Below are 57,671 nucleotides of genomic sequence, written 5' to 3'. Positions count from 1 at the left end.
GGACGTAAGTTTCTAAGTTTTGGACGATCGCAAATAATAGCAATACCCATAAAAGTACCCAACCACCTTTAGCTAATGCTACGATTAATGCTGGCACTGCTCCCAATACCGGGCCGATGAAGGGAATTAGGTTGGTCACGCCTGCGATCGCACCTAAGCCTAGAGAAAATTCCGGCATTCCCAAAAGGCTCAAACCCGTGGTAATGAATAGGCCTAAAATCCCGGAAACTAAAAATCGCCCGCGAATGTAACTTCCCATTCTTTGACCAATCGGTGTAGCTTGGGCTGCTAATCTTTCATCCCAAGGTTTGGGGAAAAACTGCACTAAACTGTTAATTAAGGTTTCGCTATCTGCTACCATGTAACCTGAGATAAACAAAGCTAAAACTAAACTGAAAAAACCGCCGAGAATGCCTCTGGTTAAACTATAGGATCGCAACACCAATTGTTGACTGGATCGAATCAGCCAATTAGTCAAGGATTGAGTATCCAAAAATTGTCCCACCAAGCTTGGTGCATCGTCAGTCAAGCGACTTGCTAAGCTGGTGGCTGCGGTTTCTAGACTTTCGGCATAAACTGGTAACTGTCGCAGCAGTAATTCTATTTGTTCGATGACTGTGGGGCCAATTAATACTACAGTGCCACTAAATCCGCCGATGAGAGCTAAATAAACCATAATCACTGCCAGCCAGCGGGGAACCCGCCTGGTTTCGGCCCAATTGACTATGGGTACGATGGAAGCGGCGAGCACGACTGATATCATGATAATTACTAACAGGCTCCGCAATTGCCACAGCAGCACTAACAGCAAAGAAGATGCTATGATGAGCAGCAAGTTCGGTAAAGAAATAGTTATCCGCTGTTCTGACATAATTAAATCATAAATGTAGTCTAAGAGGGCTGGTTTATCTATCTCTTCCTTTACCCCAAATAGTTAGGGTGAACCCCGCCCCTACTTATATTATAATACAAAGTAACTTTTGCACAAAAAAATAATATGCAACCGCAATCTTCAACTCAAGATGTGTCAGCCATTCTGTCGATTAAATCACCAACGCTGTTTTATGAGTGGCAAAATTATCGCTGTGCTTATGAAGTTTACCGCCCAACTACTGCAACTGAAGATAGCATTCCTTTGTTATTAATTCATCCTATAGGAGTTGGTTTGTCAAGGGTCTTTTGGCAGAGATTTTGCGAAAGCTGGAACCAAGCAGGCCACAGCAATCCAATTTACAATCCCGATCTTTTGGGTTGTGGGGAATGCGAAATGCCTGCTGTAGCTTGCTATCCTGACGATTGGGCTGCACAGTTGCAGTATTTCTTGGAGACTGTAGTCAAAAAACCTGCGATCGTCCTGGTGCAAGGTGCTTTATTATCAGTAGCTTTAGCTTTAGTCAAAAATCAGCAGGAAAGCGGCTTGAATTTAATCGAGGGGCTAGTGCTGGCCGGGCCTCCCGCTTGGGGAGTAATGAACAAACATTCTACCGCACAGCAGCAAAGAATTGTGTGGAATTTGTTAGATTCTCCCTTGGGAAATGCGTTTTATCGCTACGCCAGACGCGCTGATTTTCTGCGTTCTTTTTCTATTAAACAACTGTTTGGGGATGCGGCAAAAGTTGACAGCGAATGGCTGGATGCTTTGCAGGCTGGGGCGGCTAATCCTGACAGCCGTCATGCGGTTTTTTCGTTTTTAGCGGGTTTTTGGCGGCAGGATTATAGTAGCACTATCCAAAAGTGCGATCGCCCCACACTCGTTATCATGGGAGAACAAGCTTCAAGCATCAGTCAAGCTGGTAAGGAAGAAAAACCGGAGGAAAGATTAGCACAATATTTAGCTAATTTTCCCAAGGCGGAAGGTTTATTAATGCCGGGGCGCAATGTTTTGCCTTATGAGTCTACCGCAGAATTTGTTGCTGCTGTGGCGAAGTTTGTGAATAAGTTAAATAATCTAGGCTAAACTTAAATAAAAGTGTACTCAACTCGGTTTTGTTATGAGTTATCGGAACATCATTACGATTGAACCAGGTAAACGCGGTGGAAAGCCTTGCATCAGGCGAATGCGAATTACGGTATATGATGTGTTGGGTTGGCTGGCTGCGGGAATGTCTCATGGAGAGATTATCGACGACTTTCCAGAGTTGATGGAGCTCTACATTCGAGCGTGTTTAGAATTTGCTGCTGACAGAGAACGTTGTCTGATTGCTGTGGTAGGTGGCGTCTGAAACTGCTGTTTATGAAACTTCTATTTGACCAAAACTTAAGCCGGAAACTCGTAATATCAATTCCGGTTGTACCGTCAGGTGATTTAACCACGAAGGCGCGTTCCCCGCAGGGGTTCCCGTAGGGTAGGACGCGAAGGAAGAGAAGAGAGAGTTTAATAATTCCGATGAAGAGAGGATTTGGTATAACTCTACTTGCTGATATTTTCCCTGAATCTAGTCATGTTCAGTAAGAAACTGGTGGCTTTAAGTTTGTACAATCAGTTAAGAATTCGGCGGTTAAAACCGCTTATAGAAGAAGAAAGTCTGCCTCCGCAGACTAAGATTGAGTTTCAACCTCGATGCCAGATTGTTGTACCATCCTTTTGATCGATTAAAGTAATTCCTCGATCCTTAAGTTCATCACGAATGCGATCGCCCTCAGCAAAATTCTTCGCTTTCCGGGCATCTTTCCGCTGCTGAATCATGGCCTCAATCTCTGCATCCGTCAAACCACCAACCGAGATTTTAGTCTCAGCTTCCGGCGAAAATTCCAAACCCAAAACACCCGCCAAATTCACCAAAGTTAGCCATTTTGGCTGCAACAATTCCGCAGGTGTTTCGGTTTTCCCTTGATGTACCAAAACATTACCTTCCTTACCCAATTCCTTAGCCAATTCAAACAGCACAGTCAAGGCAGCGGGCGTATTAAAATCATCATCCATAGCTGCTTGAAATTGCTGCACAAATGTGCTATCTTGTGCCGTCAAATCATAATTTTTCTCAGCATCCCAACCCAGTGTAGAACCGTGTTGAGTACCAAAAAGTAAGCCTTCCTTCAGAGTTTTCCAGCCATTTTTTGCAGAGGCGATCGCCTCTTCGGTAAAATCAATCTGACTGCGGTACTGCGCCATCAACACAAACAACCTCACCGCCATCGGTTCAACGGGCTTTCCCTGACTGTTACTCCCCCCCTTACCAAGGGGGGGCTGGGGGGGGTGAGATTCATTCTGACTCCCCCCCTTTGTAGGGGCGGTGCCCCCGTGCCCGCCCTCTGAGGGGGAATCCGACTCCAAATCACCAGACCAATTCCCCTCCAACAAATCGCGAATTGTAATAAAATTGTGCAAAGATTTTGACATCTTTTTGCCATTGACAGTCACAAAAGCATTGTGCATCCAATAATTAGCAAGCAACTTCCCCGTCGCCGCTTCAGATTGAGCAATTTCGTTCTCATGGTGCGGAAAAATTAAATCGGAACCGCCGCAGTGAATGTCAATAGTTTCGCCCAAGCAATCGCGCACCATGGCCGAACATTCAATGTGCCATCCGGGGCGGCCTTTTCCCCAAGATGAATCCCATGCAGGTTCCCCTGGTTTAGCACTTTTCCACAGGGCAAAATCAGATGAATCTCGCTTTTTCTGAGCTTCTATTTCTGCGGTTTCCAATCTACCACTAGCCCCAGCCTGCATTTCTTCCAACTTGCGGCCGGAAAGTTTTCCGTAATCGGCAAACTGCCTCACATTGTAGTAAACATCGCCGCCAGAAGCGTAGGCATAACCTTTATTTTCTAATTCGTGAATCAGCCGTTTTATGCCATCCATCGAGTGAGTGGCGCGGGGATATTCATCGGCCCTGAGAATATTCAGTTGGTCCATGTCTGCGAAGTATTCATCGATGAAGCGTTGGGCTACGGCTTCCATTGTGGAATTTGTTTCGCGGGCGCGGTTGAGAATTTTGTCGTCAATATCGGTAAAATTTTGGACGTAGCGAACTTCGTAGCCGCGCCACATCAAGTATCGACGCACCATGTCCCACACAATGTAAGCGCGGGCGTGGCCAACGTGGCAGTAATCGTACACCGTAACGCCGCAGCAGTACATCCGCACCTTTTTTGGTTCGATGGGTTCAAAAGGTGATTCGCGACGAGTCAAGCTGTTGTAAAGCGTTAGGGCCATGGGATTTGATATTTGAGATTGATGTACTGCTGTAATTTATTATATTGCGGTTGTTGAATCTTTTTACAACTGTATCGATCGGCTACCAAACATTTGTTAAATCTAAGACAAATCCCGGTAATACATCTTCCCCGGATAAAGTGGTGGGATTATCTAATATTTCCACATCCCGATTTTGTCTGTATATCTCGACTTTCTGGTTTTTGCGATCGATTAACCACCCCAAATGCGCTCCATTTGTGATGTATTCTCGCATTTTTTCTCGCAATGGTTCCATGTTGTCAGATTTAGAGCGCAATTCTACAACAAAGTCTGGACAGAGAGGAGCGAAGCCTTCTCGTTCTTTGGGTGTGAGAGTTTGCCACCGTTCTAATTTAACCCAGGAAGCATCTGGGGAGCGATCGGCACCATTGGGCAGTTTAAAACCGCTAGAAGAGTCAAATACTACTCCTAGCTTGGTTTGGCGATTCCACAGCCAGAGTTGTCCTGACATATCTTGGTTTCGATTGCCTGTCTCACTTCCAGTGGGTGCCATAATGATTAATTCTCCTGTAGCAGTTCTCTCTAGCCTTAAGTCACGGTTGACGGCAGCAATTTGCTGGAACTGTTCGTCAGTTACTTTGAAGGTTTGGGGAATGGTAATGGTGGTTTGGAGCATACTGGGCGGCCTCGCGATCGGCTATTACCTATTCTATTGTGTCACAAAAGCTTGCCAGGTTATATCTGTTTTTTAAAGTAACCTTGTACTATTTGCGAATCACGTCCAAAAAATAATTGTGCATCATCTCAGACCAAAGAAACCGGGTTTTTATTATTTTTTGGGTGCTGTGACGAAGTTTTTTCAAAAAAACCCGGTTTCTGGCCACCCGTTCGTAATTCCCAAGTGGAGCGGTTACGCTGGAACGATCGCCTTTTGAAGATGAATAATATTTCCCTCGGAATTTAAAATATAAAACCATTCCCTCGGAATGATGGTTTGATTCAGTATCCTGAGATGATGGCTCAACTGTTCAATAGAGAATGTTTCTACATAAGTGACAGTTTTTGTATCGCAGGGTTTGAGGCGATCGTTTTCTCCAATGTAGCGGTCCTCACCAACATAGCCTAAACTTGACAAAAGTTCTTCTACTTCGAGTTCATAGTATAACTACGCAAACAAACAATTCAATAATCTGCCAACGCTGACAAAACTAAATAATAGCTACTAAAGAAACCGGGTTTTTCACCGAATCTGTGGGCTGTAACGAAATGTTTTGGGAAAAAACCCGGTTTCCGGCCACCCATCAGTAATACCCCGATCGCCCCCAACCACAAAAATGTCATCAAATCATAATATTTTTCTCAAGACCGATCCCCACAACTAAAAAATGTTAAGATTTCATGACATATCGATCCCCAAAATCACGAAAATGCGTATAAGTACCCATGATTGAGGCGAAAAACCCCTTGACCAGACCGTAAATTGTCTGCATGATTAAACCATGACAAAGCGATCCCAAAGAAATGCTGTGAATAAGCATTTCTGCGAGTCAAGGAGCGTGCGAGCTGCGATCAAGAGCATTGGTAGTAGCATCGATCGCACTCACTCTCATCGATTTTGTCGAGTAAAAATCGAGGGAAAACCTTTAGCTAGACCGGATGTAGCGCGCGGAAGCCAACAAGTTATAGCCTCCATATGGGCGACCTAACTAAGTGAAAACAAGCAAGGCTTCAAAGGTTGGAGAGATTTGGAAGCTCAAGCATATTTGCAGTTATCAAGAGTTTCTAGCTCAAAAAGTCAACATATTTATTGTATGTTGCCGGAAAACCTAACCCGCCATCCAAAATTAGTGGAGAAAAAATTTATGGCAAAAGAACGCCCACCATTAGAAGAGATGACTTTGCGGCAACTACGCAAAGTAGCTAGCGAATGTGGAGTCTCCCGCTACAGCCGGATGCGGAAATCGCAACTTCTGGCATCAATTCAAGAAATTCAGCGTACCAAATTTTCATACAGTCCATCTCGTAAATTAGAGGCGCAAGAAACAGTGGAAGCAGCAAAATTTGAACTAGGTCAAGAAGATCGGACAGGTGGTTCTCTTTCCTCTGTCGATGAAGGTTTAGCAGATTTACCCAACGGCTATGGCGAAAGTCGGGTTGTGTTGATGCCACGAGACCCCGAATGGGCTTATACCTACTGGGATATTTCAAACGATCGCAAACAAGAAATGCGCCGTCTGGGCGGACAGCAACTGGCCCTGCGGATCTACGACGTTACAGATGTTAACCTCGATACTCAAAGCCCGCACAGCATCCAAGAATATCCTTGCGACGAACTAGCCCGCGAATGGTACGTCCCAATCCCTGTAAGCGATCGCGATTATGCGATCGACATCGGCTACCGCTGCGCTGACGGTCGTTGGTTGGTATTAGCGCGATCGACCCAAGTCCGCGTCCCGCCAGTCTATCCGAGTGACTGGATCGAAGACCATTTCATCACCCTGGACTGGGAAGAAGACTTGCGCGGCAAAACCTTCGCCGAACTGGTTCCTCCGGCGAAGAAAATGGCAGCAGCAACAGCCACCGCTTACAGCAACGGTAACGGCATTTACCAGGAAATCTTTGGTATGGCAGAATCGGCAGAATCCTTGCGCGTCGCAGGTTCTGTCTTCGGATCGATGCAGCACGTCGCAGGTTCGGTTCAGCAAGTGGGCATCCACGAACAAGCTTTAAGTTCCTACGTTTTCCCCTCCGGTGTGGGTATGTGGGCAGCCCCTGCCATGTCCGCTCTCACCATGTCCGGCGTAGGTATGTCCGCTCTCACCATGTCCGGCGCAGGTATGTCCGCTCTCACCATGTCCGGCGCAGGTATGTCTGGCCTCACCATGTCCGGTGTGGGTATGTCTGGCCTCACCATGTCCGGTGCTGGTATGTCTGGAGTTGGCTTCGCCGCACCGATGCGCCCCCGCCAGTTCTGGTTGGTTGCTGATGCGGAACTGATCGTCTATGGTGCTACGGAACCTGACGCGACTGTATACATTGGCGGACAACAGATCAAACTGAATGCTGATGGCACTTTCCGCTTCCAGATGTCTTTCCAAGATGGCTCGATCGACTATCCGATTTTTGCCGTAGCCGCCGATGGCGAACAAAACCGCGCCGTCCACATGAAATTTGAGCGCGAAACCCCTCAACGGAACACCAATACCAAGGAAGATGCTGTGGTTGAGTGGTTGGGTCAATAACCACGATCGATGGGGCGATCGCCAAGCTCTGTGCCAATTTCTGAACCATCACAAGGCCTTGCCAGAGCACAAAACTGATTTGTTAGGGTTAATCCCAGACAACAACCCATAACACCCCCTATGCACCGTTCTCCTATTTCAAGGAGCGGTGTTTTTTGTATTTAGAAATAAGTAGAAGCAACAAGGAAGAAGTTACCCGTCATATAAATTCCGGTTGTATCGGAATGATTTAACCGCGAAGGCGCGAACGGCTTCGCCGTTCCCGTAGGGTAGGACGCGAAGGCAGATAAGAGAGAGTTTAATACAGGACGATGAAAAGAGGATTATATATCAGCCCCCTTTGATACTATGCACTCCCGCATGATTAAGTAAGCTTAAGTTAACTTAAAGTTTTATTGCACAAACGGGCTAAATCCCGTGAAACAACACAAAGCGAGTTATGAGAGAAATAGCGATCGCACAATTCTCTTTCTGACAACATCATGCACAAAATCAACTCCCCACCTTCATGGGGGTGGCAAAAGCCACCCACTTTCTTAGCCCTATTCACCCTCACCCTAGTCGCCGTCTTGTTCCTATTCATCCTCCCAGCCCTCACCCAGCAGCCAGTAGTGCTGACAATGTTAATGCAGGGCCAGGACATTGTGAACTGGAAACCCTTCATCCAAGAATTTGAACAAAAAAACCCCGACATTCGCATCAACCTCATCGAAGGGCCATTTGATAGCAACCTCGTAGAAAATCTTTACACATCTGCCTTTTTATTAGGCGATTCACCCTACGACATCATCAACATGGATATTGTCTGGGTTCCCAAATTTGCCGCCGCCGGATGGGTGCTCGATTTAACAAACAAAATTTCCCCCCAACAACTTTCAAAATTTATCAAAGGTAACGTCGAAGGCGGGCGGTATCGAGGCAAACTTTACCGAATTCCCCACGCTTCCGATGCCGGAATGTTCTATTACCGCAAAGACATTTTAGAACAAGCTGGAATTAAACCACCCCAAACTTTTGAAGAGATGTTTAGGATCTCTCAAAAATTGCAAAAACAGGGAAAAACCACCTGGGGTTATCTGTGGCAAGGCAAACAATATGAGGGAGTATCTGCGATGTTTGTCGAGGTACTAGCTGGCTTTGGCGGCTTCTGGGCGAACCCTGACACCTTTGAAGTTGGGCTAGATAAACCGGAGGCAATTAAAGCTGTTGAATTTCTCAAAAGTACGATCGCCTCTGGGATTTCACCTGCTGGTGTCAGCACCTACGGCGAAGAAGAAACCAGGCTATTGTTTCAAAGCGGTAAATCGCTTTTCTTGCGAAACTGGCCCTATGTTTGGAGGCTAGCGAATACGGCAGGATCGAAAGTCAAAGACAAAATTGCGATCGCACCAATGCTCAGCAGTGTCGGTAAACAAGGCGGTTCCTGTTTAGGTGGCTGGGGCTGGGGAATAGCCAAAACCTCAAAACATCCACAGCAAGCATGGAGAGCCATTCAATACCTTACTAGCGAGGAAACCCAGCGCAAATTTATTTTAGAAACCGGGTTAGTTCCCAGTTACAAATCTCTGTTTTTAGATCCAAAAATTGTCACCCAATATCCCCACTACCCGCAGCTTTTAAAAGTAGTAGAAAAATCAGCTTTGCGTCCTGCTATCGCTCAATATGCTCAAGCTTCAGATATTTTGCAAAGATATTTGAGTGCGGCTTTTACCGGAAAAATGACTTCAGAAAAAGCGATGACAACTGCTGCTAGCGAAACTCGCAATTTATTAGGCAGTTTTAAACAAGCTCAGTAGAAGGAATAAGTTACTTCCCTATGAAATCAGACATAATGCGACAGCGCGAACAAAGAACCGGATGGATATTAGTAACACCAGCTTTAATAATTCTGCTGTTAGTATTTGCTTACCCAATATTGCGCGCTTTTTGGTTAAGTTTATTCACCCAAAACCTCGGTACTGAACTCAAACTGGTTTTTTCCGGTTTTGCTAATTACCATCGTATGTTAGGCGATGGACGTTTTTGGCAAACCTTGAGCAACACTACAGTATTTACTGTTGTTTCTGTGGTGGTGGAATTAATTCTGGGTATGGGCATTGCCTTAGTATTAAATCAATCTTTCCCTGGGCGCGGGATTGTGCGGACAATTTCTCTGCTACCTTGGGCACTACCCACTGCATTAATGGGAGTAGCTTGGGCGTGGGTTTTTAACGATCAATACGGCGTAGTTAACGACTTTTTGATCCGTTTAGGATTAATTCAAACAAGCATTAGTTGGCTGGGAGATCCAACTTTAGCAATGATGGCAGTGATTACAGCAGATGTCTGGAAAACTACGCCGTTTGTCAGCTTGCTTTTATTAGCTGGATTGCAATCTATTCCGGCGGATTTGTATGAAGCTCATGCGATTGATGGTGCTAGTAGCTGGCAGAGTTTTCGTCAAGTTACCTTGCCGCTGCTGATGCCCCAAATTGTGATTGCTTTGCTGTTTCGATTTGCTCAGTCTTTCGGCATTTTTGACTTGATTCAGGTGATGACGGGAGGAGGGCCAGCCGGGGGGACTGAAACCGTTTCTATCTACATTTACAGTACGGTAATGAGGTATTTAGACTTTGGTTATGGGGCGGCGTTGGTAGTGTGTACTTTTTTGTTGTTAGTGGCAGCAGTTGCGATCGCAGTTTACTGGTTATCGAGATCCCGTGTCAATGCAGCCGGAGGAAATTAAATTATGTCCATAGCCCGCGAACAACCTACCCAAAAACCTTTTCACATCCAGCAATTAATTGTCCCCATATCAGCGCTGTTAATTGCCGCATACTTTCTCGCACCGATTATCTGGCAGGTGCTGACTTCTTTCAAGGTAAATGCAGATATTTCTGCTATTCCCAATGTCTACATTCCCAAGCGAATTACCTTCGAGCATTATCTGTCTTTATTCCGCCGCCGCCCTTTTGGACTTTACATTTTAAATAGCGCTTTTGTGTCCATTACTTCTACACTCTTGTGCTTGGCTGTAGGAGCACCTGCCGCTTATGCTTTGGCAAGATTGCGACTGTGGGGCGAGAGAATTATGCTGGCGATGATTACGATAGTGACGCTATTTCCAGCGGTTTTGCTATTCTTGGGAATGTTGGAAATTGTGAAAGCCTTAAATTGGGGAAATAATTATTTAGCATTAATTATCCCTTACACGGCGCTCAATTTACCGCTGACTATTTTAGTGATGCGAAGTTTTTTTCAGCAGTTACCAAAAGACTTGGAAGATGCAGCTAAGGTGGATGGATACAATACGGTTCAAATGCTGTGGCAGATTGTGCTGCCGATGACTTTTCCCGCTTTAGTGACCACGGGAATTTTAACGTTTATTTCTGCTTGGAATGAGTTTATTTTTGCACTAACATTTATGACTCGCGAATCTCTGAAAACTATTCCTGTAGCAACCGCTCAACTCAGTGGTGTGTCGGTATTTGAGATTCCCTATGGTCCGATCGCCGCCGCCACTGTTTTGGGTACTTTACCCTTAGTTATCCTAGTTTTAGTATTCCAGCGGCGCATCGTTCAAGGTTTAACAGCCGGTGCAGTAAAAGGATAGTTTTGAACTTTGAGTTATGCTCAAATCACTTATCAACTCTTCCTTCTTCCTTCTTGCTTCTTGCTTCTTCCTTCGCGTCCTACCCTACGGGAACCCCTGGGGGGAACGCGCCTTCGCGGTTCGTATATCAATTAAAAATTATGTCAAAACTAGAACTCAAAAACCTCAATAAAACCTACAACCCTCAAGTTGTTCCCGTCAAAGACATTAGTTTAGACGTCAGCGAAGGAGAATTTCTGACATTACTTGGGCCTTCGGGATGCGGAAAATCCACGACTTTGCGGTTAATTGCAGGATTGGAACAGCCGACTAGGGGCGAGATTAGAATCGGCGATCGCAATGTCACTTATCTTAGACCAGGCGATCGTGATATTGCCATGGTATTTCAAAGTTACGCGCTGTACCCGCACATGACAGTATACGAAAACATGGCATCCAGCCTCAAAATTCGTAAAACCTCCTCTACCGAAATCCACAGATTAGTGACGGAAGTTGCAGCATCCCTGGGATTGACAGAATTACTCGATCGCAAACCAGGTAAACTATCAGGAGGACAGCGGCAGCGAGTCGCCCTCGGACGCGCTTTAGTCCGCCAGCCGGCGGTGTTTTTGCTAGACGAACCTTTAAGCAATCTCGATGCTTTATTGCGCGAAAAAGTCAGGGCGGAACTTAAACAATTATTTGCTTCCCAAAAAGCTCCTGTAGTTTATGTTACTCATGACCAAACAGAAGCCATGACGCTTTCTACCAAAGTCGCAGTTGTCCACAAGGGTAGCATCCAGCAATTAGACCCACCACACCTGATTTATACTCGTCCCGCCAATCAATTTGTAGCGGGTTTTGTGGGTAGCCCACAAATGAATTTGTTTGTGCTTAAATGTCAAGGCAATTTTGCTATATTTGGTGATGTTGGAGTTACTTTGCCGGATTTGCCGACAGTGCCTCCTGAAATTGTGTTGGGAATTCGCCCCGAAAATGTCTGTTTTGTTGATGGGACAGAGGCTGGACAGACAACTATTAAAGGTGAGGTTTATTTAGTGGAAAACTTGGGAATGCAAAACCTAATTAGCATTCGAGTGAAAGGTTTGGAGTCATTGACAGTGCGCGCTTTGCTACCGGGAGACCGTCAGTGGTCTTCAAATATGGTGGAGCTAGTTTTTCCGCCGAGGTTGATACATTGGTTTGATGTCAAGACTGGGAATAGACTTCCTGATTTTTGAATTTTGCCAAATCATTTTAAATTCACAGCCTGTTCCCCAGAGAGTATTTTGGGGCGATCGATTCCTATTAGTTTAAAAAAGATATGAAGATTTATGAAGAAAAATTTTCCCATTATTTTCCTAGCTTCCCTGCTGTTCATTTTTCCTATTGTTTCCCCGACAATTACCCGCGCTCAACTCTCCAAGACGGCGGATGCTAGTGCCAAGCCAACCACTCTGCTCAAAGATGAATTATATTTTGGCTTAACTAAACCCGGAGGAGAGATGATTTCTGAATCAGAATGGCAAGAGTTTGTCAATGTAGTTATCACCCCTCACTTTCGGGAGGGACTAACTGTATTAAACGCCGATGGGCAGTTTCTCAATAGTTCGGGAATTCTGATTCGAGAAAAATCGAAAATAGTTATTTTGATTTATGAAAATATTCCTGAAAAAGAGCGTTATATCCAGAAAATCATTAAAACCTATAAGGACAATTTTCAACAGGAGTCCGTGCTACGGGTAACTAGCCAAGTTCAAGTTTCTTTCTAATTTATCGATCGCTAAACCAGTTTATGATATGATGAGTTAGGGTATTACTCTTAAAAATAATTAGCCAGCAAAAGTAATAAAAATTACAAGTTGTTTGGTTCGATCGCACGCAGCAAAAAGTCCCTAGCAAAACTTTCCCAGGAGCTGACAAAAATATGACCAAGGATGGCAATGATAAAGCTGAATCGCCGGAAAACCGGGATTTAAACAATATGGACGGTATGGCCAAAGCTTTTTTGGTAAGCATGGCTTGGTCCTACGCCGAGGCCTTAGAGAAAACTCAAAAATCGCAAAATCAACAAAAACCAGCGCCGGAATCTCAGAAAGAACAAGTAGATCGCGATACTGAAAGTAATAAATGACACATGATTGAGGCGATCGCCTAAATTCCTTGTTTGTCGAATAGGCCGTCCAAGCTGCGATCGAGATTTAACAAACCTAAGATTCTGCTACAATCCACCTAACATCCCCTGAACTCTTGCCATACACCCATGAGTGAAACCGTCCTAGAAGTTCGCAACCTGCGGGTTGAATTTGACTCTGCCGATGCAGGCGATGGGCCTGCAACAGTCAAAGCAGTTGACGGCATTTCCTTTGATGTGAGGCGAGGCCAAACCCTGGGAATCGTGGGAGAATCCGGGTCAGGAAAATCCGTCACTTCCCTAGCTATTATGGGTTTACTACCCAATGTGTCAACTCAAATTTCGGGGGAAATTTGGTTCTCTTCAACCACAGACGGCACTCACAAACAGCCAGTGAATCTACTGGAAATGTCCTCCCAGGAAAAACAAATATATCGCGGCAGCCAAATTGCCACGATTTTTCAAGAACCAATGAGTTCGCTCAACCCCGTTTATACCATCGGGTTTCAACTGACGGAAGCGATTTGTCTGCACCAAAAGGTATCTCCAAGCGTCGCACGACGCAAAGCCGCTTCTCTGCTGCAAGAGGTGAAGCTACTACCCGATGATGGGGAACTCAAGCAGCAGTGTTTGGCCAGGAAACAGCCGGATTCCTCCGCAGAAGGGCCAGAGGGAATGACGGGAGGCCGCGATTTGATGCAGCTCATCAACGCTCAAAAACAGGCTATGCTCGATCGCTATCCCCACGAACTATCGGGAGGCCAAATCCAGCGGGTGATGATTGCAATGGCCATTTCTTGCAATCCCACTTTATTAATTGCAGATGAACCTACCACCGCTTTAGATGTCACCGTACAAGCAACTATCTTGGCTTTGCTGCGCCAGTTGCGCGACTCTAGAGGTATGGCCATGATTTTTATTACCCACGACTTGAGCGTCATTGCTGAAATTGCTGATGTGGTGGCGGTGATGTATCGAGGTAAAATTGTGGAATGCGAGGCGATCGAACAAATTTTTAGCAATCCCCAACATCCTTACACAAAAGGTCTGTTAGCTTGTCGCCCAACTCTGGAAAAGCAATTGCGCCGCTTACCCACAGTTTCGGATTTTATGGATGTTACCACTAACGCTAGCGGTGAGTTAGTAATTGTGGAAAAATATGTCGATTTAGATGGTGATAGCAGCGGCGGATTGTCCGCTTTTGCCACGGGAAAAGCACCACGGCTACCTAATCTTGGCGCTCCTTTATTGACTGTAAATAACTTAAAAGTGGGTTTCCCAGTGCCTGGTATATTTGGGGAAACTAAGCGCTTATTTATGGCGGTAAATGATATTTCTTTTGAGGTTTATCCAGGGGAAACTTTGGGTTTAGTAGGCGAATCTGGTTGTGGGAAATCTACTTTAGCCAGAGCTTTGTTACAATTAATTCCGATTACTAGCGGTCAAGTTTTTTTTGAAGGTCAAGAAATTACGCCTCCTGCTTACAATATTTCTCAATGGCGATGGATGGCTAATTATCGGATACAGAAAGAGTATGCCCGCAAGTTGCGCTGGTTGCGCAGGGATCTGCAAATTATTTTTCAAGACCCTTTTAGTTCTCTCGATCCGCGCATGAATGTGGGGGCGGCGGTGATGGAACCGATGGTGATTCACCGGGTTGGCAAAAATCAGCAGGAACAGCGCGATCGCGCCGCTTATTTATTAGAAAGAGTTGGTTTGAATCCTAATTTCATGGGGCGCTATCCCCACGAGTTTTCTGGGGGTCAACGCCAGCGTATTTGTATTGCTAGGGCTTTGGCTTTAAATCCTAAATTTATTATTTGTGATGAGTCGGTTTCGGCCTTGGATGTTTCGGTACAAGCCCAAGTTTTAAATTTATTAAAGGAGTTACAGACAGAGTTTGGATTAACTTATATTTTTATTTCTCACGATTTAAGTGTTGTAAAGTTTATGAGCGATCGGGCGATCGTCATGAACAAGGGTAAAATCGAAGAAATTGGCACAGCAGAGCGCATTTACCGCCAGCCGCAACAAGCTTACACCCGCCAACTGATTGCTGCTATTCCTACAGGGAACTTGGAGCGAATTCGGGAACAGCAATTAGGGCGTAAGGCTGCTTTGTCTGCTACTGCTTCTTCCTCTTTCTCCTCAACCGATGATTCTCAAAACCCCTGATTTATAACATTGGTGTTGCAGAGCAGATTTGTGACAAGTCTTAATAATAAAAGCCTGAGATTGTCGTTCTTCATTGTTTCTTCATAAATCATAACCACACCTTCATTTTTTCTTCATTTTTTGTGAATAGCATTAAATCAATCTAATTCAATCGCACTGATTAGAGGAATTAGGCCAATATTACGCCAATATTACGCCAATATTACGCCAAATGTCTAATGCAGATCTCCTAGAGTTAGTGCCATTATAAAAAAGGAATTAAATTTTGATAGATAGCTTTTGTCAGTAATATGAAGTATCCTTTTGGAGCAGGTAATAAATAACAGGTAATTGCAGAATTGTAATTTTAGATCGAGATTTAAACATTTTTATTGCGGTATCAATCCACAATAAGTAACATAATTTTAGAGGAATAATGAAAAATAGCATTCCTAATCTATTTTCAATGGGGATAATTCTACAATTATTATCAAAATTGTTTAGCATAACAGCCAACCTGCATAACTTCTATCAAAGTAAACTAGCCATTCATTTTTTAGCAGTGTCTGCCACAGCTAAGATGTTTTTTTCGGCCGATTCAGGGAGGGTAACTCCTACGGAAAATCTGAAAAAAAAGCAAGCGTTAAACCAAATAAATGCGAAAAATCGCTTGTTTAACTTTTCGTTAGATATTCTATGCGTTATTGGTTTCGACGGTTATTTTAAACTCGTTAATGCCACAACGATCAACTTACTAGGCTATTCCGAATCCGAACTTTTAGCCAGACAATTTATTGACTTTGTACATCCAGAAGACAGAGAAATTACTTCTCAAAAAATAGCATTTATAGCTGACAGTAATTGTTCTCAGCAATGGGAAAGCCGCTATAGATGCAAAGATGGTTCTTATAAGTGGATATCCTGGACTATTAGTTCTGTTAGAGAAGAGGAATTAATCTATGCTGTCGGTCGTGACATTACCGGATGCCAACCCCTAGGAAATTCTATTCTAGCAACTAAAAGTCCGTGGCGAGACCGAGCAGGAAATATAATTGGTATCCTAGGAGTTACTCGCCCTATTAGCGATCGCAAAACCACAGAAGAACGACTACGACAGAAAGCAGAATTTTTGCGTAGCATTTACGACGGTGTGGACTACATCATTTTCGTAGTAGATGTCGGGGAAGACGGAGAGTTTCGCTACGTCGGATTAAATCCAGCAGCCGAGTTACTGGGTGGAATCAGCAGTGAAGAAGCGTGGGGTAAAACTCCACAAGAACTGTTTGGAACAGCTAGAGGAACGTTTTTTCGGACAAAACTGAGAGAATGTCTCGAAAAACAGAGTTCAATTTCCTACGAAGCGATCGCTAATTTTGAGGGTAAAGAAGTGTGTTTGATGACAAATTTGACTCCGCTGCGGGACGAATCTGGGAAAATTTATCGCATTGTTGGTAATTCCACCGATATTAGCGATCGCAAAAAAGCGGAACTATCTTTAGAAGCACAATTAAAACTGTCGGTATTCACAGCAGAGGTAGGAATTGCTCTCACTCAAAATCCCACTTTGGCTGCAACTTTGCAAAAGTGCTGCGATGCAATTGTAGACCATTTGGATGCTGCTTTTGCTCGGATTTGGACTTTAAATCCAGGTGACAATATATTGGAACTACAAGCAAGTGGGGGGATTTATACTAACATAGATGGTACTTACAGCCGCATTCCTGTGGGGGAATTTAAGATTGGTTTAATAGCTCAAGAGCTAAAACCCCACCTGACTAATGCTGTTTTAGAAGATCCCCATATCAGGGACAAAGAATGGGCTTCGCGAGAGGGACTGGTCGCTTTTGCCGGATATCCGCTGATTGTTGAAAATCAATTAGTAGGAGTAATTGCGATGTTTTGTCGCCAACAATTGAAGGAATCAACGAAGATTGCTTTACCATCCATAGCCGATACCATCGCCCTGGGAATTAAACGCAAACAAACAGAAATCGCTCTAGGGAAACAACAGCAAACTTTGAGGGGAATTATTGACAATGCTCCCATCTGGGTATGGATGACGAATACTAGCGGGCGGATGTTGTTAGTTAACAAAACTTTCTGTGAAGATGTGGCCATTCCTGAATCAAATTTTTTGAAAGCATCTCACTATTCCGAAGTTTTGGGAGTAGAGGAATCCGCTAACTGCATGGCATCTGACGTGCAAGCGTGGAGTCAAGATTCTTCATTTTATTGTGAAGAAATTCTGCAATTAGCTGATGGAAAATTACACCATTTAGAGGTTATTAAAACTCAAATTAAAGATAATACTGGCAGTGCAATCGGGTTGATTGGCTTGGGTTTGGATGTGACGGCGCAAAAAGAATCTCAAAGAAAATTGCAAGATTCCGAAGCGAGATTCCGCAAATTAGCTGAGCAGGAAAAAATGCTGAATCAACTAGCGAATCAAATTCGTGCTTCTCTAGATTTAGATACTATTTTAGGAACAACAGTACACCAGATTCGCGATTTACTGCAAGTCGATCGCTGTCTATTTATTTGGTATCAGCCGGACGCAGAACAGCCTGTTTGGAACGTAACATACGAGGCAAAAAATCCTGATTTGCCCTCGGTGTTAGGTTTGTATCCTACTGCGATGACAGGTTCTCACGCGGCACTAATTGCCAATTTAGAAATTATTCGCATCGACGATTTTGAGGCTGTTAATCATGGGGTAGAACGGGATTTTTTCCTGTCTATCGGATTCAATTCTCTGTTGGATATTCCGATTCAGACACCTTCGAGTCGAATTGGCCTAATTTGCTGCGCTACTTCCGGCACCGGGCGGTGCTGGAGTGACGAGGAAGTCGAACTGTTAGTAGCAGTCGGAAATCAATTAACTATTGCGATTAACCAAGCAGAGCTTTACACTCAAAGTCTCGATTCAGCGAGAATTGCGCGAGAACAAGCAACTAAAATAGAAAGGGCTTTGTACGAACTCCAGCAAGCTCAAACTCAGCTCATTCAAGCAGAAAAAATGTCTAGTCTGGGTCAGATGGTAGCAGGCATTGCTCATGAAATAAATAACCCGATCAGTTTTATTTTTGGCAATCTTACTTACACAGAAGAATACACCACAAATCTGATGAAACTACTGCAAATGTATCGAGAGGAATTTCCTGAAGCACCGCCAGCGATTCAGGATCAAATCGATAGTTTAGAACTAGATTTTTTGCTAGAAGACTTGCCGAAAATGCTATCTTCAATGAAGGTAGGAGCGACTCGCATTCGGGATATTGTGCGAAGCTTGCGGAATTTCTCTCGTCTTGATGAATCTGACATGAAAAGTGTCAACTTGCACGAAGGCCTCGACAGCACTTTGATGATTTTGGAACACCGACTAAAAGCTCAGTCCGTTAGCCTAGGGGGTAGGGAGTACCATCGCCCCATAATTCAAGTTATTAAACAATACGGAGAATTACCGCTGGTAGATTGCTACGCCGGATTGTTAAATCAGGTGTTTATGAATATAATAGCTAATGCGATTGATGCTGTAGAAGAACAGGGTCCACATCCGGGAATCATCCGCATTTGTACACAGGTAGAAGGTAATTTGGCGGCGATCGCCATTGCTGACAACGGTGTAGGGATGACAAATGTAGTCAAGCAGCGGATATTTGACCCATTCTATACTACAAAGGCGATCGGTTCTGGGACTGGGATGGGTTTGGCGATTTCCCATTCAATTGTTGTGGAAAAACATCAAGGTGAAATCAATTGTATTTCGGCTCTCGGCAAAGGAACTGAATTTATCATTAAAATTCCAATCATTAGTCATTAGTTGTTAGTCATTAGTCATTAGTTGTTAGTTATTAGTTGTTAGTCATTAGTTATTAGTCATTAGTTGTTAGTTGTTAGTTGTTAGTTGTTAGTTGTTAGTTGTTAGTTGTTAGTTGTTAGTTGTTAGTTGTTAGTTGTTAGTCATTAGTTGTTAGTCATTAGTTATTAGTTGTTAGTTGTTAGTTGTTAGTTGTTAGTTGTTAGTCATTAGTTGTTAGTCATTAGTTATTAGTTGTTAGTTGTTAGTTGTTAGTTGTTAGTTATTAGTTATTAGTCATTAGTCATTAGTTATTAGTTGTTAGTTATTAGTTGTTAGTTATTAGTCATTAGTTGTTAGTTATTAGTCATTAGTCATTAGTCATTAGTCATTAGTCATTAGTTATTGGTTATTGGTTAGTTGCTACCAATTCCCCATTCCTCATTCCCCATTCCCCATTCCCTTTACTTCCATCTAAAATCTACAATCTAAAATGGCATTACCTCCTGGCAGTTTCGGTTTACCACTCATGGGCGATACACTCAACTTTTTGCGAGATTCGCAATTTGCCAAAAAACGCCACCAGCAGTACGGAAATATTTTCAAAACCAGCATTTTCGGACAGCCTACAGTCTTTATGTGCGGTCAGGAGGCGAATTTGTTCGTTTTAAGCCACGAAAACCAATATTTTGTGGTGAGTTGGCCTCCCAGCACGAAAGCACTTTTAGGGCCACTTTCCTTGGCGCTGCAAACTGGTGCTGACCACCAAAATCGGCGCAAGTTGCTATACCAAGCATTTCAACCACGGGCCCTGGCTGGGTACATTGAGGCTATGGAAGATATCACTCAGCGCTATTTGGAAAAGTGGGGACAAATGAGCGAGTTTGCCTGGTATCCAGAACTGAGAAATTATACTTTTGATGTGGCGTGTAAGTTGTTAGTTGGGATAGATAGTGGTTCAGAAAAACCGCTGGGACATTATTTTGAAACTTGGTGTAATGGTTTATTTTCTATCCCTTTAGATTTGCCTTTTACTCGGTTTGGCAAAGCTAAAAATGCCAGAAAGTTACTGTTAGCAGAACTGGAAAAGATTATTCGCGATCGCCAACAAGGAATCCCCGGTGGCAATGATGCTTTAGGTTTGCTAATTTCGGCTCGCGATGATGAGGGAAATAGTTTGAGTGTGGAGGAGTTAAAAGACCAAGTGCTGCTGCTGTTGTTTGCGGGACACGAAACTCTAACTTCGGCGATCGCCTCTTTTTGTCTTCTGTTAGCTCAACACCCCGACGTGATGGCAAAAGTACGAGCCGAACAACAGCAGTTCCCCCCTACAGAACCGCTAACCTTAGAGCAACTCAAACAAATGACCTATTTAGAACAGGTACTGCGAGAAGTGCTGCGTTTGGTGCCACCAGTGGGAGGTGGTTTTCGGACAGTAATTAATGCTTGTGAGTTCGGCGGCTATGAAATTCCTAAAGGTTGGAGCGTACTTTACGAAATCAATCAAACCCATCAAGATGCCACAGTTTATCCTGAACCCGATCGCTTCAATCCCGATCGATTTAACTCCGAGCGATCGGCTAAACCTTTCAGCTACGTACCATTTGGCGGCGGTTTGCGAGAATGTTTGGGCAAAGAATTTGCCCGCTTAGAAATGAAATTGTTTGCAGCAACGATGATTCGGGAGTGCGACTGGGAGCTTTTACCAAATCAAGATTTGAATTTAATCAGAGTACCAACTCCCCATCCCCGCGACGGTTTGCAAGTCAAATTTCAGCGAACAACTATAAAAAAGTAGAAGAGGCAGAACCCCGACCTATCTTTCTCTTCTTCTTTGTGTCCTTCGCGTCTTCGCGGTCGCTCGAACAAGGAATTTAGGTCAACGGATTCGATCTAACAAGGATCTCTAAGAGCGATCGCATTTTATGAATCAACATCCAATTGCATCGACCCCAAATACTTAGTTAAATAAGGAGAAAACACCTCATAAATCAGAGTCAGCGGCTTACCATGATGCCAAAACAAATAGTGTCGCCCCCAAAAAGGTCCCGACTGTTCAAACGCTGATTCCAAAGCAGCCGAATTACCCAAATAAATGCCTTGCACATCCCGATACAATTCCGTCCGCAGCCGTGCTAAACTTGCCCAAATTGGCAAAGATTTATTTTGCAAATATTCATCTACGTGACTCGCTTCCCACCAAGAAGCTGCATAGGCCAAACGCTGTCCCGAAGCAGTCCGCAGCCACACTTGTCGGCGCAGATGTGGCCCCGGAACCACCACAATCTGTTCCGGCGCGCCATCTGCATCTGCACCCACTAAGGACATATCAATCACATCAACTTCTGTGGGTTCCCCAGTCAGCAGTTGCAGGTGACGGGTGGGGGAACCGTCGCCAAGGAGCAGTATTTGCCATGCTGGTGCTAGCTTGGTGTGGGGTAAACCCTTCTGTACTGCGTCTTCTGCTCCTTGCCACAGGGGGTTGAGAGCGTGCCAAGTTCGGCTGTTTTTCGGTGTGAATGTTGCAGTCAAGGGTCTTTACAAAACTTAATTTTTTGTTTATTATAACGTTTCTCTAATCTAAAATCTATAATCTCAAGTCGATTCGAGATTTTTATTCTTCCTGTTTCCTTCTTCCTGTTTCCTTCTTCCTGAATTTCCCCCCTTGGGGGGGGCAGGGGGGGGTGAATTATTCCTTCTTCCTTCTTCCTTCTGCTATATGTTAAGAATAACTGAAATAAAACTCCCCCTCGATCATCCAGTAGATGCGATCGCCGACAGCATTCTCAAAAAGCTGCAAATTCCACCCCAAGAATTGCTTAGCTATTCCATCTTCAAACGCAGCTACGATGCTCGTAAAAAACCAGAAATCCTGCTTGTCTATATTGTCGATGTGGAAACGACACAGGAAACACAAATTTTGGAGCGCCTCAAAAAAGACCCTCATGTGATGGTAACGCCAGACATGAGTTATCGCTATGTAGCCCAAGCTCCCCAAAATTTGACGATTCGCCCCATTGTCATTGGCACAGGGCCTTGCGGGATGTTTGCAGGGCTGATGCTAGCACAAATGGGGTTTCGCCCTATCCTGTTAGAACGTGGTAAAGCTGTGCGCGATCGCACCGTTGATACCTTTGGATTTTGGAAGAAAAAAACCGAATTCAACCCAGAATCTAACGCCCAGTTTGGGGAAGGAGGCGCGGGGACTTTTTCCGATGGCAAACTCTACAGCCAAGTTAAAGATCCCCAACATTATGGACGCAAAGTGTTGACAGAACTTGTGAATGCGGGAGCTTCACCAGAAATTTTATATATCAATAAACCCCATATCGGTACTTTTAAACTGGTGGGAATTGTCCAAAGTATCCGTGCCAAAATAGAATCTTTAGGCGGTGAAATCCGGTTTCAAACTCGTGTGACAGATATTCACATCGAAAATGGCAAAGTCCAGGGACTTACCCTCGCAAATGGAGAATATATTGCTAGTAATTATATAGTTCTGGCCGTGGGACATAGCGCCCGCGATACTTTTGAAATGTTGTTTTCCCGCGGGGTTTACATCGAAGCCAAACCATTTTCCATTGGTTTTCGGGTGGAACATCCCCAAACTATTATCGATCGCTGTCGTTTTGGCGATCGCGCCGGCCATAAACTTTTGGGTGCCGCCGACTACAAACTGGTTCACCATTGCCAAAATGGTCGTTCTGTCTATAGCTTCTGTATGTGTCCCGGTGGATTGGTGGTGGCCGCAGCCTCGGAACCAGGGCGACTTGTCACTAATGGGATGAGTCAATATTCCCGCAACGAACGTAATGCCAATAGTGGGATTGTGGTGGGGATTACACCGTCTGATTATCCCGGTCATCCTTTGGCGGGAATTGAGTTTCAACGTCGCCTAGAAGAGCGGGCATTTGAGTTAGGAGGTGGCACTTACAATGCCCCAGGACAGCTTGTGGGGGATTTTTTGGCGAATCGACCTTCGACAGTGTTAGGCGCTGTTCACCCTTCTTATACGCCTGGAGTTCATTTGACTGATTTGAGTGGAAGTTTACCAGATTATGCGATCGCCGCGATCCGCGAAGCACTTCCAGCTTTTGACAAACAAATTAAAGGATTTGCGATGAATGATGCCGTCTTGACTGGAGTAGAAACCCGCACTTCTTCGCCGATTCGGATTAAACGCAAGGAAGATTATCAGAGTTTGAATACTCAAGGCCTTTATCCGGCTGGGGAAGGTGCGGGATATGCAGGTGGAATTTTATCTGCGGGGATTGATGGAATTAAGGTTGCTGAGGCGGTTGCTTTGAGTATTTTGCGTATTTCAGGTTGATGAAGGGACACTCCAAGAGCCCATTGGTATCAACTTAAGCCGTTAGTCCACCAGTTCTCGCGCCCACCCGGCAGTCCGCCAGGGAATGAATTCCCTGTCTAATAGCGAAAGTCCTCTCAAAGAGGACTCAAGAACTCATCAGTCCTCTTGAGCGAGGACTTGCGCTCCATCGGCAGGGGTTTCAACCCCTGCCGGACTGTCGGTTTGATGTTAAGTTGACACTCTGACGGGCACGGTGGAGTGTCCCTACCGGGATTGAGCCGTCAACTGTCCACTGTCAACCGTCAACTCTGTTCAAACAGTAGCTAAGCGCGATCGAATTTCCGTATCCGTATATTCCGGTGTCCAACCAGTCGTAGTGGTAAAATATCGCACAGCTTTCACCTTCCGGGCTGCTGTCAAATAAAACCAATGTTCTGTATTCGCCGGCACGTTGATAAATTCTTCAGGCTGCACAGTCACTTCCACTTGACTACCGTCGGGACGCACAAAACCGAAAATTCCCTCTCCTGCTACGATATAGCGCACTTCATCGTCAGCGTGAATATGGCACTTGTCGAATTTAGAAAGCAGAGTGTCGAGGTTGGGAATCTCTGGGTGCAGCACAATCAAGTCTCGCGACTGATAGCCTGCGGTTTCTTTCAGTTGTTCAAAGTAGCCATCTAAAGCTTGCAGCACTTGTTCTTTTTGATTGTCGTCAAGAGCATCTTTCGCTAGCAATTCCCGCATTTCTGGGTTGTCTCCCACGGGCCAACTGTTGAGTTTAATTTTTAAGGGAGCGAGTTCGCGCGTAATATCGCTCAGTTGAGTGTAGGTTGTACCGTCTTCGAGTCGCAGGATAGCCATTTTTTTAGGTTTTAATTTTTGATTAACAGACACATCGAAAGATGTTGGTCGATCGCACTGGTATGAGAATCATATTTTAACGTTAAGATGCCTGTTCCACAAAAGTTCAATATTTGTCACAATAAGATTGATAAGTCAGATGCCTGCTAGCAACTGGTGCGATCGGCAACACTGACATCTTAAATGTAACTTTTGCAACAACTATGCCTACTTATACTGGAATTTCTAGCGAAGCTTTTCAGCATCCCCTCGATCGCCAAGCCGAAGCAGCATTGCGCAGCGTACCTGGATTTGACTTAATTGCTAACAAATTTGTAGAGTTTGTCTACGAACGACCCCAATTTGTTTACCTGATGGGAAATAGCATTCAAGTCGGGCCGCGCCAATATGCCAGCATCTATCACATTTTTCGGGAATGTTTGCAGGATTTAGATGTTTTTCCAGAACCCGGTTTGTTTGTTTCTCAAAATCCCTCAGTCAATAGCTATGCCCTGGGAAAAAACCAGCCCTATGTCGTATTAAATACTGGTCTTTTGGATTTATTGGATGAGGCAGAAATTAAGGTGGTATTGGCTCATGAGTTGGGACACATTAAATGCGGTCATCCCACTTTAAATCAAATGGCAATGTGGGCAATGAGCGTTGCTTCCACCATTGGGGAGATGACTTTCGGCTTGGGAAATATGGTCAGTAGCGGTTTAATTTATGCTTTTTATGAGTGGCGGCGCAAGGCGGAATTATCGGCAGACAGGGCTGCATTGTTAGTCACAGATGATTTGAATAGTGTGATGAAAACAATGATGAAACTGGCGGGAGTTAGTAGCAAATATGCTAGCGAATGTAGTTTGCAAGAATTTATCCGTCAGTCTGATAATTATCAAGAACTCGATCGCGACAACCTCAACCAAGTGTATAAATTTTTACTCTACAACGGCGGCTCTGGCACCATGCTCAGTCACCCGTTTCCGGTGGAACGTCTGCGCTATTTGCGAGATTGGGCAAGTTCCGAGGAATATCGCCAAATCAAGTTGGGGAACTACAAGCGGGCGGTATCTGAGGGTGCTGTTGATGTGAAATCCCAAGCGCCTAACAGCGAGACGGATGCTTTGCGGCGTCAGATTGAGGAATTGCAACGGGAGATCGATCGGCGTAAATCCCGCTGAAGTAGAAGCATGGCTGCTGGGACAGGACTTACGCACCCAACCAAAGAAACCGGGTTTTTTGACGAAAATACTTCGTTTTGACCCACAGATTCTCTAAAAAACCCGGTTTCTGGGGCCCCATGCGTAAGTCCTATTAAGGTTAAACTTGATAATTTTTTTGTGAAGGCGGAAAGTTTTTTGCCGACTTGATTATCTAATATCAGGATAACCCAGCGAAAATTAGGTTTATGTCTCGTCTTTTAGAAAGATTGTTGCAAATTGACCAGCTATTACGGACAGCCCAGCGACAAACAACAGCAACAATTGCTGAAGCCTTAGAAGTTAGTGAAAGGACAGTCCGTAATGACTTGGCATTTTTGCGGGATCGGTTCAGCGCCCCGTTGAATTTCAATCGGCAAAAAGGGTTTCACTATACCGATCCAGATTGGCGCTTGCCGAGTATTTCTCTAAGTCAAGGCGAATTATTTGCTCTGACATTGGGAGCGAGAATGTTGCAAGCTTACTCAGGTTCAACTTATACCAAAGAATTGCGATCGGCCATCGAGCGATTGAGTGAAAGATTGCCCGAACAAACTTGGATCGATCTCCAAAGAATTGCCGATGAACGGATCGTTTTTAGAAATGGGGTAGAAAACTATCTTAACCCGGAAATCTGGAATCAATTATTAGAAGCTTCTAGGACATCTCACCAAGTTCGGATGTGTTATTTCACAGCAAGTCGGAATGCTACATCTGAACGAGTGCTAGACCCTTATTTGCTGCATATTTACCGAGGAACCAACCCTTATGTAATTGGATTTTGTCAACAACGCCAAGCTATTAGGTGGTTTCGAGTCGATCGCATTCAAAGCTTAGAAATTCTTAATACTAAATTTATGCGCGATCGCACATTTAATGCTCAAGAACATCTGGATCGGATTTTTCAAGCTGAGGTAGGAGATGGTAAACCGGTGGAGGTAGTCATTTGGTTCGATCCGCCCACAGCACCCTATATCTGGGAGAGGCGATGGCATTCAACCCAGGAAATTGAACAACATCCCGATGGGGCGGTGACATTGAGAATGACAGTGGGGGGACTTAATGAGATCAAGCGGTGGGTGTTGGGGTATGGGAAAGGGGCGAGGGTGAAAAGTCCGCCGGAGTTGGTGCAGTTGGTGCGCGACGAGGTGGAAGGGATGAGTAACAATTATAATATTTCAGGAGTCATCTAGTTATGGTAGTCACTGAATGCGATCGCGAGCAACAACAAGATAATAGTTTGCCTTATGTAGAGTTGTGTTTTAGCGTCATCGGTCAAACTTTACCGGCGGATCATGGGTATGGTTTGTATTCTGCGATCGCACACTGTCAAAAGGAACTTCACAATTTAGCAGGCGTGAGTATTCAAACCATTCAGGGAATTCCTGATAAGCAGGGGGTGATTCATTTAAGCGATCGCTCTCAATTGAAAATCCGCCTACCGGGGGACAAAGTGCCGTTGGTGTATCCCTTAGCTGGCAAGCAATTAACCATTGGTAAGCACGCGATTCGGCTAGGAATCCCGCAAATTTTTGTATTGCAACCTGCACCGAGATTGCGATCGCGCATTGTGATTATTAAGGGATTCCAAGAACCAGATAATTTTTTGGTAGCAGCCAAACGGCAACTGGATGATTTACAAATTCAAGGTAATTTGACAATTCCCCTGAATGAAGAGGGAGAACTTAGTCGGAAAGCCATTAAAGTTAAAACGTTTTCAGTAGTGGGTTTTAGTTTAGAAGTAACGGAACTCAATGAGTATGATTCTATTAAATTACAGGCTTTAGGATTGGGTGGAAAACATCGTATGGGTTGTGGAATTTTCAACGCTTTGCCCCGTGCATGGAGATTTGATAATGTCTAATCTACCTGAGCATTTATTGGCAAAAAGTCAGCGTGGGGACAAGCCGCCTATTACTCTTAAAAAGCACCTAGAAGATACGGCAAAATGTGCTTTACAAATCTTCCGGCTCGATGGCAGGTGGGGACAAAATTGGTGTAGATTTTTCAAGATTCAAGGCACTGAAGCACAAGAGAAATTCTTGTTAAATTTGCGAGTAGCAGCCTTATTACATGACATTGGTAAGGCAAATGAGGAATTTTACAAAGCTGTATCTGAGGGATGCAATCAAACTTTCAGACATGAGCATATCAGCGCACTGGTATTGCATTTAAAGCAAGTCCGTTCTTGGTTACAAAAAAACTCATCTTTAGATGTAGAAGTGATTACAGCGGCGGTTTTGTCCCATCATTTGAAGGCTGCGGAAACAGGCGATCGACAATGGGCTGCCCCATCCAAAGGCACTCGCAACAAACCAGTTAAGCTTTACCTACTACATGATGAGATAAAAGTCACCTTACAAGAAATTGCGCGAATTGCTTCTCTGGATCATCCACCGGAAATCGCGATCGCTACCTTCTCCCAAGATACTATCTGGGGTAAAGCATGGGAAGATGGCATGAAAGCTGCTAAACAGTTGAAACGCAATCTAAACGATGAGCGAAGGAGCCTTCTTTTGGCTGTTAAAGCTGGGTTAATTGTTTCTGATGCGGCGGCTTCAGGATTGGTGCGAGAAGGGAAGGAAATTGAGGAATGGATTGAAGAAGTTGTACATAGTGAAGCAATTGCCAACTCTGAAATACTTACTGCAATCATTAATCCTATTATTGGTAAAATTGATGCCAGACTAAAGAATAAACCTTTCGATCTTAAAAAGTTCTTGGCAGCAAATAATACAGAACAACTACAGGTGCTGCAAGATGAAATTATTCATACATTTCAGAAGCAAATTGCGAAACAAGGTTCAAAAGTTTTGTTATTAGCTGCTTGCGCTGCTGGAAAAACCTTCGCTGCTTGGAAATGGGCACAAGAGCAGGTCAATCATTATAAAGTAGGAAAGGTAATTTTTCTCTATCCTACAAGGGGAACAGCAACGGAAGGCTTTAAAGATTACGTGAGTTGGGCACCAGAAGCCGATGCAGCACTGGTGACAGGAACAGCGCGTTATGAACTGGAAGCGATCGCACAAAATCCACCCGACTCAATGAAAGAAAAAGACTTCACCACTGAAGAGCGTCTATTTTCATTAGGCTTTTGGTCGCGACGATATTTTAGCGCAACGGTGGATCAATTTCTGGGTTTCATGGAACATAATTATGGTGGGATTTGCTTGTTACCTGCTTTAGCGGATAGCGTGCTAATTATTGATGAAATCCACAGTTTCGATCGCAAAATGTTTGATAGCTTAATTGCATTTCTCAAACATTTCGATCTACCGGTTTTGTGTATGACAGCAACATTACCGACTTGTCGAAAAAATGAGTTAGTGGAAGCTGGATTAAAAGTATATCCAACAACAAGCGATCGCGAAAACTTGAAAGACCTTGAAAATAAAGAAAATCATCCCCGATATCGACTTGAACCTGTAGATAACTTTACCAGTGCGTTCACCAAAGCTAAACAGGCTTATAGCCAGGGTGAGCGAGTTTTATGGGTTGTGAATACAGTCGATCGCTGTCTGGCTATCTCACAAAAGCTAAAGGAGGAACTAAAGGTAGAAGTTTTGACATATCATAGCCGATTTCGATTAACCGATCGACAGAAAGTTCATACAGAAACGGTGGAGGCATTTGCGTTCCAACAACATGGACAACGGAAACAAGCTATCGCTGTAACTACGCAAGTTTGTGAAATGTCTCTCGATCTTGATGCTGATGTTTTAATTACCGAATTTGCTCCCATTCCTTCCCTAGTTCAGCGCTTTGGACGGGCTAACCGTCATTTAGTTAGAGAAGCCAATTTTCGTGGTGCACTGCATATTTATGAGCCTCCGAAGGCTTTGCCATATAATCGTGAAGAATTAGAGGCTGCTAGAAAGTTTATTAACGATTTAGGTGATGGTGATATTAGTCAAAAAAGACTAGCTGATGCAATGGAAAGATACGCCAGGGAAGAACGCAATGCAGATACACTTCCCGCTTTCTTTACAAGTGGCTACTTTGCTAGAATGGGTAGCTTTAGAGATACGGATGACTATGCTGTTCCTTGTATTCTAGATCGCGATCTGGATGAGGTGGAAGCACTGTTCAAAGCCCGTAAACCCTATGACGGATACAAAATTAATGTACCTGAGAAATGGGCCACAGGCGATCGCCCAAGTTGGCTACCAAGGTATTTAAGGGTTGCTGAGTGGGAAGGACATTACGACGAGCGATCGGGATTTCAAACCAAACCATTAGAGGAGGTGGATCTTGGCTAAAAAAGGAGCTAAACAAGCCGTATTAGAAACAGATACACTGACGCTCGATTATACACTGGCTGAGTTGTCTTCTTCTCAGCATCGATCGGGTTTAGCAGGATTAGTTTTAATGGTACGATGGTTACATCGTTTTGAACACTGGAAACAAGATGGTTCTGCTATTTGCGAGATTGATAATTTGAGCGATCGCGGAGCAACTTTGCGAATTAATCAGTTAGGTTTACAAGCACTACTCAATGAAGTTTATGCAGCAAGTTGGGAAGAACAAGAAAGAGCGCAAGTCCTCAAAAATTCTCGAACAAAAGAAGTAATTCCGTACTTGAGAGAAGAGGAAAAGAATGAGGTTGATAAAAAGGGAAATCCGATCAAGAAAAAGGTCTATATTTATCAGAGCGTTGTGCCAAAAGGGGCATTTATCGCTGATGCCGATCCTGAAGGCGATCGCGGTAGATGGATCAAACTTTGGCGGGATATGCTTTGGAGAACTTTACGAGGTGTTGCCACCACTCGCACACCCTACGAATCAAGAGCAAACGGCAACTATACCGAAGATGCCGACAAAATTTGGAAGGAACTGTTGCAACCTGCTGAGTTTACAGTTAATCTACCAAGTACCTACTATTTAGGAGCCCAGGCAAGCAACCCGGAAAATGTCCCATTCAAAGATCGAGCTAGATATCAATTCCTACTGCATTTTTGGGTATTTGCTGCTTCAATCTATGTGCCTGCTGTTATTGACAACGAAGGGAATCGCGAATTTGTGGGTTATGCGATCGCCATTCCCGATATTTCCCAACTAAAGACTTTCTGTGATGAGTTTCCTCAACTACTCCAAGGGCGAGGTAACGAAGTCACAGGTTATCGCCCACGAGAAGCAGTTGTTGATTTGGCAGTTGAGGGCGCATTGGATGTAATTCGTCGGTTGCGCGATCGTGTTTCGCGACTTGAAACGGGAATTGGCGACATAGTTTTAGGTGTCGATGTTATTCATGCCGACAAACAGGGAAATAACGTGAGAATTCTCGGTACAACACGACTCGATCCACCTGAACAAGAATGGATAGATAAGTATCGTGAAATTCGAGAAAGTCTATGGAGTGCAATTTTTCGCAGACAAAGATTGCTTAATCATGTCAGCAGAAAACCTTGGTATACAGGATTTGATTCGCTCCTGTGTACCATTCCCTACGAGCAAACGATGGAAAATGATTATTTCCGTCACGACTCACGCGAATCATTCAAATATGAGGTAGGAGATATGACTGAAGAAACATTGGAAATACCTGAAGAATCAGACTTGCCAGAATACAGCCGTCAAAAGCTAATTCTGCGACTCGTGCGGACCTATGTCACTCGCAAACTCAATACTAAGCATGGTCTTGAGTGGAAATCGGAGTGGACTAATTTACGAAAAACTAAGGAGGGCAGAGAAAAATTAGATAAACTTCGAGATTATCAAGAATTCAATGAAAAGAAAGCCAAAATCGCTAAATCTGCTTTTCTTGATATCCGAAGCCGTACCGAAACAAGTGAATTCATTAACTATTTTGCGTGTACCATTTGCTCGGTTCCTCAGTACATGAAAGAGGAACATTTCGTGCAACTCACCCAAGATTTATACGAAAAAACTGACGAGGTTCGGACTATAACTTTACTTGCTCTATCTGCCAACAGCTAACTGTCAATTTACCTTCAAGGAAAAACTGAATCTATGCCTAACAAAAATTTATTTGCCACCGTTCTTACCTATGCGGCTCCAAGTTCTAACTATCGTGGCGAAAGCGAAGAAAACCGTACTGTTCTTCAGAAGATTGCCAAGGGAGCAAAAGAACATACAGTCATTAGTCCTGAATCCATGCGTAATGCTTTACGGGAAATGTTGATTGAGGCAGGATTACCCTGTAATCGTAAGCGTCTACACGACCAAGATCAGCTTGCAGTCGAATTTAAAGAATTTCCAAATGCCAGCAAGTTTGCTGATGATTTTCTGTTTGGCTTCATGGTTGCTGATAATGAGGCCATCAAGAAAAATAAAGGGATGCTGCCAAAAAGAGATAGCATTTTGCGAATGAATATGGCTGTGGCAGTGACTCCTTATCGCTTTGATGCCACTTTCCATCAATCTCCCATGAATGCCGGCTCTAGCCCTTGGAAAAATTCCGCTAAGTCAGCACTTTTGCACCGGGAAATTTCCCATACAGCCTATCAGTATCCTTTTGCTCTTGCTTACAATGACTGTAAAGAAAAGCCTGAATGGGTGAAGCCATTACTAAAAGCAATTGGTGAGCTTTCTAATGTTGCTGGTGGACACGCACGCAGTTATTACGAAATGGCTCCTAAAAGCCTTGTTGCACGTCTCACTCCTTGCCTGATAGCAGGTTTTAACACCTATGGATTTGATGAAACTGGAAACTTTAACGAATTATCTCGGCTGCATTCTGAAGACCTACCTGCTGAGGAATTTTGGATTGGTGGCGAGATTATTCGTAATATGAAAGCAGAACAACGAAAACACCTACAGGATGCTGGTGCAAAGCTGTACGAAAATCCCCAAAAGTTGATAATTGACCTTGCTAATGACTTTTTAGGTTAAAAAAATCCAATGAATTGTATGTGGTTGCGTGTTCGTGCGCCCTTTGCGGCCTATCGTGGTTTTCAGGCGGGAGTTTATCGCTCAACTATGCCTGTAATGCCCCCTTCTGCTGCATTAGGCTTAGTCTTAAATCTGGCGGGAATTGAAATGCGAACTGGGTTGGAGCAAGTAACAACTCAAATCCGTCAAGATATTCCACATTTAGAATTAGCAATTGGAGCCGTTGATGGTTCAGAAAGTGAGATTTCTACGCTTTATCAACAACTTCATAGTTATCCAGTTGGCTCTTCTGGTAAGGAACTTAAAGAAAAAACTCATGGAGCAAAATATTGGATAGTTCCTGTGCGGCGAGAGTTAATTGTTGGACTGGATATTATCATCGGTATTCGTGAATTTGAAGGACTATTTGAACGCATCCGTCAGGGATTGCGGGGCGAATTAAACGATCGCCGCTACGGTTTGCCCTTTGCTGGTGATAATAACTTCCTGTTCGATCGCATTGATGTTATGGATAGCCCACTGCTAACCCACTGGTATGAAAAAATGGAAGTTGACTCAGAACCACGCAAGCGATCGCAACGTTTAACCGTTGGTATCGATCGCCTTGATAACAGCAAAACAACCAGCCATCTATTTGCGCCAATTTCGGAACCCTCAATTTATCCACCCTTGAATGCTTGGATTTGGACACCAAAGAAACCAGATTAATCGGAGGCTTTTACGAGCGATCGGATTGCCTATGCAATTCCGTGACACCTTACCTACTATCAAATTTCCCAAAACTTCCAGGTAAGCGGAAGTTTTTTTGCCGGGGTAAATAGCTAAAGTAATTTCAGCCTGAACAAGCATCAGGTGAAAAAAAATTACTCTAGCCAGATTTCACTATGCAAGCACTTGAAATTGACTCTTTTTTACCCCCAAAACAAAGCACCATTCGTGTTTGTGCCCTCCATGCTTTTGCCTACTGTCCCCGCCTTTTCTACCTCGAAGAAGTAGAAGAACTCCACACCCAAGATGCGGCAGTATTCGCTGGCCGCCGACTGCACGCAGAACTGGAAAAACAGGAGGATGAAGAGTGGGAAGAATTGTACCTCGAAAGTGAAGAATTGGGGTTGCGCGGCCGCCTAGATGCCCTTCGCACCCGCGATGGGGAAACCATTCCCTACGAGCACAAACGGGGGCGCTGTCACCGAGATGCACATAATCAGCCCCAAGCTTGGGAGAGCGATCGCCTGCAAATTCTCAGTTATGCTTGGTTGATTGAATTAGCCAAGGGTATTTCTGTCCCAGAAGGGCGCATCCGCTACCACGCTGATAATGTGATGGTGCGCGTCCCCCTTGATGATGCAGGGCGCACTGCGGTGAGAGAGGCTATAGAACAAGCGCGATCGCTCCGCCAGTCCCCCTGTCGCCCACCAGTCACCGACAACGAGCGCCTCTGTACCCGCTGCTCCCTTGCTCCAGTTTGCTTGCCAGAAGAAGCTCGACTTGCCCATAATCGAGAATGGCAGCCCATTCGCTTGTTTCCTGAAGACGACGAACGACAAATTATTCATGTTTTAGAACCAGGAACAGCAGTAGGGCGCTGCGGAGAACAAATCAAAATATCTCGCCGCCATCAGCCTACAGAAATCCTACCAGGCCGGCAAATCGGTCAAATTGTCCTCCATAGTTTCTCCCAAATTTCCACCCAAGCTTTGTATTTTTGCACCGAACAGGCGATCGGAATTCACTTTGTTTCTGGCGGGGGACGCTATGTGGGAAGTTTCGATGCTCGTGGTGGTAGCATTCAGCGTCGAATTCGTCAATATGCAGCACTGAGTAATTCGGAAAAATGTTTGGAATTAGCCCGAAAATTAGTTATTTGTCGGGGTCAAGGACAGCGCAAATTTTTAATGCGCGGTGGACGCGGCAAGGAAGGATCGGAGGAGCTAAAAAAAGCCATTAATCAAATGAAAATTGTTCTGGCTCAAGTTCCCAAAGCCAAAGGTCTGGAAAACTTATTAGGATTAGAAGGAAACTTGGCTGCGCTATATTTTGGAGCCTTACCTTATCTGATTGGTAATGATGTTTCTCCCCTGTTGCATTTTTGTGGTCGTAACCGTCGCCCGCCCAAGGATCGATTTAATGCTTTGTTGAGTTTTGGCTATGCTTTACTCCTGAAAGATGTGATGAATGCCATCCTCAGTGTGGGTTTAGAACCAGCTTTAGGTTTCTATCACCAACCTCGTTCTCAAGCCTCACCTTTAGCCTTAGATTTGATGGAAATTTTCCGCGTTCCTTTGGTGGATATGGTGGTTATGGGTTCAATTAACCGAGGGCAATGGCAACCCCAAACTGATTTTGAGGTGAGGGGAGAACAAGTTTGGTTAAGTGACGCGGGGCGACGCAGGATAGTGGAGTTATACGAAGGTCGTAAGCAGGAAACTTGGAAGCATCCTGTGACTGGTTATGCTCTTACCTATCGTCGTTTGTTGGAGTTAGAAGTGCGTCTTTTGGAAAAGGAATGGATGGGTGAGGGTGGTTTATTTGCACAATTGATTGTGCGGTGAGGTGTGACAATGGCTGAAGCAAAAAATTGGTATCTAATTACCTACGATATTCGTTGCCAAAAACGCTGGCGAAAGGCTTATAGCTTGCTGCAAGGTTATGGTGAAAGAATCCAATATTCGATTTTTCGTGCTTGGCTGAGTCAGCGGGAGCGAGAAAAGTTGCGATGGGAGTTGGAGAAGGTGTTGGCATCGGAGGATAGTTTGTTGCTTGTCCGTTTGTCTCATCAGTGTGCGAGTACCCTTTGTGCTTACAACCGCCCTGGTGCTTGGCCCCCATTGGGAGATTCCTATCGGCTGGTTTGAGGAAAATGCAAGCACCTCTGCTTGTGGAATTTTTTTTTGAGGTTGTATGGCTGCAAACCCTTGTCCTATCTAGGTTTCAGCCTTTTTTAGGGTTCGGGAGGTGCTTGCAAAACTCTGGATGTTAGACAGGGCAAGGGTTTGAGGGAATTGGGATTTGGGTTTTATGGCTAGTTTTTGGCTTTTTTTGAGATTTTGTTGCTATTAAGCGGGAGGTGCTTGTAAAATCGACTAGGGATGGTTATCTGATAAGGGTTTCAGGAACCGCTGTGATTAAACCTTTGATGCCGTAAGGCGTTGAGCACGACTGGTTGGAGGATGATTTGCGCGATCGCGTTATGTGATTAAACCTTTGATGCCGTAAGGCGTTGAGCACTTAGGGGTACTTGGCGACAGGTTGTCAGTTTTTCGTGATTAAACCTTTGATGCCGTAAGGCGTTGAGCACATTAACTGTGAAATTGTTTCTGCCCCTGGCCCTCGTGATTAAACCTTTGATGCCGTAAGGCGTTGAGCACTTTCTATTCGACAATGGGGTTGGCGGATATCCATTGTGATTAAACCTTTGATGCCGTAAGGCGTTGAGCACGTCGAAGTTTGGAGCTAAAGATATCCCGGACGGGGTGATTAAACCTTTGATGCCGTAAGGCGTTGAGCACCGTTGATTTTCTTGATTTTGAAGCCTGACCTGGACGTGATTAAACCTTTGATGCCGTAAGGCGTTGAGCACTGGTCGATCGCATCCAAGTCTGCCTGCGAAAACTCAAGTGATTAAACCTTTGATGCCGTAAGGCGTTGAGCACAACCAAAAACAAGAAAAAAAAGTACAAAAAGTACGTGATTAAACCTTTGATGCCGTAAGGCGTTGAGCACAATTACAGGGGTTATTGAATTGCTTAAAATCCTAGGGTGATTAAACCTTTGATGCCGTAAGGCGTTGAGCACGTAACTTTCAGTTATACGATATGGGTAACTCCCTGAAGTGATTAAACCTTTGATGCCGTAAGGCGTTGAGCACTATCTTTTTGTGGTACTGGCGGGTACTCTCCCTGCAAGTGATTAAACCTTTGATGCCGTAAGGCGTTGAGCACGAAAGCAGTGGATTATCTTTTCCCTATGCCACAACGTGATTAAACCTTTGATGCCGTAAGGCGTTGAGCACATTGAGATACCGCGCTCCAAAAACATCAGCCCGATGTGATTAAACCTTTGATGCCGTAAGGCGTTGAGCACTCTCTGAGTTGAAAAGTGGGTGGAGTAAAGTAGCTGTGATTAAACCTTTGATGCCGTAAGGCGTTGAGCACCAGCGACAGGGCGAGATTCGCGATCGAGTAGAATAGTGATTAAACCTTTGATGCCGTAAGGCGTTGAGCACTATCCCATTTTGATACTATCCGTCAATTGATGTTGTGATTAAACCTTTGATGCCGTAAGGCGTTGAGCACGATATCCGCCTCAAAGGCGCTATCGAAACACAGGAGTGATTAAACCTTTGATGCCGTAAGGCGTTGAGCACAGAAAAAATCCGGGGGTGGTAATTATACCCCCAAAGTGATTAAACCTTTGATGCCGTAAGGCGTTGAGCACACTAATCGCGTGGAGAGTACAAAACCTGCTTCATGTGTGATTAAACCTTTGATGCCGTAAGGCGTTGAGCACTGGTTAATGTGGTTCTTGACGCTCGCCCCAGTTGAAGTGATTAAACCTTTGATGCCGTAAGGCGTTGAGCACTTGCCTACTTTGCAGCAAGCGATTGTCGGAGGCTCGTGATTAAACCTTTGATGCCGTAAGGCGTTGAGCACACGTGATGGTGATGGTGATGGTGTTGGGCGGGGGGGTGTGATTAAACCTTTGATGCCGTAAGGCGTTGAGCACGGCGATCGGATCAATGTTCCGCGACGGCTGAGTCGTGATTAAACCTTTGATGCCGTAAGGCGTTGAGCACTCTGGGGCGACAGAAGGGGATGGCAGGCGATCACCGTGATTAAACCTTTGATGCCGTAAGGCGTTGAGCACCTGCACATTTTAAAATTTTCGTCTCCTTGAAACCCATCGAGACAATCTGTGGGATTTATGCGGATTTGCCACCAGGAGGAAGGTACAAGGAAGGTGGACAAGCTAGAGACCATTAGTGTCAACTTAAGCTGTCAGCCCGCCAAGTTCGTTGGTCATCCCGCGAGTCCGACAGGGGTTGAAACCCCTGTCTAATAGCTAAAGTCCTCTCAAAGAGGACTAATGAGTTGAAAATTCTTCTCTTGAGTCCTATGCAAGAGGACTTTCGCTCCATCGGCAGGGGTTTCAACCCCTGCCGGACTATGAGTTATACCTTAAGTTCACACCTATGGCTAGAGACATACTCCCAACTTGCCTCCAATCTAAAAACTGTCCTCTCCTTTCTGAAATCCGTTTCCTAGAAAGTGTAGTTTAAATCAAGATAAGCTTATAACTCAACCGGGCTAGGTAAAAAATGATTATTGATAAACCAATGAATACTCAAAAGCCAACTTCTAATTTTTTTGGCAATGTAGGCAAAGTGGCGATCGCCCTGACAATACTCGCCACCGGTATGGCCTTTACAAATCCTCCCAGAGACAAATACCTAACTTATGCTTCTGGCAAACTGGAAACAGAGCTCGAAAGCACTGTCTGTAAAGATTCTCGCATTCCTAAAGCTCTAACCGGTGTTACAGATACTTTGATCGGCAGTTGCAAAAATTTGCTGACTTCCCAGCGCAGTACCATCGAACAATTGCTCGACAATACAACCCAGCGAGAAAATTTAGGGGTAGTCAGTATTTACACCACTGAAGTCGGCAAAAAAAGCTATCAAACAGTGGGAGTCTTTGGTAACTTTGTAAGTCTACCGCCTGCTACGAATTCAGCTCAAAAGTAGCATTAAATTCAATCTATTCGATCGACCGGGTTTTGGATAAAGCCCGGTTTTTACGTAGGTGATTCTATGTAAGTAAGTCTCCCTAAATTACGCTAATTACCCTAGCTTATTCAAAATATTAAAACTTATTACAAGTCAACATTTATAGTGGAAATTAATATTAAGATGGTCGCTACTAAATCCGATGGTTGACAAATAAGCAGATGGCAGTGCAGTTAGCTCAGGGTGCAACATTTAATCTCTCTAAAGCAGCCCCGGATTTAAAAAAAATGGCGATCGCCCTGGGTTGGCAGGTGACAGAGGCTGGAGAAAACTACGATATTGATGTCTCGGCGTTTATGCTAGGTGCTGATGGCAAAATACCTAATGATGAATATTTTATATTTTACAATAATCTCAAATCCTGTGATGGTTCCGTACTGCAATCTATTCCCGATCGCCACAAAGGAGGTAAAAAAAATAAGACGACTTATGGGGTGATTTTAGATAAAATTAATCCCCAAATTCAGGCCATAACTTTTGCAGTCACAATTCACGGTGCACAGCAAATTAATGCAAGTTTTAGCAACATCAAAAGTGCTGCAATCAAAATTTTAAATTTGGATACGGGAAAAGAACTGGTTCGATATGAATTAACCGAGAATTGGCAGCAAGAGACGGCTATAGAATTGGGCCATTTGTCTCGAAAAAATGGAGAGTGGATATTTCATGGGGTATCCCAAGGATATCAAGTAGGATTGCAGGGTTTGGTTGACAAGTATCGCCCTACAAATAGGAATAATCAGGTTCCAATTACTAATGAATTGGCGGCGGTAACAGCAGGGGATGATTTACAGTTTCCGGCTTGGGAGTTGGAGGTGGAGTCAGAGGCGGAAACTGCCGGCGAGGGGCTCTCGGTGCGATCGCCCACTCACAATCAAGTTAATTGGGTAATTCCTAAAATACCCCTAGCGTTAGCCGCAAGTTTAGGGGTTTTGGTGTTGGGAATCAGTGCCGGTGCGATCGCCTTAACTCAAGCAGCCGATTCCACACTGAAGCAATCGAAAATATTGCTAGCTGAAACCCAGAATGCTGTGACAGCAACCGATGTCAATCTGCTGAGAAGTTTCCATAAACGCCTTAAAGAAGCGATCGCTTCTTTAGATAAAATTCCTAACTTACCTGGCTGTGGCTATCAACAAGCAAGGGCAGATTTGCTGCAACTTAGCCAGACTTTGGTTCCTGTTGAGCAAAATTTACAAGCCGCAGAAAGTCTCGCAAGGGCGCAAAAATTGGCGATGGAGGCTGCTGTGGTTGTGCAAAAGCCTCCTCATGCTGTGGAAGTTTGGCATCAGTCCCAAGCTAAATGGCAGCAGTCGATCGCACTTTTAGAAGCGATCGATCCACGTACACCTGTTTATAGTCTAGCTCAAAATAAGTTATCCAGTTACCGGGCGAATCAGGCTGCGATCGATCAAAGAGTTGCGATCGCTCAAAAAGCTGCAAATTTCAGCAATCAAGGTTCTTTGAAAATTCAGAAGGGAGATGTTTCAGGGGCTATTTTCAACTTTAATCAGGCTTTAGGTTTGAATCCCAATATACCTCAAGCTTACCTCGGATTAGGAATCGCTAGTTCAAAACAGGGAAACAAACAGCAAGCCATTTACAATTACGATCGAGCGCTGCAATTTAATCCTAACTTGGCAGAAGCCTATTTGGGTCGCGGTCAAGTATACTATGAATTGGGAGATAAACAAAAGGCGATCGGCAGTTACGAACAAGCTATTCGCGTTAATCCTAATTATGGCTTGGCTTATTTGGAACGAGGTGCTATTCGCTGTATGTTGGGTACAAAATCGGAAGCAGTAGCGGATTTTCACCAAGCTAAGGAACTGTTTTCCCAGCAGAAAGATGACAACAATTACCAATTAGCCAAAACCTTTATCAATGATTGTCAAGAACCGAGTGCAGAGGTGATAATTTGCGATTATCGCAGGAATATTGACTCCTTGGGAAGACCCTGCAATCGAGGTTTTAATCCTCCGGTTATCATTAGAAGAAAATCTGCCAACAGTGCACCAAACACTGAATCTACTGATGTTAAAAGCAATGGCAGCATCAATCCATCACCGGATAATTCTAATACCAGTAGTACCAGAACTCGCAGGCGGAGAAGAAGTAAGAGGTAAACTTCAGTCCCGTTAGTTAATAGGTGACAAAATGTGCTGGTAAGCATCAATGGTTTGTTGGGCGATCGCCTCCCAATTATAATGCTTGTTAGCGTATTCTCTGCCATTCAATCCCCGCCGTTGGCGCTCATCTGGATCGAGAAGTGCTGATTTGATTAAATGGGCGATCGCCCCAACTTCCAGAGGGCCAACCCAACCAGCTTCTGCTTGCTGTATGTCTGCGGAAATATGAACGCGATCGGAAATCACCACAGGTACACCAGCAGCCATTGCTTCTGCTACAGCAATACCAAAGTTTTCGTAATAGGAAGGCAATACAAATAAGTCAGCATTTGTCAATAGTTCCCGTTTAAAATCACCGCTCACAAAGCCAGTAACTGTGGTACATTGTGCTAAAATAGAATTATGTATTTTGAGTTTAATTCCTGTTTCATACTCGGCATCCTGGGGATTTGAACCAGCCAAAATAAAATGAAACTTAATCTGCGATTTCCAAATACTTTCTAAAGCCGGAAGTAGCAAATCCAGCCCTTTTTTCGGTTCGATGCGCGACATAAATAAGATAGTTGGTACTGAAGATGCTCGCAATTTCTGAGAAAACAAACCGGGTGTCACCCCCAAAGGAATCACCAAATCCAGCGGCCTAGGCATCCGATCTGGGCTATCCAAACCAAATCTTGCTGAGATTTTAGCCTCTTCTTTACTGGTGAAATGAATAGCGGTGGCCCCTGATAAATTAGGACGTTCTAAAACAGTACCATAAATCTGTTTTAACAGCTTCTTTTTCTGTAAATCCGCCGGATCGAGCATACCGCAGGGACGGATAATATAGGGTAAATGGTGATATCTAGCAATGGTAGCTGCGAGGGTAGTTACTGGTGAGAAAAGAGCATGAATATGAGCTAGGTCAAATTGGTGTACATGGTCATTTAACCACTGCAATAATGAGAGGGAAAATTTATATCTGCGCCAGGGATAACAGCGGAAATAAATAATCTGATAGCCGTTTTGTTCTAGGGGTTGATTGAGGGGAACATCTAAGGGAAGTTGACCGATATCTCCATTAGAATTTGTGGTGATAATCGTGACATCAATGTTTTTAGCAGCGAGGGCTGCGGAAAGTTCGAGTACCATTTGACTGGGGCCACCGTAGACGAGGGAAATGGAGGGAATAATTTGGAGAATTCGCATTGTTAGCACTGGTTGTTATAGGTTGACACTCCTCGGCTTGAAAGCACGACGATTCTTGGATCAATCAGTCAATTTGCTCGTTGATGTTGCCACCATTGAGTAGAGATTGTTCTTTCCCCAAGCGTTTATTTCGGCGTGCCCCGCCGTATTTAAATTGATTCCTGGATGCAGAATTGGGCGTAGTATCCGTCAGCACGACGTACAATTCTGATTCGTTTAATCTCTTCAGGTGCATAAAAATGCAAGTCCCGATTGCCGATTAACTTAAATTTTCCCGCAGCAAAGCCGTCTTTAAATGTCAGGCATCTTTTATCGGTAGAAAGCGCCCAACCTGACGTTTTATACTCGACCGAGCGAGTATGTTTCTTGAACTGCGGATAGCCCTTTTCTGTTTTTTTTTGCTTGGCAATTAGCAAAAAAACGTTGGATAGCAAAAATGGCACGTTCAGCGGAAGCCTGACGTGCCATCGAGTTAAGTTTGCCTGCCCATTCAAACTCTTTCTATAAGGACCGGGCTTTCAACCCAATTATTTGGTAAGAATTAATTGAACCGCTAAGGCGCTATTGAGGCTAAGCAAGAACCTCCCAAGCAAGAACCCCCCCAGCCCCCCAAGGCAGGGTGGATTAATTGTCACAGGATAAAGGTATCATAGAATAGGCGATCGGGTATTCACAACTTGGAAGACTATCAGTCATGGAGTGCATCAACAATGAACTTAATTGAAGCAATTAAATCTGTTCCCGACCATCGACAACCGAGAGGAATCAGACATCCTTTATGGCTGATACTAACAATAATTTTATTAGGCAGTTGTACGGGATATTGGGGCTATAAGCCCTTGGTTGATTTTACCACAAATCATCGAGCAACCCTCATCAAATTATTTAAGCTGTCACCCGATGTTAGATTTCCGTCAGACTCGACTTTGAGAAACATAATTCAATCATTAGATTTTGAGATTATCACCATCCTTTTTTCAGAAGTGGCAGCAGATGGAAAGGTAAAAAAAGTCGGCGTCGATTAGTTTATTTCCATGAATCACACTATTATTTAAGTAGTCTGGACTGGTCAGCTAGTCAATTTATTGATGGCTAACCAAGTTGAAAATATCAGTGAGTTGCTTTTCGGTTTTTTGACCCGTGACAAACCAGTTAAATCCTTCACGTAGCACTCGCGCATTGCCCGATCGGCTTAGTTTATTTTTTCGAGAATTAATCCACCCTCCCCCTGCCCCCCAAGGGGGGAAAGAGGAAAGGGAAAGGGGAAGGGGGAACAGGGAACAGGGAATAGGGGTTCCCCATGCCCGATGCCCCATTAATGCAATAACTCCTCTAGTTGTTGCTGGTTCCACAAATATTGATATAGCCCTTGTTGCCCTACTAATTCTTTGTGAGTTCCTACTTGGACAATTTCTCCTTTTTCCATCACAAAAATGCGATCGGCACTAGCAGCCGCTGACATTTGATGGGAGATAAAGATGACTGTTTTGCGATCGGTTCCGGTTGCCAAATTCTTTAAAATGTTGGTAGCAGTTTGATTGTCAACGCTGGATAAAGCATCATCTAAAATGAGTACGGGAGCGTCAACTAATAGGGCACGAGCTAGGGCTGTCCGTTGTCTTTGTCCGCCGGATAATGTAATGCCGCGCTCGCCGACAATTGTTTTGTACTGCTGGGGAAAGTTGAGGATTTCTGGGTGAATTTGTGCTTGTTGGGCGGCGTGTTCAATTTCTGGCTGTTCTGCTGAGGGATTGCCGTAGCGGATGTTATTCTTGATGGTAGTACCGAAGAGAAAGCTTTCTTGGGGTACGTAGGCGATCGCCCCGCGCAAGTCGGTCAATTTTACCTGAGTAATATCTAATCCGTCTACAAATAATTCACCTGGCTCGATATCCAGCAGTCTGGGGAGTGCATTCGCCAAAGTTGATTTCCCAGAACCGATGGCCCCAACAATAGCTACAGTTTCTCCCGGTTGAATGGTAAAGTTCAGGTTTTTCAGGGCGGGGATACTAGCACCTGGGTATTTATAATTTAGGTTGCAGGCTACTATCTCGCCTTTAACTGGAGTAGGGAGTTCAATTGCATCAGTCCGATCGTAAATTTTGGGTTCGACGGTAAGGATTGATTCGATGCGATCGACACTCACTTCTCCCCGCTGATAAGCAGTAATTGTGAAGCCCAAAAGTGCTGTCGGAAACACCAAACGCTCGACATAAATCAGTAAAGCGACAAAATCTCCCACGCTAATTTCACCCTTAGCAATGGAACCTCCCCCCGCAGCGAGCAAAACTAACAAACTCACACTTGCCAAACCGCCTAGTAAGGGGAAAATAAAATTGCGGGTTTTTGCTAATTCTAAATTTGCTGAGAGCAATTTTTCATTACAATCACCAAAAGCGCGGCGTTCGTTCTCTTCTTGAGCGTAGATTTTAATTACGGAAATGCCGCTCATATCTTCTTGAATCAAATCGCTCATCGCCGACAGTTCTTCCTGGACAGCTAGCTGCTGGATGCGCAGTTTGTCGCTAAATAATTGTACCAAAACTAGCATTAAAGGATAAACGGCGATCGCCAACAGAGTCAGCCGCACGTTAATTCCCAGCATCACGGGCAAAGTTAAAGCGTAAGCAAAGGCTGTATTCGCCAAACTCAGCACCGCAAACCCCACCAAGCGGCGAATATTATCCAAATCGGAAGTAGCGCGGTTAATTAAATCTCCGACTGTATTGGCCGCAAAATAAGATGGTTCTAAAGTTAATAAATGATTAAATATTTTCTGTTTGAGGTCAAATTCGACTTGACGCCCCACGCCAAATAGAAAAATCCGCGACGCCATCCGAATTACCCACATGATTGAGGCGAGTACCAGAATTAGCAACACGTAGTTTAAAACTTGGTCAAATTCGATCGCAACTTGCAGAGTGTCAACTGCATTCCGAATCAGCAGGGGAATGTAAACGCCCACAGCATTGACAATTAGCAGGGAAAAAACGCCCCAAAATGTCGCTTTCCAGTGGGGGCGCATATAAGCACCCAGTTTTTGCAGTCGAGAATAACGAGCCATAGGTAGAAGAAGGAAGAAGGAAGAAGGAAGAAGGAAGAAGGCTCTTCGATTTAGCGAGAGGGTAAAAAGCATAGGTGTTAACTTAAGCTGTCAGCCCGCCCCGTGTCCGTTAGTCATCCATCAAGTCCGGCAGGGGTTGAAACCCCTGTCTAATAGCGAAAGTCCTCTCAAAGAGGACTGAAGAGAAGAATCTCAACTCATTAGTCCTCTAAAAGAGGACTAATGAGTTGAGGCAGGGGTTTCAACCCCTGCCGGACTATTGGTTGTACCTTAAGTTGACACCAATGGGTAAAAAGGTACTACACAGATTTTGACACGAATACACCGATTCAGTTTAGGGCAGGATCTCCGGCCCACCCCACCAAAAAAATTACTCTTTGTGGAACAGGCCCGACAGCCTGAACAGGCAAGAATTGTGGACTGCGGTGAGTTTAACCTGACTGGACAATAAACCAAAAATCGATCGATTTAGCACTCAGCCTCAGAGAGTGCTAAATTTGCTATGTAAGCAAATGGAGACAAAACATGACCAAAATAGTTGCATTTAGCGACAAATCTCGGCGGGCACTAGAACGCGGTGTCAATCAACTGGCTGATGCTGTCCGCATTACCTTGGGGCCCAAAGGTCGGAACGTCTTATTGGAAAAGAAGTTCGGAGCTCCCCAAATCGTTAACGATGGTATCACGGTTGCTAGAGATATCGAACTGGAAGACCCCTTGGAAAATGCTGGCGCTCGCTTAATTCAAGAAGTAGCTTCCAAAACTAAAGATATCGCAGGCGATGGCACAACAACGGCAACCGTTCTGGCTCAATCCCTGATTCGTGAAGGCTTGAAGAATGTCGCCGCGGGCGCAAATCCAGTCGCCCTGCGCCGGGGAATTGAAAAAACGATCGCCCACTTGGTACTAGAAATCGCCAAATTGGCTAAACCTGTCGAAGGTGATGCCATTGCTCAGGTTGCCACTGTCTCCGCCGGTAATGACGAAGAAGTTGGCAAAATGATTTTCCAAGCCATGGAAAAAGTCACCAAGGATGGCGTAATTACTGTTGAAGAGTCGAAATCTCTGTTGACAGAATTAGAAGTTGTCGAAGGGATGCAGTACGATCGCGGTTATCTGTCTCCCTATTTTGTTACCAACACCGATCGCATGGAAGTTGAGTATGAAAACGCTCGCATCCTGATCGCCGACAAAAAAATTAGTTCGATTCAAGAACTTGTCCCCATTCTCGAAAAAATCGCTCGCGCTGGTCAACCGCTGGTAATTATCGCCGAAGATATTGAAGGCGAAGCTTTGGCAACTCTGGTAGTCAACAAAGCCCGTGGCGTATTGAATATCGCAGCTACCAAATCTCCCGGATTTGGCGAACGTCGCAAGGCGATGCTTCAAGATATCGCCGTTCTCACCGGTGGTCAACTGATTTCCGAAGAAGTCGGACTCAGCATTGATACCGCCACTTTGGAAATGCTCGGTACCGCCCGCAAAATTACGATCGACAAAGAAAACACGATTATCGTTGCCGGCGAAGAGCACAAAACTGATGTGGAAAAACGGATTGTGCAAATCCGCCAACAGCTAGAGGCGACGGATTCGGAGTATGACAAAGAAAAACTAACCGAACGCATCGCCAAACTCGCAGGCGGCATCGCTGTGATCAAAGTCGGCGCTGCTACCGAAACCGAGCTCAAAGACCGTAAACTGCGTATTGAAGACGCTTTGAACGCTACTAAAGCTGCTGTGGAAGAAGGTATCGTTCCCGGAGGCGGCGCGACGCTAATTCACTTGATTACAAAGATAGAGGCGATCAGAAATACTTTAGACGCAGAAGAACAGCTTGGCGCTGATTTGGTTGCGAAAGCTTTGGAAGCACCTTTGCGTCAAATCGCTGATAATGCAGGCGTTGAAGGTTCCATCGTCATCGAGGGTGTCCGTGGTAGCGAGTTGAACTTTGGTTACAATGCTCTTACCGATGTCTACGAAGATCTGATTGCGGCGGGGATTATTGACCCTGCTAAGGTAGTGCGATCGGCTCTACAGAATGCTGGTTCCATTGCTGGTATGGTGTTAACCACTGAAGCTGTGATTGTCGAAAAACCAGAGAAGAAAAAAGCTGGTGGTGACATGGGCGACATGGGCGGCATGGGCGGCATGGGCGGCATGGGCGGCATGGGCGGCATGGGCGGCATGGGCGGCATGGGCGGCATGGGCGGCATGGGCGGCATGGGCATGATGTAGTTCATCACCAGGGACGCACTATCCACCTAATAAACCCGGTTTCTGGCGCGCTATCAATATCCAATCAGGATATTACCTCCAGAAACCGGGTACAACTGTGAAACAACTGTGAAATAAGAATCTGCGATCGATATCAATAACAGGCTTTCCGACCTCTACCTCTCCATTTTGTATCGCCTACATCTTGTGTAAAAAGTTAGAATCTGCTTTAGTATTAAGTTATATTCAAATAAATACAATTTCTTAAAAATTTTTGTATCATGGATTGTTGGGCTGAAAATAGCACCATACACCGCAGCAGTACAGTGTTCAAAAATATTTCAGTGAGTTAAACTAATTTTAGATTTTTGCGTCGGAATCCCGGCAACATACTTCGGCTAGACAATCCTTGGGCAGCACAACTACCTGTACTCATGTTGGTATAGCAGATGTCACCAAAAATATAAAGCTTAACTTGCAAGCTATCAAAAAATACCCATGCAGGAAGTTATCAACTGGTTTCAGTCTTTTTTATCTAACTCTGTTGATGCTTTCCTAGAGTGCGATGGACAGCAAAAGTATCTATCTGTTAATCCTATTGCTGCTGCTTGGATGGGATTAGAGCCTGCTGAAATAGTCAACAAAACCAATCAAGATTTATTGAAATTATATCCCAATAGTGCTGCTCTAAAAAACATTATCTCCCAAATCGATTCCTGCCTCAAACAAGTATTGATTGCAGGGGAAAAAAAGCTGGCAATTCACGAGGTAATGGAGAGAGATGGCGGGATTAAAATTTATGAGACGACTTACACGCCAGTGGTGGATACTTCTAGCAATCAAATGCGGGTTTTCGGTGTGGGTCGAGATATCACTAGGCACTACCGCTGGCAGCAGCAGAAAAGTCAACAGTTGCGCCACTCGAATCATTTACTTTGGTTAAACGCTGCTAATAGTCCCCTGGCAATGGTAGGCTGGGATGAAAATTTTCGGATAGTTCAGTGGTCTAAACGGGCTGAAGACATCTTTGGCTGGACATCTGAGGAGATGATGGGTAGGGAATTCGGCGACTTGGCTTTGGTTTGCGAGCAAGATATCGAGGCTGTAACTGCGCTCCAACTCGAACTAGCAACCGGTAAAGCCAATACTTCAATTAATCGAAATTATACTAAAAGTGGCAAAGTTATTTGGTGCCATTGGTTCAACTCTATTATTCGCAGTGGGGATAATTTTACGGTACTTTCTTTGGTGGAAGATATCACCGAACGCAAATTGTTAGAAGCGGCACAATCCCAAGCTACTAGATTGACAGCAATGGTAGCTGATGTCGGGATTGCTCTCACTAAATACCCTCAAGATATCTTGATGCCCTGCTGTGAGGCAATGGTTCAAAATTTGGATGTGGTCTCTGCTAAAATTTGGACTTTCAACTCTCAAGAAAATATCCTCGAAATCCAGGCATCAGCCGGAAGTTATAGCGACCAAGACAATATGGCACGCTTTGTTGAAGGTAAAGTTAATCAGATTGCCAACAGCAAACAACCTCAAATTGACTGTTCATTTGAGCCGGATAATTTTCATATTAATCCCCAACAATTAGGGGGGTTAACAAGTGGAGAGTGTGTGGAATTAGCAACTGTTAACAATCCCAAAGTGCGACATAATTACAGTCCCCAAAAATCTCTTATAACTTTTTCTGGCTACCCCTTGATTGTCGAAGAACGCTTAGTGGGAGTCATGGGAATTGTTAGCGATCAACCGATGACAGAAGCTTTTCTGGAAACTATAGCATCGGTGGCTGATGTCATTGCTTTAGGCATCGAACGCAAGCGTGCAGAAGCTGAATTAAAATCTGCTAGAGCATTCCTCACTTCAGTGGTAGAAAATCTGCCGGTGGGGGTGTTTGCGAAAGATGCTTCCTCCCTGAGATTTGTGCTGTGGAATAAAGCGGGAGAGACGATCGCAGGTGTTACTTCCGCCGAGGCGATCGGCAAAAATGACTACGATATTTATCCCAAAGAACAAGCAGATGTTTCCACAGCTCAAGATCGGGAAATTTTGACGAGTTCTCACAACCAGCCCCGCGTCACCGAAATTGTCGAAGAACCATTTCAAACTCGCCACAAAGGTATGAGAATACTGCACACGAGGAAAGTGCCTATTCTTGACTCGAAAGGTAATCCTCAATATGTTTTGGGCATTACTGAAGATATCACGGAACGCCGACAGGTAGATGAAAGTGTTCGTCTCTACGACCAAATTGTTGAAAATATGCAAATAGGTTTGTACGTCTACCATTTAGAAAATATTGAGGATGACAGGACCTTAAGGGCGATCGCCTCCAATCCCGCTGCTACCAAGTTTACGGGATTAGAAATGGCAGATGTTCTGGGAATGACAATAGACGAGATTTTTCCCAAGTGGCGTGCGAAAAATATTCCCCAAGCATTTGCATCGGTAATTCGTAGTCAAAAAGCCTTAGAAATTGAAGATCTTGAGTGTGATGAAAGCGATCGCATAACCCGCGCTTTTTCTATAAAAGCTTTTCCCTTACCCAACAACTGCGTCGGCGTAGCTTTTGAAAACATTACCGATCGCAAAACCCTAGAATTAGAACTAAAGCTAGCCTTGGAACAAACCGAACGTTCCGAACAACTGTTGCGCACAGTCCTTGACAAAAGCAGTGATTGGATTTTTGCCAAAGATCTAAATTTTAGATGTATTTTAGCAAACAATAGCTTCGCTAAAGGTATTGGTAAAACTGTCGAGCAAATTATTGGCAAATCGGATTTAGAACTGGTTATTGAAGAAGATATCATAATTGATAATGGTGCGGAAAATCTTCAAGAAATACGCAAAGACGACTTGGCAGTATTGGCTGGTGAAATCATTCATAATCCCTGCGAACCAGCAACATTTGCTGATGGCTCGATACATATTTTTGATACCCAAAAAGTCCCTCTTCGAGACCAGGAAGGTAATATATTTGCAGTGCTGTCTTTCGCTCATGATATTACTGAACGCCATAAATCTGAAGCCGCCTTGCGTAGAAGCGAAGCCAGATTTAGGTCTTTGGTAGCTAATATTCCCGGAGTAGTTTATCGGTGGTGGTGCGATTTTTGTGTCAGTTTTATTAGCGATGCCGTTTACTCGCTCACTGGTTATCCGGCTGCGGATTTTAGATTGCTTTCCGACAGGGTTTCTCGGACTTTTGCCAGCGTTATTTATGCGGAAGATTTGGAGCAAGTTGAAGCTACTATTCGGAGGGCAATAGAAAATAAACAGTCTTACAGCTTGGAATATCGCCTGCTGGCGGCAGACGGCACGATTAAATGGGTGTGGGATAAAGGTTCTCCTGTATTTGATGAAGATGGAAGCGTTTATTGTTTGGATGGGGTAATTTTTGATATTAGCGATCGCTACTATGCTCAAGAAGCCCTGCAACAAAAAACTTCGGAGTTAGAAGCTGTTTTTCGCGCTCTACCCGATTTGTACTTCCGACTCAATGCTGATGGGGTTATCTTGGATTATCTCTCAGGCAATTCATCGGATCTTTACATTCCTGTCGAAGATTTTGTGGGCAAAAAAATGTTAGATGTTTTGCCGATCAATGTAGCACCCCAATTTGAACAATCTATTATTAAAACATTAGAAAATAAGACCTCTGTCACCTTAGAATATTCCTTAGATACAACGGAAGAACCACAAATTTATGAAGCACGATTTATGCCTTTTAAGGTAAATCAACTGATTATTATTTCTCGCAACATCACCCTCCGAAAACAAGCTGAATCTAAATTGAGAGATAAAAATTACGAACTCAAGCAAGCTTTGAATCAACTAGGAAAAACTCAATCTCAACTAATTCAAGCTGAAAAAATGTCTGGCTTGGGACAGTTAGTTGCCGGAATTGCTCACGAAATTAATAACCCTGTAAGTTTTATTTACGGTAATGTCACCTACGCTCGCGAGTATGCAAACAATCTGTTGAAACTGTGTTGTTTATACCAAGAATATTACCCACAACCAGTTTCTAAAATCGCTGATTTTGCGGAAGAAATAGAAGTAGAATTTATGAAAGAGGATTTTCCACATCTGCTTAATTCAATTCAAATAGGAGCCGATCGCATCGGAAAAATAGTCTTATCTTTGCGAAATTTTTCGCGTCTAGAAGAATCAGATATTAAACGTGTGGATATTCATGAAGGGATTGATAGTGCTTTGTTAATCTTACAACATAAACTCAAAGAAAATGGTAGAGTTCGCCCCATTGAAATAGTTAAAGAATATGGCGAACTGCCACTGGTACAGTGCTATGCTGGACAGCTAAATCAAGTGTTTATGAATGTTTTAAGTAATGCGATCGATGCTTTAGCAGATGTCAGACATCGGAAGTTGAAAGTGGCTAGTGGTTCCCCAACGCAAGGGCAAGATGTTCCTGGTGTACCAGTACCTATAACTTCCAACCCATCACCTTGCATTCGGATTCGCACGGAAGTTGTGGAAAGCAATCGGGTGGCGATCGCAATTTCGGATAATGGTCCGGGAATGGAAGAATCTGTTAAATCTCGGATATTCGATCCATTTTTCACTACTAAACCTGTGGGAAAAGGTACTGGTTTGGGACTTTCAATCAGTTATCAGATTGTAGTAGAAAGACACTGTGGCTCCCTGCGCTGCATTTCTGCGCCGGGAGGAGGGACAGAATTTGCGATCGAAATTCCTATTCGACAAAGATAATTTGTTATTGGTTATTGGTTATTGGTTGTTGGTTATTGGTTATTTGTTATTAGTTATTGGTTATTTGTTATTAGTTATTGGTTAGTGGTTATTAGGGCATGATATCATATCAAATAAAGATAGTAACTAAAACTGGGAAATATCAACATGGTATACAAAGGCATAAATACATCTAGTGGTGTTGGCAAACAAATTAAAGATGATGATGATGATGATTCCTACGTTGATTATTTTTATGACGATCCGGGGGCTCCGCCGGGAACTCTGGACTTAGAACCGGGCGCACCACCTCCCGATATTGTGTTAATTGACTATTCCGAAGCAACAGCTACTCGCTCCAAATTGGTAAATCCTCAAGAAGCTGCTGCGTATTTAGATACAGAATCTGTATCTTGGGTGGATATGTTGGGATTGGGAAATAAAGAAACTTGGCGGCAAATGGGTCAAATATTTAATTTGCATCTGATGACCCAAGAAGATGTAGTTAATGTTCCCCAGCGACCGAAGGTAGTAGACTATGAAGACCATCTTTTAATTATTGCATGGATGGTAATGATTAAGCCTAATTCATTTAATTTTCATAAAGAACAAGTGAGTTTAATTTTGGGTAAACATTACTTGCTAACTGTTCAGGAAGAGCCGGACTATGATTGTTTTGACCCGGTGCGCGATCGCATCCGCAAAGGACAAGGAAGTATTCGCAAGCACGGAGCAGATTATCTGGCTTATACTCTCTTAGATTCGATTATCGATGGATTCTTCCCAGTATTAGAAGTTTATGGAGAGCTGATTGAAGAATTAGAGGACGAAGTGGTAGTCAAGCCCACCCGTAAAACCCTGGAAAAAATCTATAAAATCCGCAGAGAATTGCTGACTCTCCGTCGCGCCATTTGGCCACAGCGGGATGCAATTAATGCGCTAATTCGAGATAGCAGTGATTTGATTAGTCCAGAGGTGCGAATTTATCTGCGAGACTGTTATGACCATACAGTGCAGGTGATGGATATGGTGGAGACTTATCGAGAATTGGCTTCGGGTTTAATGGATGTTTATCTATCCTCAGTTGGCAACAAAATGAATGAAATCATGAAATTATTGACAGTGATTTCTAGCATTTTTATTCCCCTAACCTTTGTTGTGGGAGTGTATGGCATGAATTTTAATACTGAAAAATCGCCCTTGAATATGCCAGAGCTGAATTGGTATTTTGGTTATCCCCTTTGTTGGGGGCTGATGGTGACGATCGCCTCTTCTTTAGTTTACTTTTTTTGGAGGCGGGGCTGGTTTGAAAATTTTTCTACTATTAAAGATGACGGAAATCTAAAATCCTAAATTGATTGGCGAACGATCGCGTACAATAAATTTGGGGAAAAAGTAGGCGCAGGCGGTTGCGGATTAATGAAAGTTAGTCTGAGGAAAGTCCGGGCTCCCGAAAAACCAAACTTGCTGGGTAACGCCCAGTGCGAGCGATCGTGAGGAGAGTGCCACAGAAAGATACCGCCAATTAGTGATTAGTCAGCAGTCATGGGTCGTTAGTAAGTAACTGAGGACTTGAGACTAGGAAGCAACAACTAATTTGGTAAGGGTGCAAAGGTGCGGTAAGAGCGCACCAGCAGCATCGAGAGGTGCTGGCTCGGTAAACCCCGGTTGGGAGCAAGGTCGGAGGAACTATGGTTGGTTTTTTACCAGTTCCGTTTTTGGGTACCGCTTGAGGCGTCTGGTAACAGGCGTCCCAGATAGATAACTGCCCTCGAAAATTGCTTGCAGTTGAGAGAACAGAACCCGGCTTATGTCCAACTTTTTCCCCCCAAAAAATCCCCAGCAACAGGAAGTGCGGTAATGGAGGTAACGGAGATGAAACAACCAATAACCAATAATTAATAACTAATAACTAATAACAAACAACCAATAACCAATAATTAATCACCAATAACCACTAATAAATTTAAGATGAATCTTGTTTATCCAGCTCGCCAAAAAGAACTTGAAAAATTAGTAGAAAAAATAGGAATCTCCCAGAAGCATTGTATTAAATGGCATCTAGTAGATTTAGCTTTGACTCATTCGAGTGCATCAGCTAAAGCAAATTACGAACAGTTAGAATTTGTCGGTGATGCTGTGGTGCGGCTGGCGGCATCGGAATTGTTGTTCGAGATTTATCCTGATTGTGTAGTGGGGGAATTTGCGGCGATTCGATCGATCCTGGTGAGCGATCGCATTTTGTCAAAAATTGCTGAAAGTTACGGATTCGATCGCTATTTGATTGTTGCCAGCAGTGCAGCCAGCGACAAAACAGGGGCGGAAAGCCGGCTAGCAGATGCCCTAGAAGCCTTACTGGCTGCCCTTTATTTGAGTACCCACACCTTAGAATTAATTCGCCCTTGGTTAGACCTTCACTTTCAACGGCTAGCAACGGAAATCCGCAACGATCCGGCCCGCCAAAACTACAAAGCTGCTCTCCAGGAATTGACTCAAGGTAAATACAAAATTTTGCCAAAATATAGTGTAAAAGAAACTGGTACAGTCCAGGGTGGTGAGGATCGTTTTACCGCACAAGTTCGACTTCAGGAAGAGTTACTAGCCGAGGGCAAAGGTCGATCGATCAAAGCGGCAGAACAAGCTGCGGCTCAGGCTGCTTTTAATAAATTAGTTAGTAGTCAGTAGTTAATAAAACCGGAGACGATATTAGTAAAAATTAATAATCCATGAAAATCGGAATAGCTGTATTGGGTGCTGGCCGCTGGGGAGTCAATCTAATTCGCAACTTTTTAGAACATCCAAACAGCGAAGTTTTAGCGATTGTAGACCAAAATCCAGATTCCTTGGCAGCAGTCAAAACACTGTTTAATCTCAATGAAAATGTAATTTTAGCTGGTGATTGGGCCCAAGTGCAGGAATTGCCAGGGCTAGAAGCAGTGGCGATCGCCACTCCCGCCTCTACCCACTATACCCTCACAGCCGCAGCACTCAACAGTGGCTACCACGTCTTGGTAGAAAAACCCCTCGCCCTCAACAGCGATGAAGCCCTAGAACTCTGCCAATTAGCCGAAAAACAGCAGCGCCAACTCTTCGTGGATCACACTTATCTATTTCATCCAGGAGTTGATAGAGGTCAAGCAATTATTCAACAACATCAACTGGGAAATTTGCGCTACGGTTACGCCCAGCGCACCCATCTCGAACCCGTGCGGCACGATGTTGATGCCCTTTGGGATTTAGCCGTTCATGATATTGCTATTTTCAATACCTGGCTGGCACAAACCCCAGTTCAAGTAAGGGCCATGGGTAGTGTATTTCAGAAGGCAACCCCCCCCTCGCCCCCCCCAAGGGGGGAATTTAGAAGGCAAACCCCCCCTTCCCAAGGGGGGAAATGTCCGCCTGACCTTCCCCAAAATTCTTTGGAAGGACTAGCAGATTTAGTTTGGGTAACACTCACCTACCCAGACGGATTTCAAGCATTCATTCACCTGTGCTGGCTAAATCCCGACAAACAGCGCCGCTTAACCGTTGTTGGCAGTTTAGGAACTTTGATTTTTGATGAAATGTCGCCAGAAACACCCCTAATTTTATACCGAGGGAATTCAGATGTTGGGGGTGAAGAAAATAGTTTGGGAAGGGTTCGTGCAGCCGAGCCAACTATCATCAAAAATCGGGAAATATTGAGTTTAGAGCCAGTGGAACCCCTGCGTCAAGTGTGCGATCGCTTCCTCCATTGCGTCCAAACAAATACTCCCTGCCCAACATCTTCCGGCTCCCAGTCCGTCCAATTAATCCGCATTCTTAGCGCTTTGAGCCAATCCTTAGAACTCGACGGACAACCATTAACTATTAGCCTCTAATTTCCGTTATCAATCAAAACCTTTAAACATGACATTTTCTTTGAGTAAATCCGGGTTGTCAACAGCAGCATTTGATTGCTGAGTAACAGGTAAAGAAATTACTACAGTCGCACCTTGATTGATACCCGCACTGTGGATGGTAATACTCCCTCTCATAGATTCCATGATTTTTCGAGAGATAGCCAAGCCCAAGCCATTACCACCAAATCGGCGAGTAGTAGAGCCATCAACCATGACAAAAGGCTGAAATAATTTTTGCTGTTGTTCAGGCTCAATACCAATTCCCGTATCTTTAATAGTCACTACCACCGATTCGCGATCGTCGCTAACGCTGGGGATATTTTCTCCGAGATTCCCGTTGAGTGGATCGGGAGTTTTGATTTTGTTAGATTCAAGGTTTATGGATATAGTAATGCTGCCGAATTCGGTAAATTTCACAGCATTGCTCAAGACATTTAAAAACACCTGCTTGAGTTTTTCCGGGTCTGCATAAACAGTAATAGGAGGGCGAGCGAGGGGCAAATGTAACTTCAAACCTTTTTCCTTAATCGGAATAGCCTGTAATTCAACAGCATCTTCCAAGACCTCATTCAGATCGATTACTTCAAACATCAGCGAGAAGGAACCGGCTTCGATTTTAGCAATATCCAAAATATCATTAATGATATTTAGTAACTGCATAGCCGAGTCGTGAGCTCGCTGCAAAAAATCCATTTCCTCCTCTCGGTCATCGCAGTAGCCGTCTCGTACAATTTGCAGAAAACCAATAATCCCATTGAGCGGGGTTCTCAATTCGTGAGAAATATTGCGCAAAAACTCATCTTTTAACTGATTGGCAACTTTTGCTTCCTTGGTGGCAACTTCCAATTCGTCTGCCCAGGATTTGAGGCGACCGACCATACTGTTGAGGGCATCGGCTAATTGATTGAATTCGCGAATTTTGAGATTTTGTGGGACTGCTTGTGGTGCTTCTGTGTCTACTTTTAGGGCGTAGTCTCTGAGTTTTTCCAAAGGACGAGCTAAGTCGCGAGACAAATATAAAGTGGCGATGATACTAGCGCCTATTAAGCCCACAATCAGATTAAATAAAACCTGCTGAATTTCTTCCAAACCGGACAAGGCGTAATCCAAACGGGAGACAGCTAAGATAATCCATTTGCTGTTTTCTTTTTGAGTTAAAGGGCTGGGGATAGCAGCGTAGCCAGCGAGCAATTCTACGCCATTTTTTTCAAAGGAAAATAGGTGTAAAAAAGCTTGTCCTCCGGCGATCGCCCTTTTGAGGAGACTCTTGAGGCGATCGGCATCGGCTTCCTGGTCGATATTGCGTCCTACGCGGTCAATATTGGGGTGAGCCAAAATGGTCCCATCTTGGTCGATCGCCACGGTATAGCCAGCCAGAGAGCCCTTGGGAGCACTGGTTTGGACTGGCAAGGAGGACTGCAAACTCAGAGCATAACTCAATTGGCGACTATTGCCACGACGAGTGTAAACGGGGGCACTCAACACCAAACTCACCTGACTTTCCTTCCCCTCTTGGCCCTCCTTGCTGGAATCGGAAAACTTAGCAGTAGAGGAAAGGGGATTTTTGTCTTTAGTTTTCTCCTGCTGTATATCTGGCCAAGACAGACTGATGTAGACGCTCTTGTCGTCCAGTAGAGCCTGTTGCTGCTGTTGCTGCGGCCAAAAATTAGCAGGGGGCGACTTTGACAGAATGGGAAGAGGTCCACAGGTGCTGGCGATAACTTGATTTGTCTGCAAATTAGTCAATTGCACGCAATCTACCTGAGTGGGCAACCGCTGCCCTAGCTGCGCGATAAACTTTTGATAATCTTTGGGTTCTACAGACTGTAGTATGGAGCTTTCCGAAGCGCCGATCAGATTAGATCTGAGTGATTTGGCCCACTGTTCAATAGTTTCTGCTTTTCTGACGGCACTTTCGGTCAGATTTTGACGTGCTGTTTCCAGAAGCGTCGATCGTGCTTTGCGATAGGTAACATACTCCCCCACCAGTAGAACGGGTACGCTGAGCAACAAAATCCGCGACAGTAAAATACGGCGAAAGGAGGATTGACCTAACTTAACCATAGGACATTTCTAAATTAAGGTGCGACACCTAACAACGACCATAGTGCAACAAAGCAGACCGACTGGCGGATCTGTCAAGGGTACTTTGCTGAAGAGACAACACAGCTTCACAAGAATAGTTAAGCATAATTATAGGAGCCACGGTCCTTGATTGGGTCAGGCGATCGATCTGGGATCTCTCCTAAAGGAAGAGGTATTGCGGCTAATTCACTCAGTCCTAGACCCAAGGGGCATCGGTAAGCTCGAATGGTAGGATGGTTGAAATACTCACCGGGCTAAAGCCACGGTGATTCTTGACGCTTCACAGGGTTCTGCTACCTTTCATAGTCTTACAATCCCTCTGCGCCCGTTTAGAGTCGTGGCGATTCCCCATCCCGACTTTT

At 44.3% G+C, this 57,671-nt stretch carries 40 protein-coding genes, 1 other RNA gene, 1 pseudogene and 1 CRISPR repeat array (1 of these 43 running past the window's edge); of the genes and pseudogenes, 31 read left to right on the top strand and 11 right to left on the bottom strand.

Annotated elements, in window-relative coordinates; genetic code table 11:
• On the bottom strand, positions 1-871 hold the 5' portion of the coding sequence (locus AAFP14_RS17650) for an AI-2E family transporter (protein ID WP_341733542.1). 242 nt of this gene lie to the left of the window's left edge; 871 of the gene's 1,113 nt are visible here — the first part of the coding sequence; its start codon is at positions 869-871; its stop codon lies beyond the left edge, outside the window.
• Positions 872-997: 126 nt separating this feature from the next.
• Between AAFP14_RS17650 and AAFP14_RS17645 the strand changes: the two genes are divergently transcribed.
• Together AAFP14_RS17645 and AAFP14_RS17640 are read left to right on the top strand one after the other, a co-directional pair.
• On the top strand, positions 998-1,957 hold the full coding sequence (locus AAFP14_RS17645) for an alpha/beta fold hydrolase (RefSeq protein ID WP_341733541.1): 960 nt from the start codon (positions 998-1,000) through the stop codon (positions 1,955-1,957).
• Positions 1,958-1,991: 34 nt separating this feature from the next.
• On the top strand, positions 1,992-2,222 hold the full coding sequence (locus AAFP14_RS17640; protein WP_341733540.1) for a DUF433 domain-containing protein: 231 nt from the start codon (positions 1,992-1,994) through the stop codon (positions 2,220-2,222).
• Between the two features lie 329 nt (positions 2,223-2,551).
• Here AAFP14_RS17640 and cysS read toward each other — a convergent pair whose 3' ends face one another.
• The 3 genes from cysS to AAFP14_RS17625 all read right to left on the bottom strand — a co-directional run bounded on the left by cysS (position 2,552) and on the right by AAFP14_RS17625 (position 5,273).
• Positions 2,552-4,156, bottom strand: coding sequence for a cysteine--tRNA ligase (gene cysS / locus AAFP14_RS17635; RefSeq protein ID WP_341733539.1), 1,605 nt, complete (start codon positions 4,154-4,156; stop codon positions 2,552-2,554).
• 82 nt (positions 4,157-4,238) lie between these two features.
• Positions 4,239-4,814 carry a Uma2 family endonuclease gene (locus tag AAFP14_RS17630; RefSeq protein WP_341733538.1) on the bottom strand — a complete coding sequence of 192 codons (576 nt, stop codon included), beginning with the start codon at positions 4,812-4,814 and terminating at the stop codon, positions 4,239-4,241.
• Positions 4,815-5,048: 234 nt separating this feature from the next.
• Entirely contained in the window at positions 5,049-5,273 is a 225-nt protein-coding gene (locus tag AAFP14_RS17625) for a hypothetical protein (protein ID WP_341733537.1), read from the bottom strand.
• Positions 5,274-6,000: 727 nt separating this feature from the next.
• Here AAFP14_RS17625 and AAFP14_RS17620 point away from each other — a divergent pair.
• The 10 genes from AAFP14_RS17620 to AAFP14_RS17575 all read left to right on the top strand — a co-directional run bounded on the left by AAFP14_RS17620 (position 6,001) and on the right by AAFP14_RS17575 (position 20,833).
• A complete protein-coding gene (locus AAFP14_RS17620) occupies positions 6,001-7,380 on the top strand; it encodes a DUF4912 domain-containing protein (RefSeq protein ID WP_341733536.1) in 1,380 nt (459 codons plus the stop codon).
• A 482-nt stretch (positions 7,381-7,862) separates the two neighbouring features.
• Complete coding sequence (locus AAFP14_RS17615) at positions 7,863-9,176, top strand: ABC transporter substrate-binding protein (RefSeq protein ID WP_341733535.1); 1,314 nt, start codon at positions 7,863-7,865, stop codon at positions 9,174-9,176.
• Positions 9,177-9,196: 20 nt separating this feature from the next.
• The gene (locus tag AAFP14_RS17610; RefSeq protein ID WP_341733534.1) at positions 9,197-10,105 is read left to right on the top strand and encodes a carbohydrate ABC transporter permease; all 909 of its coding nucleotides are present in this window, start codon (positions 9,197-9,199) and stop codon (positions 10,103-10,105) included.
• A gap of 3 nt (positions 10,106-10,108) precedes the next feature.
• A complete protein-coding gene (locus tag AAFP14_RS17605; protein WP_341733533.1) occupies positions 10,109-10,972 on the top strand; it encodes a carbohydrate ABC transporter permease in 864 nt (287 codons plus the stop codon).
• Between the two features lie 140 nt (positions 10,973-11,112).
• On the top strand, positions 11,113-12,192 hold the full coding sequence (locus AAFP14_RS17600) for an ABC transporter ATP-binding protein (RefSeq protein ID WP_341733532.1): 1,080 nt from the start codon (positions 11,113-11,115) through the stop codon (positions 12,190-12,192).
• A 93-nt stretch (positions 12,193-12,285) separates the two neighbouring features.
• Positions 12,286-12,723 carry a DUF3574 domain-containing protein gene (locus tag AAFP14_RS17595; RefSeq protein WP_341733531.1) on the top strand — a complete coding sequence of 146 codons (438 nt, stop codon included), beginning with the start codon at positions 12,286-12,288 and terminating at the stop codon, positions 12,721-12,723.
• A 155-nt stretch (positions 12,724-12,878) separates the two neighbouring features.
• A complete protein-coding gene (locus tag AAFP14_RS17590; RefSeq protein ID WP_341733530.1) occupies positions 12,879-13,085 on the top strand; it encodes a hypothetical protein in 207 nt (68 codons plus the stop codon).
• Between the two features lie 129 nt (positions 13,086-13,214).
• Positions 13,215-15,260, top strand: coding sequence for an ABC transporter ATP-binding protein (locus AAFP14_RS17585; RefSeq protein ID WP_341733529.1), 2,046 nt, complete (start codon positions 13,215-13,217; stop codon positions 15,258-15,260).
• Between the two features lie 415 nt (positions 15,261-15,675).
• Positions 15,676-19,059 (top strand): PAS domain S-box protein, encoded by a 3,384-nt coding sequence (locus tag AAFP14_RS17580; protein WP_341733528.1) that lies wholly within the window; start codon positions 15,676-15,678, stop codon positions 19,057-19,059.
• A gap of 469 nt (positions 19,060-19,528) precedes the next feature.
• Entirely contained in the window at positions 19,529-20,833 is a 1,305-nt protein-coding gene (locus AAFP14_RS17575; protein WP_341733527.1) for a cytochrome P450, read from the top strand.
• Between the two features lie 125 nt (positions 20,834-20,958).
• Here AAFP14_RS17575 and AAFP14_RS17570 read toward each other — a convergent pair whose 3' ends face one another.
• A complete protein-coding gene (locus AAFP14_RS17570) occupies positions 20,959-21,567 on the bottom strand; it encodes a chorismate lyase (protein ID WP_341733526.1) in 609 nt (202 codons plus the stop codon).
• A gap of 187 nt (positions 21,568-21,754) precedes the next feature.
• Between AAFP14_RS17570 and AAFP14_RS17565 the strand changes: the two genes are divergently transcribed.
• Positions 21,755-23,365 carry an NAD(P)/FAD-dependent oxidoreductase gene (locus AAFP14_RS17565; protein WP_341733525.1) on the top strand — a complete coding sequence of 537 codons (1,611 nt, stop codon included), beginning with the start codon at positions 21,755-21,757 and terminating at the stop codon, positions 23,363-23,365.
• A gap of 294 nt (positions 23,366-23,659) precedes the next feature.
• On the opposite strand, the gene AAFP14_RS17560 is transcribed toward AAFP14_RS17565, so the two are convergent.
• Positions 23,660-24,211 carry a 1,2-dihydroxy-3-keto-5-methylthiopentene dioxygenase gene (locus tag AAFP14_RS17560; protein WP_341733577.1) on the bottom strand — a complete coding sequence of 184 codons (552 nt, stop codon included), beginning with the start codon at positions 24,209-24,211 and terminating at the stop codon, positions 23,660-23,662.
• Positions 24,212-24,414: 203 nt separating this feature from the next.
• On the opposite strand from AAFP14_RS17560, the gene AAFP14_RS17555 reads away from it, so the two are divergent.
• The 11 genes from AAFP14_RS17555 to AAFP14_RS17505 all read left to right on the top strand — a co-directional run bounded on the left by AAFP14_RS17555 (position 24,415) and on the right by AAFP14_RS17505 (position 40,155).
• Positions 24,415-25,374, top strand: a complete 960-nt coding sequence (locus AAFP14_RS17555) for a M48 family metallopeptidase (protein WP_341733524.1) — start codon at positions 24,415-24,417, stop codon at positions 25,372-25,374.
• A 227-nt stretch (positions 25,375-25,601) separates the two neighbouring features.
• A complete protein-coding gene (locus AAFP14_RS17550) occupies positions 25,602-26,585 on the top strand; it encodes a helix-turn-helix transcriptional regulator (protein WP_341733523.1) in 984 nt (327 codons plus the stop codon).
• 2 nt (positions 26,586-26,587) lie between these two features.
• Complete coding sequence (gene cas6, locus AAFP14_RS17545) at positions 26,588-27,256, top strand: type I-MYXAN CRISPR-associated protein Cas6/Cmx6 (RefSeq protein WP_341733522.1); 669 nt, start codon at positions 26,588-26,590, stop codon at positions 27,254-27,256.
• A complete protein-coding gene (gene cas3, locus AAFP14_RS17540; protein ID WP_341733521.1) occupies positions 27,249-29,651 on the top strand; it encodes a CRISPR-associated helicase Cas3' in 2,403 nt (800 codons plus the stop codon). The genes cas6 and cas3 overlap by 8 nt, the downstream gene beginning before the upstream one ends.
• Positions 29,644-31,329, top strand: coding sequence for a type I-MYXAN CRISPR-associated protein Cmx8 (gene cmx8 / locus AAFP14_RS17535; protein WP_341733520.1), 1,686 nt, complete (start codon positions 29,644-29,646; stop codon positions 31,327-31,329). The genes cas3 and cmx8 overlap by 8 nt, the downstream gene beginning before the upstream one ends.
• A gap of 33 nt (positions 31,330-31,362) precedes the next feature.
• On the top strand, positions 31,363-32,244 hold the full coding sequence (locus tag AAFP14_RS17530; RefSeq protein WP_341733519.1) for a type I-B CRISPR-associated protein Cas7/Cst2/DevR: 882 nt from the start codon (positions 31,363-31,365) through the stop codon (positions 32,242-32,244).
• An 18-nt stretch (positions 32,245-32,262) separates the two neighbouring features.
• A complete protein-coding gene (gene cas5 / locus AAFP14_RS17525) occupies positions 32,263-32,952 on the top strand; it encodes a type I-MYXAN CRISPR-associated protein Cas5/Cmx5/DevS (protein WP_341733518.1) in 690 nt (229 codons plus the stop codon).
• A 176-nt stretch (positions 32,953-33,128) separates the two neighbouring features.
• A complete protein-coding gene (locus AAFP14_RS17520; RefSeq protein WP_341733517.1) occupies positions 33,129-34,796 on the top strand; it encodes a type I-MYXAN CRISPR-associated endonuclease Cas4/Cas1 in 1,668 nt (555 codons plus the stop codon).
• Positions 34,797-34,805: 9 nt separating this feature from the next.
• Positions 34,806-35,099, top strand: coding sequence for a CRISPR-associated endonuclease Cas2 (cas2, locus tag AAFP14_RS17515; protein ID WP_340523593.1), 294 nt, complete (start codon positions 34,806-34,808; stop codon positions 35,097-35,099).
• A 266-nt stretch (positions 35,100-35,365) separates the two neighbouring features.
• A CRISPR array of direct repeats spans positions 35,366-37,110; the repeat unit is 36 nt; unit sequence GTGATTAAACCTTTGATGCCGTAAGGCGTTGAGCAC.
• 469 nt (positions 37,111-37,579) lie between these two features.
• Positions 37,580-37,987 carry a DUF4359 domain-containing protein gene (locus tag AAFP14_RS17510; RefSeq protein ID WP_341733516.1) on the top strand — a complete coding sequence of 136 codons (408 nt, stop codon included), beginning with the start codon at positions 37,580-37,582 and terminating at the stop codon, positions 37,985-37,987.
• A 203-nt stretch (positions 37,988-38,190) separates the two neighbouring features.
• Entirely contained in the window at positions 38,191-40,155 is a 1,965-nt protein-coding gene (locus AAFP14_RS17505; protein WP_341733515.1) for a TerD family protein, read from the top strand.
• A gap of 12 nt (positions 40,156-40,167) precedes the next feature.
• Here AAFP14_RS17505 and hpsP read toward each other — a convergent pair whose 3' ends face one another.
• The 3 genes and pseudogenes from hpsP to AAFP14_RS17490 all read right to left on the bottom strand — a co-directional run.
• Positions 40,168-41,346, bottom strand: a complete 1,179-nt coding sequence (gene hpsP, locus AAFP14_RS17500; RefSeq protein WP_341733514.1) for a hormogonium polysaccharide biosynthesis glycosyltransferase HpsP — start codon at positions 41,344-41,346, stop codon at positions 40,168-40,170.
• Between the two features lie 64 nt (positions 41,347-41,410).
• Positions 41,411-41,581, bottom strand: coding sequence for a hypothetical protein (locus tag AAFP14_RS17495; RefSeq protein ID WP_341733581.1), 171 nt, complete (start codon positions 41,579-41,581; stop codon positions 41,411-41,413).
• A pseudogene (locus tag AAFP14_RS17490) lies at positions 41,511-41,847 on the bottom strand (RNA-guided endonuclease TnpB family protein); the annotation flags it as partial. The pseudogene AAFP14_RS17490 and the gene AAFP14_RS17495, both read right to left, overlap by 71 nt.
• Positions 41,848-42,056: 209 nt before the next feature.
• Here AAFP14_RS17490 and AAFP14_RS17485 point away from each other — a divergent pair.
• Positions 42,057-42,371, top strand: coding sequence for a transposase family protein (locus tag AAFP14_RS17485; RefSeq protein WP_341733513.1), 315 nt, complete (start codon positions 42,057-42,059; stop codon positions 42,369-42,371).
• A 290-nt stretch (positions 42,372-42,661) separates the two neighbouring features.
• Here AAFP14_RS17485 and AAFP14_RS17480 read toward each other — a convergent pair whose 3' ends face one another.
• Positions 42,662-44,410 carry an ABC transporter ATP-binding protein gene (locus AAFP14_RS17480; RefSeq protein ID WP_341733512.1) on the bottom strand — a complete coding sequence of 583 codons (1,749 nt, stop codon included), beginning with the start codon at positions 44,408-44,410 and terminating at the stop codon, positions 42,662-42,664.
• A 525-nt stretch (positions 44,411-44,935) separates the two neighbouring features.
• Between AAFP14_RS17480 and groL the strand changes: the two genes are divergently transcribed.
• From groL to AAFP14_RS17450, 6 genes are all read left to right on the top strand, one after another.
• Positions 44,936-46,645, top strand: coding sequence for a chaperonin GroEL (groL, locus tag AAFP14_RS17475; protein ID WP_341733511.1), 1,710 nt, complete (start codon positions 44,936-44,938; stop codon positions 46,643-46,645).
• A 477-nt stretch (positions 46,646-47,122) separates the two neighbouring features.
• Entirely contained in the window at positions 47,123-51,364 is a 4,242-nt protein-coding gene (locus AAFP14_RS17470; RefSeq protein ID WP_341733510.1) for a PAS domain S-box protein, read from the top strand.
• Between the two features lie 147 nt (positions 51,365-51,511).
• Positions 51,512-52,696 carry a magnesium/cobalt transporter CorA gene (gene corA, locus AAFP14_RS17465; RefSeq protein WP_341733509.1) on the top strand — a complete coding sequence of 395 codons (1,185 nt, stop codon included), beginning with the start codon at positions 51,512-51,514 and terminating at the stop codon, positions 52,694-52,696.
• 39 nt (positions 52,697-52,735) lie between these two features.
• An RNA gene (gene rnpB, locus AAFP14_RS17460) (RNase P RNA component class A) lies at positions 52,736-53,169 on the top strand.
• Positions 53,170-53,314: 145 nt separating this feature from the next.
• Positions 53,315-54,028 (top strand): ribonuclease III, encoded by a 714-nt coding sequence (gene rnc / locus AAFP14_RS17455; RefSeq protein ID WP_341733508.1) that lies wholly within the window; start codon positions 53,315-53,317, stop codon positions 54,026-54,028.
• 41 nt (positions 54,029-54,069) lie between these two features.
• Entirely contained in the window at positions 54,070-55,203 is a 1,134-nt protein-coding gene (locus AAFP14_RS17450; protein ID WP_341733507.1) for a Gfo/Idh/MocA family protein, read from the top strand.
• Between the two features lie 9 nt (positions 55,204-55,212).
• On the opposite strand, the gene AAFP14_RS17445 is transcribed toward AAFP14_RS17450, so the two are convergent.
• A complete protein-coding gene (locus tag AAFP14_RS17445; RefSeq protein ID WP_341733506.1) occupies positions 55,213-57,288 on the bottom strand; it encodes a sensor histidine kinase in 2,076 nt (691 codons plus the stop codon).
• Positions 57,289-57,671: the final 383 nt, after the last annotated feature.

This window comes from Microcoleus sp. EPA2 (assembly GCA_020882975.1).
GTDB lineage: Bacteria > Cyanobacteriota > Cyanobacteriia > Cyanobacteriales > Microcoleaceae > Microcoleus.
Note: the sequence above shows the minus strand (reverse complement) of the source record. Positions and strands in the feature narration are given on the sequence as shown.

Bases quoted from the DNA above. Each gene is read 5' to 3' on its own strand.
- AAFP14_RS17615 (WP_341733535.1), top strand. From the start codon at position 7,863: ATGCACAAAATCAACTCCCCACCTTCATGGGGGTGGCAAAAGCCACCC.
- AAFP14_RS17630 (WP_341733538.1), bottom strand. From the start codon at position 4,814: ATGCTCCAAACCACCATTACCATTCCCCAAACCTTCAAAGTAACTGAC.
- AAFP14_RS17555 (WP_341733524.1), top strand. From the start codon at position 24,415: ATGCCTACTTATACTGGAATTTCTAGCGAAGCTTTTCAGCATCCCCTC.
- AAFP14_RS17645 (WP_341733541.1), top strand. From the start codon at position 998: ATGCAACCGCAATCTTCAACTCAAGATGTGTCAGCCATTCTGTCGATT.
- AAFP14_RS17470 (WP_341733510.1), top strand. From the start codon at position 47,123: ATGCAGGAAGTTATCAACTGGTTTCAGTCTTTTTTATCTAACTCTGTT.
- AAFP14_RS17590 (WP_341733530.1), top strand. From the start codon at position 12,879: ATGACCAAGGATGGCAATGATAAAGCTGAATCGCCGGAAAACCGGGAT.
- AAFP14_RS17530 (WP_341733519.1), top strand. From the start codon at position 31,363: ATGCCTAACAAAAATTTATTTGCCACCGTTCTTACCTATGCGGCTCCA.
- AAFP14_RS17595 (WP_341733531.1), top strand. From the start codon at position 12,286: ATGAAGAAAAATTTTCCCATTATTTTCCTAGCTTCCCTGCTGTTCATT.
- AAFP14_RS17640 (WP_341733540.1), top strand. From the start codon at position 1,992: ATGAGTTATCGGAACATCATTACGATTGAACCAGGTAAACGCGGTGGA.
- AAFP14_RS17600 (WP_341733532.1), top strand. From the start codon at position 11,113: ATGTCAAAACTAGAACTCAAAAACCTCAATAAAACCTACAACCCTCAA.
- cysS (WP_341733539.1), bottom strand. From the start codon at position 4,156: ATGGCCCTAACGCTTTACAACAGCTTGACTCGTCGCGAATCACCTTTT.
- corA (WP_341733509.1), top strand. From the start codon at position 51,512: ATGGTATACAAAGGCATAAATACATCTAGTGGTGTTGGCAAACAAATT.
- AAFP14_RS17450 (WP_341733507.1), top strand. From the start codon at position 54,070: ATGAAAATCGGAATAGCTGTATTGGGTGCTGGCCGCTGGGGAGTCAAT.
- AAFP14_RS17480 (WP_341733512.1), bottom strand. From the start codon at position 44,410: ATGGCTCGTTATTCTCGACTGCAAAAACTGGGTGCTTATATGCGCCCC.
- AAFP14_RS17510 (WP_341733516.1), top strand. From the start codon at position 37,580: ATGAATACTCAAAAGCCAACTTCTAATTTTTTTGGCAATGTAGGCAAA.
- AAFP14_RS17585 (WP_341733529.1), top strand. From the start codon at position 13,215: ATGAGTGAAACCGTCCTAGAAGTTCGCAACCTGCGGGTTGAATTTGAC.
- rnc (WP_341733508.1), top strand. From the start codon at position 53,315: ATGAATCTTGTTTATCCAGCTCGCCAAAAAGAACTTGAAAAATTAGTA.
- hpsP (WP_341733514.1), bottom strand. From the start codon at position 41,346: ATGCGAATTCTCCAAATTATTCCCTCCATTTCCCTCGTCTACGGTGGC.
- AAFP14_RS17605 (WP_341733533.1), top strand. From the start codon at position 10,109: ATGTCCATAGCCCGCGAACAACCTACCCAAAAACCTTTTCACATCCAG.
- AAFP14_RS17520 (WP_341733517.1), top strand. From the start codon at position 33,129: ATGCAAGCACTTGAAATTGACTCTTTTTTACCCCCAAAACAAAGCACC.
- AAFP14_RS17580 (WP_341733528.1), top strand. From the start codon at position 15,676: ATGAAAAATAGCATTCCTAATCTATTTTCAATGGGGATAATTCTACAA.
- AAFP14_RS17620 (WP_341733536.1), top strand. From the start codon at position 6,001: ATGGCAAAAGAACGCCCACCATTAGAAGAGATGACTTTGCGGCAACTA.
- AAFP14_RS17505 (WP_341733515.1), top strand. From the start codon at position 38,191: ATGGCAGTGCAGTTAGCTCAGGGTGCAACATTTAATCTCTCTAAAGCA.
- AAFP14_RS17610 (WP_341733534.1), top strand. From the start codon at position 9,197: ATGAAATCAGACATAATGCGACAGCGCGAACAAAGAACCGGATGGATA.
- AAFP14_RS17565 (WP_341733525.1), top strand. From the start codon at position 21,755: ATGTTAAGAATAACTGAAATAAAACTCCCCCTCGATCATCCAGTAGAT.
- AAFP14_RS17575 (WP_341733527.1), top strand. From the start codon at position 19,529: ATGGCATTACCTCCTGGCAGTTTCGGTTTACCACTCATGGGCGATACA.
- cas6 (WP_341733522.1), top strand. From the start codon at position 26,588: ATGGTAGTCACTGAATGCGATCGCGAGCAACAACAAGATAATAGTTTG.
- groL (WP_341733511.1), top strand. From the start codon at position 44,936: ATGACCAAAATAGTTGCATTTAGCGACAAATCTCGGCGGGCACTAGAA.
- AAFP14_RS17560 (WP_341733577.1), bottom strand. From the start codon at position 24,211: ATGGCTATCCTGCGACTCGAAGACGGTACAACCTACACTCAACTGAGC.
- AAFP14_RS17550 (WP_341733523.1), top strand. From the start codon at position 25,602: ATGTCTCGTCTTTTAGAAAGATTGTTGCAAATTGACCAGCTATTACGG.
- AAFP14_RS17485 (WP_341733513.1), top strand. From the start codon at position 42,057: ATGAACTTAATTGAAGCAATTAAATCTGTTCCCGACCATCGACAACCG.
- cas5 (WP_341733518.1), top strand. From the start codon at position 32,263: ATGTGGTTGCGTGTTCGTGCGCCCTTTGCGGCCTATCGTGGTTTTCAG.
- AAFP14_RS17495 (WP_341733581.1), bottom strand. From the start codon at position 41,581: ATGCACCTGAAGAGATTAAACGAATCAGAATTGTACGTCGTGCTGACG.
- cas3 (WP_341733521.1), top strand. From the start codon at position 27,249: ATGTCTAATCTACCTGAGCATTTATTGGCAAAAAGTCAGCGTGGGGAC.
- cas2 (WP_340523593.1), top strand. From the start codon at position 34,806: ATGGCTGAAGCAAAAAATTGGTATCTAATTACCTACGATATTCGTTGC.
- AAFP14_RS17445 (WP_341733506.1), bottom strand. From the start codon at position 57,288: ATGGTTAAGTTAGGTCAATCCTCCTTTCGCCGTATTTTACTGTCGCGG.